The organism is Paenibacillus rhizosphaerae, from assembly GCF_014192015.1.
Taxonomy (GTDB): Bacteria; Bacillota; Bacilli; order Paenibacillales; family Paenibacillaceae; genus Paenibacillus_AQ; species Paenibacillus_AQ rhizosphaerae.
In genome coordinates this window covers 1,438,839-1,496,509 of the sequence record NZ_JACHXJ010000002.1, presented here as the reverse complement: position 1 = coordinate 1,496,509, position 57,671 = coordinate 1,438,839, and the positions used below count along the sequence as shown (strand labels likewise).

General features: G+C 52.7%; 50 protein-coding genes and 1 pseudogene (2 of these 51 cut by a window edge). 8 read left to right on the top strand and 43 right to left on the bottom strand.

Features of this window, described 5'->3' with window-relative positions:
* Nucleotides 1-90 carry the 5' portion of a phytanoyl-CoA dioxygenase family protein gene (locus FHS19_RS15475; RefSeq protein WP_183582655.1) on the bottom strand. The gene continues 747 nt to the left of window position 1, outside the view, so only the first 90 of its 837 coding nucleotides appear in the window; it begins with the start codon at nucleotides 88-90; its stop codon lies beyond the left edge, outside the window.
* A gap of 150 nt (nucleotides 91-240) precedes the next feature.
* On the opposite strand from FHS19_RS15475, the gene FHS19_RS15470 reads away from it, so the two are divergent.
* Nucleotides 241-1,116 (top strand): AraC family transcriptional regulator, encoded by an 876-nt coding sequence (locus FHS19_RS15470; RefSeq protein WP_183582654.1) that lies wholly within the window; start codon nucleotides 241-243, stop codon nucleotides 1,114-1,116.
* 22 nt (nucleotides 1,117-1,138) lie between these two features.
* On the opposite strand, the gene FHS19_RS15465 is transcribed toward FHS19_RS15470, so the two are convergent.
* Nucleotides 1,139-2,203 (bottom strand): Gfo/Idh/MocA family protein, encoded by a 1,065-nt coding sequence (locus tag FHS19_RS15465; protein ID WP_183582653.1) that lies wholly within the window; start codon nucleotides 2,201-2,203, stop codon nucleotides 1,139-1,141.
* A gap of 432 nt (nucleotides 2,204-2,635) precedes the next feature.
* On the opposite strand from FHS19_RS15465, the gene FHS19_RS15460 reads away from it, so the two are divergent.
* Nucleotides 2,636-3,568, top strand: coding sequence for an NHL repeat-containing protein (locus FHS19_RS15460; RefSeq protein WP_183582652.1), 933 nt, complete (start codon nucleotides 2,636-2,638; stop codon nucleotides 3,566-3,568).
* Between the two features lie 151 nt (nucleotides 3,569-3,719).
* Here FHS19_RS15460 and FHS19_RS15455 read toward each other — a convergent pair whose 3' ends face one another.
* From FHS19_RS15455 to FHS19_RS15410, 10 genes are all read right to left on the bottom strand, one after another.
* Nucleotides 3,720-4,193: a hypothetical protein gene (locus tag FHS19_RS15455; protein WP_183582651.1), complete on the bottom strand. Its 474-nt coding sequence runs from the start codon at nucleotides 4,191-4,193 to the stop codon at nucleotides 3,720-3,722.
* Nucleotides 4,177-4,572 carry a hypothetical protein gene (locus FHS19_RS15450; protein ID WP_183582650.1) on the bottom strand — a complete coding sequence of 132 codons (396 nt, stop codon included), beginning with the start codon at nucleotides 4,570-4,572 and terminating at the stop codon, nucleotides 4,177-4,179. Before FHS19_RS15450 ends, FHS19_RS15455 begins: the two co-directional genes overlap by 17 nt.
* A complete protein-coding gene (locus FHS19_RS15445; protein WP_183582649.1) occupies nucleotides 4,566-5,597 on the bottom strand; it encodes an ABC transporter ATP-binding protein in 1,032 nt (343 codons plus the stop codon). The genes FHS19_RS15450 and FHS19_RS15445 overlap by 7 nt, the downstream gene beginning before the upstream one ends.
* Nucleotides 5,594-6,628 carry an ABC transporter ATP-binding protein gene (locus FHS19_RS15440; protein ID WP_183582648.1) on the bottom strand — a complete coding sequence of 345 codons (1,035 nt, stop codon included), beginning with the start codon at nucleotides 6,626-6,628 and terminating at the stop codon, nucleotides 5,594-5,596. Before FHS19_RS15440 ends, FHS19_RS15445 begins: the two co-directional genes overlap by 4 nt.
* A gap of 48 nt (nucleotides 6,629-6,676) precedes the next feature.
* Nucleotides 6,677-7,834, bottom strand: a complete 1,158-nt coding sequence (locus FHS19_RS15435) for an ABC transporter permease (RefSeq protein WP_183582647.1) — start codon at nucleotides 7,832-7,834, stop codon at nucleotides 6,677-6,679.
* Nucleotides 7,831-8,829 (bottom strand): ABC transporter permease, encoded by a 999-nt coding sequence (locus FHS19_RS15430; protein WP_183582646.1) that lies wholly within the window; start codon nucleotides 8,827-8,829, stop codon nucleotides 7,831-7,833. Before FHS19_RS15430 ends, FHS19_RS15435 begins: the two co-directional genes overlap by 4 nt.
* Nucleotides 8,830-8,925: 96 nt before the next feature.
* Nucleotides 8,926-10,887 carry an ABC transporter substrate-binding protein gene (locus FHS19_RS15425; RefSeq protein WP_183582645.1) on the bottom strand — a complete coding sequence of 654 codons (1,962 nt, stop codon included), beginning with the start codon at nucleotides 10,885-10,887 and terminating at the stop codon, nucleotides 8,926-8,928.
* 274 nt (nucleotides 10,888-11,161) lie between these two features.
* Nucleotides 11,162-12,019 carry an AraC family transcriptional regulator gene (locus tag FHS19_RS15420; protein ID WP_183582644.1) on the bottom strand — a complete coding sequence of 286 codons (858 nt, stop codon included), beginning with the start codon at nucleotides 12,017-12,019 and terminating at the stop codon, nucleotides 11,162-11,164.
* Between the two features lie 559 nt (nucleotides 12,020-12,578).
* Nucleotides 12,579-12,863 carry a hypothetical protein gene (locus tag FHS19_RS15415; RefSeq protein ID WP_183582643.1) on the bottom strand — a complete coding sequence of 95 codons (285 nt, stop codon included), beginning with the start codon at nucleotides 12,861-12,863 and terminating at the stop codon, nucleotides 12,579-12,581.
* A 195-nt stretch (nucleotides 12,864-13,058) separates the two neighbouring features.
* Complete coding sequence (locus tag FHS19_RS15410) at nucleotides 13,059-14,090, bottom strand: aldo/keto reductase (RefSeq protein ID WP_183582642.1); 1,032 nt, start codon at nucleotides 14,088-14,090, stop codon at nucleotides 13,059-13,061.
* A 232-nt stretch (nucleotides 14,091-14,322) separates the two neighbouring features.
* Here FHS19_RS15410 and FHS19_RS15405 point away from each other — a divergent pair, with 232 nt between their 5' ends.
* The 4 genes from FHS19_RS15405 to FHS19_RS15390 all read left to right on the top strand — a co-directional run bounded on the left by FHS19_RS15405 (nucleotide 14,323) and on the right by FHS19_RS15390 (nucleotide 17,308).
* The gene (locus FHS19_RS15405; RefSeq protein ID WP_183582641.1) at nucleotides 14,323-15,243 is read left to right on the top strand and encodes an AraC family transcriptional regulator; all 921 of its coding nucleotides are present in this window, start codon (nucleotides 14,323-14,325) and stop codon (nucleotides 15,241-15,243) included.
* 279 nt (nucleotides 15,244-15,522) lie between these two features.
* A complete protein-coding gene (locus tag FHS19_RS15400; protein ID WP_183582640.1) occupies nucleotides 15,523-15,879 on the top strand; it encodes an SDR family NAD(P)-dependent oxidoreductase in 357 nt (118 codons plus the stop codon).
* Nucleotides 15,863-16,753 carry an aldo/keto reductase gene (locus tag FHS19_RS15395; protein ID WP_183582639.1) on the top strand — a complete coding sequence of 297 codons (891 nt, stop codon included), beginning with the start codon at nucleotides 15,863-15,865 and terminating at the stop codon, nucleotides 16,751-16,753. Before FHS19_RS15400 ends, FHS19_RS15395 begins: the two co-directional genes overlap by 17 nt.
* A gap of 453 nt (nucleotides 16,754-17,206) precedes the next feature.
* On the top strand, nucleotides 17,207-17,308 hold the full coding sequence (locus tag FHS19_RS15390; protein WP_376771909.1) for an IS3 family transposase: 102 nt from the start codon (nucleotides 17,207-17,209) through the stop codon (nucleotides 17,306-17,308).
* A 10-nt stretch (nucleotides 17,309-17,318) separates the two neighbouring features.
* On the opposite strand, the gene msrA is transcribed toward FHS19_RS15390, so the two are convergent.
* The 4 genes and pseudogenes from msrA to FHS19_RS15370 all read right to left on the bottom strand — a co-directional run bounded on the left by msrA (nucleotide 17,319) and on the right by FHS19_RS15370 (nucleotide 20,791).
* Entirely contained in the window at nucleotides 17,319-17,846 is a 528-nt protein-coding gene (gene msrA, locus FHS19_RS15385) for a peptide-methionine (S)-S-oxide reductase MsrA (protein ID WP_183582638.1), read from the bottom strand.
* A 1-nt stretch (nucleotide 17,847) separates the two neighbouring features.
* Nucleotides 17,848-18,045 (bottom strand): annotated as a pseudogene (locus FHS19_RS15380) (peptide-methionine (R)-S-oxide reductase); the annotation flags it as partial.
* 529 nt (nucleotides 18,046-18,574) lie between these two features.
* Complete coding sequence (locus FHS19_RS15375) at nucleotides 18,575-19,669, bottom strand: stalk domain-containing protein (RefSeq protein ID WP_183582636.1); 1,095 nt, start codon at nucleotides 19,667-19,669, stop codon at nucleotides 18,575-18,577.
* 579 nt (nucleotides 19,670-20,248) lie between these two features.
* Nucleotides 20,249-20,791, bottom strand: a complete 543-nt coding sequence (locus FHS19_RS15370; protein WP_183582635.1) for a TetR/AcrR family transcriptional regulator — start codon at nucleotides 20,789-20,791, stop codon at nucleotides 20,249-20,251.
* 310 nt (nucleotides 20,792-21,101) lie between these two features.
* Here FHS19_RS15370 and FHS19_RS15365 point away from each other — a divergent pair, with 310 nt between their 5' ends.
* A complete protein-coding gene (locus FHS19_RS15365; RefSeq protein ID WP_204797527.1) occupies nucleotides 21,102-22,028 on the top strand; it encodes an alpha/beta hydrolase in 927 nt (308 codons plus the stop codon).
* A gap of 885 nt (nucleotides 22,029-22,913) precedes the next feature.
* Here the strand turns inward: FHS19_RS15365 and FHS19_RS15360 are convergent.
* The 10 genes from FHS19_RS15360 to FHS19_RS15315 form a co-directional block, all read right to left on the bottom strand.
* Nucleotides 22,914-23,111 (bottom strand): hypothetical protein, encoded by a 198-nt coding sequence (locus FHS19_RS15360; RefSeq protein WP_183582634.1) that lies wholly within the window; start codon nucleotides 23,109-23,111, stop codon nucleotides 22,914-22,916.
* Nucleotides 23,111-24,196, bottom strand: coding sequence for a GerAB/ArcD/ProY family transporter (locus FHS19_RS15355; RefSeq protein ID WP_183582633.1), 1,086 nt, complete (start codon nucleotides 24,194-24,196; stop codon nucleotides 23,111-23,113). Before FHS19_RS15355 ends, FHS19_RS15360 begins: the two co-directional genes overlap by 1 nt.
* A 4-nt stretch (nucleotides 24,197-24,200) precedes the next feature.
* Complete coding sequence (locus tag FHS19_RS15350; RefSeq protein WP_183582632.1) at nucleotides 24,201-25,385, bottom strand: Ger(x)C family spore germination protein; 1,185 nt, start codon at nucleotides 25,383-25,385, stop codon at nucleotides 24,201-24,203.
* A 6-nt stretch (nucleotides 25,386-25,391) separates the two neighbouring features.
* Nucleotides 25,392-26,801 (bottom strand): spore germination protein, encoded by a 1,410-nt coding sequence (locus FHS19_RS15345; protein WP_183582631.1) that lies wholly within the window; start codon nucleotides 26,799-26,801, stop codon nucleotides 25,392-25,394.
* Between the two features lie 403 nt (nucleotides 26,802-27,204).
* Nucleotides 27,205-28,098, bottom strand: a complete 894-nt coding sequence (locus FHS19_RS15340) for a helix-turn-helix transcriptional regulator (RefSeq protein WP_183582630.1) — start codon at nucleotides 28,096-28,098, stop codon at nucleotides 27,205-27,207.
* Nucleotides 28,099-28,263: 165 nt separating this feature from the next.
* Nucleotides 28,264-29,121: an oxidoreductase gene (locus FHS19_RS15335; protein WP_183582629.1), complete on the bottom strand. Its 858-nt coding sequence runs from the start codon at nucleotides 29,119-29,121 to the stop codon at nucleotides 28,264-28,266.
* 396 nt (nucleotides 29,122-29,517) lie between these two features.
* Complete coding sequence (locus FHS19_RS15330) at nucleotides 29,518-31,869, bottom strand: helix-turn-helix domain-containing protein (RefSeq protein WP_183582628.1); 2,352 nt, start codon at nucleotides 31,867-31,869, stop codon at nucleotides 29,518-29,520.
* Nucleotides 31,870-32,046: 177 nt separating this feature from the next.
* A complete protein-coding gene (locus FHS19_RS15325; RefSeq protein ID WP_183582627.1) occupies nucleotides 32,047-33,570 on the bottom strand; it encodes an extracellular solute-binding protein in 1,524 nt (507 codons plus the stop codon).
* Nucleotides 33,571-33,617: 47 nt separating this feature from the next.
* Nucleotides 33,618-34,496, bottom strand: coding sequence for a carbohydrate ABC transporter permease (locus FHS19_RS15320; RefSeq protein ID WP_183582626.1), 879 nt, complete (start codon nucleotides 34,494-34,496; stop codon nucleotides 33,618-33,620).
* Between the two features lie 32 nt (nucleotides 34,497-34,528).
* Nucleotides 34,529-35,494, bottom strand: coding sequence for an ABC transporter permease (locus tag FHS19_RS15315; protein ID WP_183582987.1), 966 nt, complete (start codon nucleotides 35,492-35,494; stop codon nucleotides 34,529-34,531).
* 775 nt (nucleotides 35,495-36,269) lie between these two features.
* Here FHS19_RS15315 and FHS19_RS15310 point away from each other — a divergent pair.
* Nucleotides 36,270-38,177 (top strand): glycoside hydrolase family 44 protein, encoded by a 1,908-nt coding sequence (locus FHS19_RS15310; RefSeq protein ID WP_183582625.1) that lies wholly within the window; start codon nucleotides 36,270-36,272, stop codon nucleotides 38,175-38,177.
* Nucleotides 38,178-38,283: 106 nt separating this feature from the next.
* Here FHS19_RS15310 and FHS19_RS15305 read toward each other — a convergent pair whose 3' ends face one another.
* From FHS19_RS15305 to FHS19_RS15230, 17 genes are all read right to left on the bottom strand, one after another.
* Entirely contained in the window at nucleotides 38,284-38,625 is a 342-nt protein-coding gene (locus FHS19_RS15305; RefSeq protein WP_183582624.1) for a hypothetical protein, read from the bottom strand.
* A gap of 101 nt (nucleotides 38,626-38,726) precedes the next feature.
* Nucleotides 38,727-39,314: a GNAT family N-acetyltransferase gene (locus tag FHS19_RS15300; RefSeq protein WP_183582623.1), complete on the bottom strand. Its 588-nt coding sequence runs from the start codon at nucleotides 39,312-39,314 to the stop codon at nucleotides 38,727-38,729.
* A gap of 193 nt (nucleotides 39,315-39,507) precedes the next feature.
* A complete protein-coding gene (locus FHS19_RS15295) occupies nucleotides 39,508-40,656 on the bottom strand; it encodes a Gfo/Idh/MocA family protein (protein ID WP_183582622.1) in 1,149 nt (382 codons plus the stop codon).
* Between the two features lie 101 nt (nucleotides 40,657-40,757).
* Entirely contained in the window at nucleotides 40,758-40,880 is a 123-nt protein-coding gene (locus tag FHS19_RS35285; protein ID WP_281382516.1) for a hypothetical protein, read from the bottom strand.
* A 164-nt stretch (nucleotides 40,881-41,044) separates the two neighbouring features.
* Nucleotides 41,045-42,733 (bottom strand): response regulator transcription factor, encoded by a 1,689-nt coding sequence (locus FHS19_RS15290; RefSeq protein ID WP_183582621.1) that lies wholly within the window; start codon nucleotides 42,731-42,733, stop codon nucleotides 41,045-41,047.
* 3 nt (nucleotides 42,734-42,736) lie between these two features.
* Complete coding sequence (locus FHS19_RS15285; protein WP_183582620.1) at nucleotides 42,737-44,527, bottom strand: sensor histidine kinase; 1,791 nt, start codon at nucleotides 44,525-44,527, stop codon at nucleotides 42,737-42,739.
* A 64-nt stretch (nucleotides 44,528-44,591) separates the two neighbouring features.
* The gene (locus FHS19_RS15280) at nucleotides 44,592-45,476 is read right to left on the bottom strand and encodes a carbohydrate ABC transporter permease (protein WP_183582619.1); all 885 of its coding nucleotides are present in this window, start codon (nucleotides 45,474-45,476) and stop codon (nucleotides 44,592-44,594) included.
* 12 nt (nucleotides 45,477-45,488) lie between these two features.
* On the bottom strand, nucleotides 45,489-46,382 hold the full coding sequence (locus FHS19_RS15275; protein WP_183582618.1) for an ABC transporter permease: 894 nt from the start codon (nucleotides 46,380-46,382) through the stop codon (nucleotides 45,489-45,491).
* Between the two features lie 84 nt (nucleotides 46,383-46,466).
* On the bottom strand, nucleotides 46,467-48,194 hold the full coding sequence (locus tag FHS19_RS15270; protein ID WP_183582617.1) for an extracellular solute-binding protein: 1,728 nt from the start codon (nucleotides 48,192-48,194) through the stop codon (nucleotides 46,467-46,469).
* 151 nt (nucleotides 48,195-48,345) lie between these two features.
* Complete coding sequence (locus FHS19_RS15265; RefSeq protein WP_183582616.1) at nucleotides 48,346-50,157, bottom strand: glycoside hydrolase family protein; 1,812 nt, start codon at nucleotides 50,155-50,157, stop codon at nucleotides 48,346-48,348.
* A 64-nt stretch (nucleotides 50,158-50,221) separates the two neighbouring features.
* The gene (locus tag FHS19_RS15260; protein WP_183582615.1) at nucleotides 50,222-50,407 is read right to left on the bottom strand and encodes a hypothetical protein; all 186 of its coding nucleotides are present in this window, start codon (nucleotides 50,405-50,407) and stop codon (nucleotides 50,222-50,224) included.
* On the bottom strand, nucleotides 50,404-51,480 hold the full coding sequence (locus tag FHS19_RS15255) for a glycoside hydrolase family 140 protein (protein WP_183582614.1): 1,077 nt from the start codon (nucleotides 51,478-51,480) through the stop codon (nucleotides 50,404-50,406). The genes FHS19_RS15260 and FHS19_RS15255 overlap by 4 nt, the downstream gene beginning before the upstream one ends.
* 131 nt (nucleotides 51,481-51,611) lie before the next feature.
* A complete protein-coding gene (locus FHS19_RS15250) occupies nucleotides 51,612-52,409 on the bottom strand; it encodes a ChbG/HpnK family deacetylase (RefSeq protein ID WP_183582613.1) in 798 nt (265 codons plus the stop codon).
* A gap of 133 nt (nucleotides 52,410-52,542) precedes the next feature.
* The gene (locus tag FHS19_RS15245) at nucleotides 52,543-53,583 is read right to left on the bottom strand and encodes a zinc-binding dehydrogenase (RefSeq protein WP_183582612.1); all 1,041 of its coding nucleotides are present in this window, start codon (nucleotides 53,581-53,583) and stop codon (nucleotides 52,543-52,545) included.
* A 162-nt stretch (nucleotides 53,584-53,745) separates the two neighbouring features.
* Nucleotides 53,746-56,148 carry an alpha-L-rhamnosidase-related protein gene (locus FHS19_RS15240; RefSeq protein WP_183582611.1) on the bottom strand — a complete coding sequence of 801 codons (2,403 nt, stop codon included), beginning with the start codon at nucleotides 56,146-56,148 and terminating at the stop codon, nucleotides 53,746-53,748.
* Nucleotides 56,149-56,186: 38 nt separating this feature from the next.
* On the bottom strand, nucleotides 56,187-57,005 hold the full coding sequence (locus tag FHS19_RS15235; RefSeq protein ID WP_183582610.1) for a sugar phosphate isomerase/epimerase family protein: 819 nt from the start codon (nucleotides 57,003-57,005) through the stop codon (nucleotides 56,187-56,189).
* Nucleotides 57,002-57,671, bottom strand: the 3' portion of a protein-coding gene (locus FHS19_RS15230) for a Gfo/Idh/MocA family protein (RefSeq protein WP_183582609.1). The gene runs 410 nt beyond the window's last position; 670 of the gene's 1,080 nt are visible here — the last part of the coding sequence; its start codon lies beyond the right edge, outside the window; it ends in the stop codon at nucleotides 57,002-57,004. Before FHS19_RS15230 ends, FHS19_RS15235 begins: the two co-directional genes overlap by 4 nt.

The following is a 57,671-nucleotide window of genomic DNA, read 5'->3' as shown; positions in this document are numbered from 1 at the left end:
CAGACGCTCCACTTCCTCGTCGTTTAAGACAATGCCGCCTTTTACAAAACCGTTTTTCTCGAATTCGGCCAACTGGTTTGCATTCAGCATCTTACCTCACGCTCCCTCTCGTTTTATAATAATGGATGTAAACGCTTTTTATAGATGTATAATAAATGGAATGCTCATCATTGTATTTCCCGAAATCCATTATCTTTTTGGGTATTTCCAAGATTCAGCTTCAGATGGAGGAGATTAATCATGTATACCGGGACATTAGACATGATTACACCAACGGTCAATTTTTCTGCCCGGGCAACGGCGGAGGCGGATACGGACTGGGGGTATCGGACGATCCCCGACAATCAGCTTTTCTATGTGGTGTCCGGCTGCGCGGAGCTCGAGATTGGAGGACAAAAAGTAGCCATTCGGCCGGGAGAATGCGTTTGTTACGGCCCGGAATGCCAAACAAAGCTGACGGCCTTTCGAACAACCGACTATTTCAGCGTCCATTTCCATTGGCACCACCCTTCTCCTTTGCCCGTCCATCCCGGACTCCAAATCAAATATGGCGAACCGGGCTCGCTCAGCACCCCGCGTCTGTCCATTTTTCATATACCGTCTTACGGAGAAGTCACGGTTCCTACCCTGTTATCCGTTGCCGGACTTGAACCGATCCTGTCTAAGATGGTTAATGAATACGAGTCCGAGCTCCCGGGATATACGCTGAAACTGCGTTCGCTTATGATGCAGGCGATTGCCCTGATCTGTCGACAACTGCTCGGTAACTACCCCGTACAGGGATCGAGGAACAAGATCGAACACGCCATTCAGGCGATGCAGGATGAGCCCGGCACAAACTGGTCGGTTGCCGCACTTGCTAGCATGTGCGGCTACCATCCGGTCCATTTCTCCAAGCTGTTCAAACATGAAATGGGGGTGACGCCGAAGCATTTTATTATCAGGGAAAGGATCAAACGGGCGAAGCTCGCGCTTCTGCAGGGCGAGAAGCTGGAATGGATCGCAGAAAGACTCGGTTTTAAGAGCCTTCACTATTTCAGTCATCAATTCAAGCAGGAGACGGGACTCACGCCGACGGAATTCCGAATGCACGGCCGGACCGGCGGTGATGGATAGCGCCCTTGTTCCTCCTATCCGTCTATACGTCATCGATTCCCGGATCATCCAGTCTGACACGGCGGCCTTCCTGATTGGAAACATAGCTCGCCAACACCATGCGAAGGGAAGCTCTGCTTTCCTCCGCCGTTGCAATCGGACCGCGTTCGCCCCGCAAAAATTCGGCCAGGGGCTTCGCGAGCCCGCGTATGCGCTGCCCGTGATTGGACGGGCTACCGATCTCGCTGGCCGTCCAGGCACCGGTTTGTGTATCGAACCGTTTCAGCCCCGCCATACCTTCCAGACGCGGAACGTTGCAGCTCGGAACATCCCCGTAATTTTGCACGATCGTGCCTCGTTCGCAGATGATCTCTACCGTATTCTCTGCCGCTGTACAAGTGAAAGAGCAGTTCACTTCGGCGATTGGACCGTTCGGATAACGAAAGATGACGATTCCGTTGTCATTCGGAATCTGCGGATTATAGAGCGACGCGATTTCAGCCGTAACCGTCTCCGGTACCCCAAGCAAAAACTGAAGAAAATCCACCGGATGAGAAGCGTCGTCCGCCCAAATATCCCGATTAAACACCGGGTTTACGTGCCAGGAGTGGGCGAATTCCGCATTCAGTCCCATCGGAAGTCCGTGTCTGCGCCTTACCATAAACACTCTGCCAAGCTCCCCGCTTTCAAGCCATTGCTTCATTTGAAGATTTTGCGGGTCCACCCGCATTTGCCAAGCCATCGTGAACGGTACCGAATGCTTGTGTACGGCTTCTACAATGCGGTTCGCTTCGGACATCGAGAGCGCCATGGGCTTTTGCAGCACGATCGTTTTACCGCAGGCCGCTGCCAGCTCGACCAGTTCGGCATGCATCGACGTTTCCGCGGCGATGACGACCGCCTGAACATCGCTCCGACTCAGCAACTCTTCCGCGCTCGAACAAGAGTCGAGCATAAAAGATTTACTTCCGGCATCCAGCCTTTTGAGATCGTGATCCCACCCGGCCGCCACTTTGATGCCATGAACAGGATTTTTCCATTCTTCGATGTAAGCGTTGACGTGTCCATGCGCAAACCCCAGAACCCCTAAGCCTATCGTCCTATCCATCGTTCTCCTCCATTTTGCACCGATGATCGCGGTGATTGTTAAGACTCTCCAACTTCCATCATAAACAACCTGCAGACCACATTCATGGTCGATCTGGACAACAATAAAAAAAACGACATGTATCTCATAGCGTTCCTGCGAGAATCGTACGTTGGCTGCCACCTGGCGTGCCTGCCCCAACTGAAAGGAATACGTTCCAGCATGCCGCCATGAAACCGCTCCTTCTATCCGCTTCAGAAATGTTAATTCGATCTTCCAGTCTGATTTCGACAGGATTTGCGGAATGGTTGGACTACAATGGATCCGGTTATATAGATTTGAACTAAAGTTTGGCATTAAACTTCCTGTGGTAACGGTCCAATCAGCCTTTATCATTTCATTAGTTCATTCGATATAGCTCAAATTACATCGATCTTGAGGAGGAACAAGCTCATGGCAGAACGTCTACGGATCGGAAACGCCACGCACGCTTATGAAGTGGAGCAAGCATGGGGCAAGCTGCCCGCCGGCATGGAATACGGGTATACACACGGGATATGTGTCGATGCGGAAGATCGGGTGTATATCCATCATACCGGGAAAAAGTCCGTCATTGTGTTTGACCGCGAAAGCCGTTATCTTACGTCCTGGGGAGACGAATTCGAAGGCGGTGCACACGGCTTCTATTTGCACCGCGACCCCAATGGCAAGGAGTATCTCTATTTCGCGGATACGAAGCGCGCCCTGGTCGTAAAGACAACGCTTGACGGCGAAGTGCTTCTGCGGATCGAACCGCCGCACCGTCCGGATCTGTATGATGCGGAGCGGCGCTATGTTCCGACGGACGTCTGCGTCGGACCGAACGGTGATATTTACGTATCCGACGGCTACGGCCAATACTATATCCACCAATACGACGCACAGGGAGCTTACATCCGCAGCTGGGGCGGCCGCGGTTCCCAACCGGGCAAGCTCATCGAGCCGCATGGCATCTCCGTTAACCTGCGCGGAGCCGAGCCCGAATTGTACGTGGCGGACCGCCGGAATCACCGGATTCAAGTGTTCACCTTGGATGGTCGGCATAAACGTTTCGTGGAGCATCATCTGGATTTGCCATGCAGCTTTTATTTCTGGGGCGACGAAGTCTATTTGCCGGACCTCAACAGCCGCGTGACGGTGCTTGATCGCCAGGACCGCCTAATCACCCATCTTGGCGAAGATCAGCAGGCTTATAAACAGCAGGGCTGGCCCAACCTGCCGAAATCGTATTTTCGTCCTGACAAATTCAGCTCGCCGCACGGCGTATGCGTCGATTCGCAGGGCAACGTATACGTGGCGGAGTGGATTTCTGACGGTCGCATTACGAAGCTGGTTCGACAAAAATAGCATAGCTTCGAGCACTATTGGCTGGCATGTAGTTCTCGTTTATGAACGCAGCAGCTGATGGCAAAACGGAAGGTTTGCATCGTTCATGAACTGGCTTCTATGCCGTTGATTGATTCCCGCTGGCGTCAAGGATGATGATGTCATCGTCCGATTACCCTCTTTGGTCACGATTCAATCCGGCAACTCGATGATTTCGTCGGGAGGATAATACATACAGGGTCAGCAGAAATGCCATTGCCCCTTCGAGAGTCATGGCCAACGCGTGGGACTGACCGATGACGCCGAACAACGCCGGAATTCCTCTGCACAGTACCAGCAGCCACAGATGGCATGCCAGCAGCAATGCGGCCGCCGGCAGTACCCGTTTGGCCAGAGCCTGCTTCCTCAAGTAGAACTGGCTGTAAAAGACATAGGCGAGCCAGCCGATCCCCGCCATGAGAAAGGTCATATTGTCTATTCCCTGCCAGGCGTAAGGATCGACCTTGAGGACGGCGAGCATGGTTACGATGAGCGTTCGCAGCTCCATCCAGTTATAAAGGCCTAAAAGTGAGAGGACGGTGGTAAATCCGAAGGAGACCAGCCCGGCTGCAGTCCTCTTCTCCTTCTCTTCATAGAACGGATTCATCCGATGACGCCCTCCACTCCCGGTCTAATCTTTGCAGCGTTCGCAATACATGCTTCCGCACCTCTTCGCTTTCAACAAAGCGGGTACGTCGTACATATTCGCTTAGACGGGAGAGCCGCCGCACATAAGTCCTTCCGGCCTTCCGGCGCACTCGCTCCAGTCGCGCTTCCTTGCCCGTCTCCTTCATCCGGATCAGACGGCGGTCAAATTTATCGGACCACGCAGCCGGTATGGTTCCTGTCGAAGTGATCGCTTCCAGTTCGCGATTCTTGGAGCCGATCATCCGGTCGAGCAGCCACCTGGTGTATGCTATGGAAGCCAGCAGAATGATCCCGAGCGCGATCAGAAACAGCAACAGCTGCAGAGCAATGTTCAACATGAGAGGGATCCCGCCCCCCTCAGCTTCAGCTCTCCGGCGAAATGGCACGCCGCATAATGTCCGTCTCCCACCTGTTTCATCACAGGCGCATCTTTTCTACACACATCCGCAGCATAAGGGCAACGCGGATGAAAGTAGCAGCCAGTAGGCGGATTTGCAGGATTAGCCACGTCCCCGGATAGAATGATCCGGTTGGATTTTCTGCGCGGATCCGGAATCGGCTTCGCGGACAGCAGAGCCTCGGTATACGGATGCTTGGGCGACGCAAACAAATCCTTCGATGAAGCCGTCTCGACCATTTGGCCGACGTACATGACGCCTACGCGATTCGAAATATGCTGAATGACGCCAAGATCATGGGAAATGAATAAATAGCTCAAATCCAACCGTTCCTGCAAATCCTGCAGCAAATTGATGATTTGGGCCTGAACCGAGACGTCCAGCGCGGAAACGGCCTCATCACAGACGATAAACTTGGGCTCCGTGGCCAGTGCCCTGGCGATGCCGATCCGCTGCCGCTGCCCGCCGCTGAAGGCATGCGGGTAACGCTCTAAGTGCCGGCTGTTCAGTCCAACCAGCTCCATCAGCTCCTTGACGCGGTCCTTCAGTTGATCGCCGCTCAGCAGCCCGTGGCACACGAGCGGTTCGGCAATAATGCTCAACACCGTCATGCGCGGATTCAGCGACGAATACGGGTCCTGGAAAATGAGCTGCATATCGCGGCGAATCGCACGCAAATCTTTTGTATCCATCTTCAGGACATCCCGGAGATTTCCTTGCCGGTCACGGAACAGCACCGAACCGGAGGACGGTTCGATTGCCCGTAGTATGCAGCGACCGAGCGTAGTTTTGCCGCAGCCCGATTCGCCCACGAGACCGAATGTTTCTCCGGGACGGATGTGAAACTTCACGTCGTCCACCGCTTTGACGTAACCGATCGTCTTTTGCAGGAAACCTTTCTTGATCGGGAAATACTTTTTGATCGATTGAACGTCCAGAATGCTCTCCTCTTGCACCGCGTTCATACTTTCACCTCCGTTGTGCCCTGTTCCGATTCCACCAGCAGACAGCGTACGAAATGGCCTTTCGCCACTTCGATCAGCGGTATGTCGGCACTATTACAAGCGCCTTCCATCGCATGCTTGCAGCGGGAGTAGAATCCGCAGCCCTTCGGCAAGTTCATCGGGAACGGGACCGTGCCTTCAATTGACTCTAGCCGTTTCATCTCCCGGCCGATCGCAGGAATCGAGTTCAACAGCGCTTGGGTGTATGGATGCTTCGGGCCATGGAACAGCGTATCGACATCTGTATATTCAACGACCTTGCCCAAATACATCACGGCAACATCATCGGACATCTCGGCAATGACGCCTAAGTCGTGCGTGATGAAAATGACGGACGTATCGTTCTTTGCCTTCAAATCGTTAATGAGTTGAAGTACCTGGGCCTGAACCGTGACGTCGAGTGCAGTCGTCGGCTCGTCAGCGATAAGAATCGACGGATTGCAGGACAGCGCCATCGCGATCATCGCCCTTTGCCTCATGCCTCCGGACAGCTGGTGCGGGTATTCATCCATCCGCTGCTCCGGATTGGACATGCCGACCTTCTTCAGAATGTCTACTCCAAGACGGTATGCCTCTTCTTTGTCGTCCGTTGCGTGAAGCAGGATGGCCTCTATAATTTGATTTCCTATCGTGTGAACCGGGGAGAACGCCTTCATCGGCTCCTGAAAAATCATGGCGATTTCTCCACCGCGAATGTCGCGGATTTCCTTGCCGCGCGGATCCAGCTTAATGAGATCAATGCCTTCATCGCCATCCTTCCCTTTGCGGTACAGCTTGATTTCGCCCATCACTTCGCCCGGTTTTGGTACAATACGGAGCAGCGCTTGCGATGTGACGCTCTTGCCGCAGCCGCTTTCTCCGACGATGCCGAGCGTTTTCCCTCGTTTGATCCACAGGTCGATGCCATCCACAGCCTTCAGCACACCCTCATCCAGGTGAAAGTGCACCTTCACATCTTTCATCGCCAATATGATTTCGTCCTCTTCTGACATATTCCCCCTCCTTGCGTTTGGCTGGTTGTGTTGCATGATCTCCTCCAATTACTTATAAGGGTCCGCGGCATCCCGCAGTCCGTCGCCGAGGAAATTGAACATAAGCACCGTTAAAATAATGAAGGCGGTAGGCCAAAGCAGCCACGGATAGTACGCCAGCGTCTCCAGATTCTGCGCGTCCTGAAGCAGCACGCCCCAGCTGACGACCGGCGCCTGCAGACCGACTCCAATGAAGCTGAGCGCGGTCTCTCCAAGAATCGTGCCCGGTATGGACAGCGTGACGTTGACTATAATATAGCTGGCAAACGAAGGCAGCAGGTGCTTGCGGATAATGCGGAAGCCGCTGGCGCCCGCCAAACGTGCCGCCATCGTGAAATCCTCCTCGCGCAGCGTCAGGATTTTACCGCGGACAACACGGGCGAGGCCGGTCCAGCCGATAATCGAGAAAATGATAATGAGGCCGAAATACGTTTGTTCCGCCGACCAGCCTTTGGGCAAAGCGGCGGTCAGTGCCATCCAGAGCGGGATCGTCGGGATACAGATGAGCAAGTCGATGATCCGCTGGATGATCGTATCCGCGACCCCGCCCAAATAACCGGATATGCCGCCGAGCACCAAACCCAGGACGAGCGTCAGCACAATGCCCACAAGTCCGAACGAGAGCGAGATGCGTCCCCCGTATATAATCCGTGAGAACAAATCGTGCCCCAGCTTATCCGTGCCCATCAAAATAAGCGGATCCTTCGGATTTTTCAGGCCGAACAAATGCACGTTCATCGGAATGAGACCCCACATCTTGTACGACTCTCCCTTAACGAAGAATTGAATCTCATACTTCTTCTCCGGGTCGGGGGCGAATGTCCGGCGAAACGTCTTCTCATCGACCTTCGCCGACATCCCGTAAACGAAGGGACGGAACTGGAAGCCGGTTTGCGGGTCGATGAAATGAATTTTTTGCGGCGGCGAATTTTTATACTCCGTAAACCGCGCTTCCGGCAAATTGGGACTGAGAAATTCGCAGAAGGCAGCGACAATATAAAAGAACAGTAGAATGATCGCCGATGCCAGCGCTACCTTGTGCTTTTTGAATTTCCACCACATCAGACGCCATTGCGAGGCAACCTCATAACTATTATCCTGGCTCTTTCTGAGCCGGTTTGGTTTTCCCCCGCGGAGCGCATTCGAGATCGTAGTGATGAGACTCATTCGGTGGCACCCCCGAAGCGTATTCTCGGATCGACCCAGGCAAGCAAAATGTCCGAAAGCAGCGTGCCAAGGACCGTCAGGACGCTAAGAATGAGCAGGAAGCTGCCGCACAAGTACATATCCTGGAACATCAGCGCTTTCAGCAGCATCGGTCCGGTCGTTTGCAAATTAAGGACGATCGCCACGATGGCTTCACCGGAAATGAGCGCCGGCAGCGTCCATCCAATCGTACTGATGAGCGGATTGATCGCCATCCGGACCGGATATTTGAAGAGCAGCCTGTTCTCCGCAACCCCTTTGGCTCGGGCGGTAATGACGTACTGCTTCGACAGCTCGTCAAGCAGCATACCGCGAGTCACTCGGATCAGGGAAGCGGTGCCGGACATACCGATGACGATGACAGGCAGGATGATCCGGGGCAGCATGTTCATCACTTTCGCCATGCTCCACGGCGCATCGACGAATTCGGGCGAAAAAAGACCCGTTATCGCGACACCCGTCTGAGCGAATATGAAGTAAATGAGAACGAGTGCGATCAGGAAACCCGGCATCGCAAGTCCGATAAATCCGATAAAGGTAAAGACATAGTCCATAATGGAATATTGGTGAGTCGCCGAATAAATGCCGATCGGAATCGCGACCGCCCAAACGAAAATAAGCGATATGAGGGAAATGATAAGCGTCAGCGACAGACGCGGTCCGATTACGTCGGCAACCGGCTGGTTGTATTGGAACGAACGGCCGAAATCGCCGTGGATAATAATGTTCTTGATCCAGATGAAGTATTGCATGTACATGGATTTATCCAGGCCATACTGCATTTGCAGGCTAGCGATCGTACTTTCCGATACGGCGGTGCCCGAGTTTTTCAGCTGCGCAATATACTGGGATAGGAAGTCGCCCGGCGGAAGTTGAATAATAACGAACACGATGATGCTGATGGCGAACAATAGCGGGATCAATTGCAGGACGCGATAAGAAATATAATTCAGCATGCGATTTCCCCCTTTCAAAGGTTATTGATAATAGGGAACGAACCCGGGAGCCCCGGACCGATGGCAATTAGGGCTCCTTGGCTCGCGCGGTCGGTCTTATTGACCAAAGAAGAATTGCTCGCCGCTGAAGTTCACCGCAATCGCGAAAGCGGCGTCGTCAGGTATATTATGGAGCTTGGCATTGACAATGAGCGGTTGCTTCACTTCGGATATCGGAATCAAATAATAGACGTTATCCTTCAATTCCTGTTTAACCTTCTCGATCAGCTTCTTAGCTTCTTCTGGCTTCTCCGCAGCCGCTTGATCGATCAGATCGTATAGCTTCTTGACGTTTTCGGGCGGCTCCTTGCCTTTCTTCCCACCGGAGTTTTTCCAGTCGTTCCAGGCAGGAGCCCAAAGGCCGAGTCCCCAGTCGCCCATGTACCAGAGCGGTGTATGCGTCCACATCATCGAGGCTTGCAGCTGGTTGTCGGTATTCTTTGTATCCCAGAGCTTTTGGTCGATCGTCTTCATTGTGACGTCGAGGCCGAGCTGCTTCCACATTTCAACGATTAGCTGGGTGAGCGGCACAATATCCGGCGCTTGGGCGCCTACCTCAAACGGAATGGTGAACACCTTGCCGTCCGGGCCGAGACGTTTGCCGTCAGAGTCTTTTTTCATGCCCATGTCGTCCAGAAGCTGGTTAGCCTGCTCCAGATCGAAAGTTGCATCCTCGATATTACCTGGCTTCGCGAAGTCGTAATAGAGGGTGCTGATGATCTCCTCACGATTCAGCGCAAGACTTAACGCTTTGCGGAAGCGAACGTCTTGAACGACCTTCTGCCAGTTTGAGTTATCGTAGGTCATGTTGAGGAAAACGTCTGTTGGCGTAACGTGCATGTTAGCGAGATTCGCCTTGAAGCCGCTCTTTTCGTTTTCTTTGTACAACGGCATTTTGATAAGTGCAGCCGACTCGCGGGAGAAGTCGACCTCGCCGGCGATCGTCTTGAGTCCGACCATCTCAATGTCCTGTACGAGCGTGCTTGTGATTGTATCAATGTAAGGAAGCTGGTTCCCCGCTGGATCCACCTTGAAGTAATAAGGATTGCGCTCATACGTCGTCGTTGTTTGCGTATGCTTCGTCTGAATCCACGGATAGAGCACCGGGAAGCCGATCGCTTTCTTTTGGGTCAGCTCCGTGTTTGTAATATCCTTGTCGTTAAACAGGTTCGCCCATTCCCCCTTCTGGAAGCCGGCTTCCTTGATCAGCGGCCCCAGCTTCTCCATCGGCGTATATTTCTTATGGAACTGCTTCAGATAGTGTGCGGGCTTGATGAGTTCGGGGTACCCGCGCCAGCCTTGAATGGCGAACCGGATTAGAATACCGCCGTACGGGCGGTCGAAAGAAAGTTTAAACGTATAATCGTCGACTACCTCCAGCTTCATCGGAGATCCGTCCGCGACACCTCCGCTCCGTAACCAAACCGGGAAGATCGGGGTGATTTCCGGGTTGTTCAGGACATCCTCCACCGTGAACCGTACGTCCTCGGTCGTCACCGGCTTGCCATCCGACCATTTCATCCCTTTGCGCATCGTGAAGGTAAACGTCTTCTGATCATCGCTGACCTTATAATCCTTCAAGACATTGCCGGTGATCTCGTCGCCAAGAATGCCCGGAGTGTTCAGCAGCGGCTCGTTATTCATCACAAATACGTCCGCGTCCCAATCCACTACCGATGTAACCGTTCTCAAATTTCCGCCATATGAACCGATCTCATATTTCATTTGGTCCGCCGGTATTTCGTTCGTGATCTTGTAATCGGTCGGCAGGCGGTCTTTTACTGCAGCGAGCCCTTTGCCTTGGAAAAACGGTGACTCCTTCAGGTCTGTAATTTGCGCCGGGGCAGCCGCTTCTTGCCCCCCGCCTCCGGCAGGGTTCGTTTCTTGCTTGGGCGAGTCTTGCTTTTGCTCCATTTGCGTCGATGCGGTCGTGGCGCTGTCCTGACAGCCTGCGAGCACGAGTACGGCCGTAAGAGCGGAAACCAAGAGCACGGGAATCAGCCTTCTCCTTGACTGCATTTGCAACCCTCCGATTCGTAACGTCTTTTTAAATTTGGACACATCCTCATTTTTATTATCCACATCAACAAAAAGCACTACGAGACCTCCATGTTATCGAAATCGCCTACTATCCTCTAGGAACCGACAAAATGATCACATAAAGCGAAAGCACGCTTACCGTCTCTACATCATAAGGAAATAAGCCGCACAAATAAAAAAAAGTCCCGCAAAGGGACGACTGAAATTCTCGTTACATCGACAAGATATAAGCCGATTCAACTTTATGGTGACATTATCTCATTCTTCTCAGCTGCTGCGGCGTCATGCCAAACGACTGCTTGAACAAACGGAAAAACTGCGTTTTGTCAGCGTACCCAACGCTGCGGCTTATTGACTCAATCGAATCCTCCGTCTCGAGCACCTTGCGCTTTGCTTCCCGCATCCTGATTTGCTGAACGTATTCCGTGAATGTAAAGCCGAAGCAATCTTTGAATGCCTTGCTTATATAATAGGGTGAATAGTAGCTCTGCTTGGCCAAATCTTGAAGGGTTATACGACCTGCATAATGTTCTTCAATATAAGTTAGCAACGGGGGCAGCATGTCATATATACCTCGAAGCTCAGAGGATTGACTCTGCTTCTGCATCGTACGGAAAATCATGCAGAGCGCAAGGGTTGCATAGCCTCGCAGCATCGCCCGGTAACCGCTCTTCTTGGCGTTATATTCCTCATTCATCGTTTGAAGAAGCTCTTCAAGCTCAAGCATCGCTCGGCCGCGGAATCTGACCTGCGGTATGGGCTTCTGCAGGTCGCGAAACTCTTGAAACAGCTGAAGCGAAAAGAAATTTTTCGCCGCCCCCTTAATGGACGACTGATCGGTCAAGAAGTCCGGCTCAAACAAAATGTTCGTGTATTCCATGCTGGAGTTCACATCGAAACGGTGGCTCTCGCCGACGTGCAAGAACAATACATCCCCTCGCTGTACCTCGAACAATTCCCCATTCACATACTGGCAACCCGCCCCCGACCAAATATAAACCAATTCGATGAAGGTATGGGTATGTTCAGGTTCGCTTCTGTAATTGGTTATTTTGAAGATGGCAATTTTCTCATCCGGTGCTATCCAGTCCGCGGAAGTGTATACCTTCATTGGAATCACTACTCCATGACTTAATGGTCACTGTGATGGAGACCCGTATTTTCAGTCTTATAACAACAATACTACAGAAACCGCTTACAAGGGAGATGAAATAAGAACTAAATTCGTTAACGGCATCGAGGCTTGTCTGTATAAACCCATAGAACAGGTCCCACGCACATGCCGAAAATCAGCATGATAAATGTTCATACTCTTCTGGATCTTGCGCTGGACCATGTCGGCCACGTCGACCAGGCTCAGGATCGCGAGCGCATAATCGCGAAACTGGGCTCCTTTTCCGTCAATCGGACCCCTTGGGCATGTCTATGGAATAGCCTTCCACGATGAAGCCAGGATCGCCGTGATCAAGCTTCGTGAGATCACCTACCATTATCCCGCGGTATGCGTGACTCAAACCTGTTGTTTTTTACTGTAAGTACGACGCGGCTTTTAAGCGTGTATTTCTAATAATAGACGTTGCGAACCTCACGCTGCTTACTTATATCACTTTGATCACTTAGAAAAACAAATCAGCGTTACCAGTCATAACTGGTAAACGCTGATTTGTTTTTCATTCCCGGTTGATCTTGCGAGTGTTCAAGCGTATTTCAAAGCTAGCGGAACGACTCCCGCCTTTCCCCCTATCCACTACATAAATATCGATTTCGTTATTACCATGCAAAATGATTATTAACTCTTTACTCACCGGTTGATCGGCAACAATGATCTCTTCTATGCCATTCCGAATCCTTTCGGGGTGGCTTATAATCTTTCCGGTATAAGAATCCAGTGACGTTTCAAGAAACGTATTCATGCCTAGTTCGAAGTTTAAATGATCTTCCTGATTCAAACTCATGGAGATTCCACCTTAAATCCGATCTCAAAGATGGCGACAACCGCACCGGGATATCATCGGCTTCACCGACCCTATCTAACGCGATATTCAAGGGACAAACTCCCCCACCTGTTGATTATCTCATACAGATCTCCCACCAAAATCCGTCGTGATCGCTCCATGGGTATCGAAGGCTAGTTCTGAGGCTATATTTTGTCAAAAAAGCGGCTCCAGGCGATCTTTTTTCTGATAGTCAACCATCCAACCGGGATATTCAGAAGGCAGTGTACTCACTTCGTCAAGTAGGCGAATTTCGTCATCGGTCAGTTCTAAATTTGCAGCTTCCAGATTTTCTTCCAACTGTTCCAATCGTTTCGCTCCAACAAGAACGGAGGTTACAAAGGGTCTTGTCATCAACCAAGCAAGCGCTACACTTGCTATACTTGTTCCATGTGCTTCAGCGATCGGTTTTATCTTGTCAATGATATTCCAAGCCCGCTCTTTATCTACAATCGGGAAGTCAACTTCAGAGCGGCGCGAATCCTCTGCCTTTTGATTGTGTCGATCATAACGCCCTGACAGCAGACCGCCAGCAAGCGGACCCCATACCAGAAGCCCCATCTTCTTCGCCTCCATCAAAGGCGCAAGCTCTCGCTCAACATCGCGGCCGGCTAGGGAATAATATCCCTGAACCGTTTCAAAGCGAGCCAGATTCTTGCGTTCCGAAATACCAAGAGCATCAGCAATTTTCCAAGCATGCCAGTTCGATACTCCAATATACCGCACCTTACCCTGTGTTACCAGATCATTTAAAGCACCTAAAGTTTCTTCTACAGGTGTCAAGAAATCATCAGCATGAATCTGATACAAATCGATATAATCCGTCTTCAATCTCTTTAAACTTGCTTCCACTGCATTCATAATATGTCCTCTTGAAGCACCGACATCGTTACGCCCCATACCAGTTCGTCCGGCTGCTTTACTAGCAATTACAACATCCTCCCGTGCAATACCAAGATTTCGGAAGGATTGTCCAAGAATAATTTCACTTTCACCTCCTGCATAAATATCAGCTGTATCAAAGAAATTAATTCCGGCATCGACACTCTTTTTTATCATCTTGTCTGCTTCTTCCTGCCCAACGGAACCGAGAATTTTATGGCTATCCTTTCCACTCGTAAACGTCATTGTGCCTAACGCAAGTTGTGAAACTAAAAGTCCTGTATTTCCAAGCTGCTTATATCTCATTGTTGTATATCCTCCTTAATATAGGGCATTTTAAAGCATGACAATCATACTCGCTTCGCTACCAGCATGTATCTGTCTGCTACATCCGTTATTATGTGCCTGTTTATTTTTTTTAGATAGTTCAATCGTATTGAATGTCTGCCTAATCATCCAAATGGAGTTGTTTTCTTATGTACGACGTGGTCTAATGCATGTTAAGACAACCTTTTGTTATTAAGAGGGGATTAATACCATGGACAACCATCATCCGGAAAATGTTCAGGAGGTCCTGAACCGCTTATTAAACTTAATCTTAGAATTACCTTTACGTGCAAACCGGTTTCAGACAGAAATTCCCTTCCTTCAAATCTTGACCGAAAAAAGTCCTACGGTTGCATCAAAAGGTCCATTAAAACCGTCTCTCTGCATTATTGTACAAGGGAAAACACACATGCAGATTGGAGAAGATATTATTGAATACAAGCCAGGGAATTTTCTTGCAACAAGTGTAATCATGCCGGTTACAGGTCAGGTGGTAGAAGCTTCAGCTGTTGCTCCATATATGGCAGTTCGGATTGAATTGCCACCTGGAGAAGTCGCCGCTGTCGCAACTGAAGCCGACCTAAAGCTCAAACCAAAATCTGAACCGCATCAAGGCATCTTTGTTGGCAAAACAACACTTGAGGTATTGGAAGGTTTCGAAAAATTGCTTAAACTTTTACAAAACCCCAAAGCCGCAAAGTACCTCGCACCATTAGTAAAAAGAGAAATTATCTACTGGCTGCTAACCGGAGAAGAGGGAGCCGCTTTCTACTTCAGCATGTTATGGCATCAGGAAGCTTCCCAGATCAGCAAGGTGGTCGACTGGGTTACCCATAACTTTAATAGTAGCATTAACATTAAAGAATTGGCAAAACTTGGGAACATGAGCGTTTCAAGTCTTCATTACAAATTTAAAGAAGCGACCGGCAAAACACCTTTACAATTTCAAAAACAACTTCGTCTTCAAGAGGCCCGAAGGCTGCTACTTGACGGCGCAAATGTAACGGAAACGGCACTGCAAATGGGCTACCAAAGTTCGACCCAATTTAGCCGTGAGTATAAGAGGTTGTTTGGACTCTCGCCTGTGCAATATCTCCGATCCCGTAATGATGCCCATCCAAACCAGAAATAATGTAGAGCCGTCCGTTATTGCTTTATATTCGGGCGAGTGTAGCGAATCATCGAAATTACGGATCGCCCATACCTCAAGGGCATATAAAATTTTGTCTTCCGTTGAAGTAGGGGACAGCAGCCCTTTCTTCCTCTAACGATGTCTCAACAATACCCAGTTTCTTTTTATTGTCCTTGTCCCCATTTTAAACTCTTTACAATCTTTGTGTATTTGCATATTATATACAAATATACAATTATGGTTTTTTGTCTAATCAAACTTTCAAAGGAGCATACACATATGATGTCTGAACAAAAACCGGTACAGTCGGTATTCGGACCCGAAATTACCACTCAAGAGGTGCTGGCTGGACAAGGCCTTAGTGGAAAGGTAATCACAGGTGGACATGTAGGCATCGGGCTGGACACAACGCGGGCGCTTGTCGGAGCTGGCGTTAACGTCATTGGCGGCTCCCGTGATTTCAATAAAGCGCAAGAAGTGCTCGCTCCGCTGAAAAATGTTGAGTTGGTCCGGCTCGATCTTACGGATCCTTCCTCGATCGATGAGTTCACCGCCGTCTTCCGGAGTTCCAATCGTGCGCTCGACCTTTTAATTGGTAACGAAGGAGTAAAAACGAACTATGAAACCAGCATCTAATGAGATTCCGCTTACGGTAGCAATTGGTGGTGAGCTGACTGTAAACCGGATCGGGTACGGCGCTATGCAGTTGACCGGACCGAAGGTTTGGGGCGAATATCCTGACCACAATAAAGGGATCGAGTTGCTGCGCGAGGTGATCGATCAGGGCGTAAACTTCATTGATACCGCCGACGTATACGGTCCACACTCTAACGAGGAACTCATTCGCGAGGCACTCCACCCTTATCCTAAGAATTTGGTGATCGCTACAAAGGGCGGTTTCGTTCGGGGCGGTCCTGAGTACACCGACTTGAACGCTGTGGGTAATCGGTATTACTTACGCCAGTGTGCGTACATGAGCATGCGGCGTCTGGGTGTCGATCACATCGATCTCTACTATTTGCACACGCCGACGATGACCGACGTGCCTTTCGAGGAGATCATTGAATCACTTGCAGGAATGCGAAAGGATGGTTTAATCCGGTATATTGGCCTGTCCAACATCAGTGCAGATCAGCTACGGATTGCAATGAACATCACCGAGATCGCCGCTGTCACGGCTCATTACAACATCGGGACCCGGCTTGGCGCAGCGTTGCTCAAGGTGGCAGATGATGCGGGTATCGTCTTCTCGCCGTGGCACCCGGCTGCCGTGCCGTCGGGCGAGGAAGGCAAAAGGTTCCGCGACGTTCTGGACCCCATCGCGGAGAAACATCGCGTCACAATCCAGCAACTCGCCCTAGCTTGGCAGTTGCATCGTTCTCCGCGGATGCTGCCAATCCCCGGGACAACCAGCATTGATCACCTTAAGGAGAATCTCGCCGCAGCTAGCATTCGTTTGGCGCCGGAGGAAGTAGACACCATTACCCAACTTATTCCTGATGAGGATTGAAGCTAAAGATCCACGAGATAGACCGTCCCCTGGATTAAGGACCGATTGCACAGCGACGTTGTCCTCATCGTGCGGATGCGGCGCGTAACTTTGACGCGGTTATTACCGCCGCGCGAACCGCATTCACCGAGCAGGGGGCCAAAATAGCGTTGGAAAAGGTTGCGAAACGGGCGAGCGTCAAGAGTCGGACCTTGCTAAATAAACTCTTGAAATTTCGTATCGCAAATTCTATGACTAGGTATTTTCTAGGGTTTGCTTCCCCCCTCTCTCTATGCCGATTCAGTACCGTATCGTCATTCCCGATTTTGTCAAGAACTTGATGTCATTCCCGACGGAGCAGCTCCAAGCAGACTTTTTAAGTTCCCTCGAAATGATTCCGTTTCCTCACTCAGACTCATGAATTCGCAGGATTTCACCCTGTAGTCAGAATGAAGAAAGGGACAGAAGCAGCTCATCGATGAGGTCCACCGGTACATTCACTTTTACAACCACAAGCGGTTTCAGAAGAAATTAAACAGCCTTAGTCCGGTGGAGTACCGAACTAAGGCTGCTTAGTGCTCTTATTTCATTGTTGTCTACTTGACGGGGCGCCAACATCCTCCCGCCTGGGTAGGACCCAGTTCGGGCGCGGGAAGTGGCAGGTGTAGCCGCTCGGATAGCGCTCCAGATAGTCCTGGTGCTCCGGCTCTGCTTCCCAGAAGTCGCCGACCGGCGCCACTTCGGTGACGACCTTGCCGGGCCATAGATCCGACGCGTTCACGTCGGCGATCGTCTCCTCCGCCACCTTTCTCTGCTCTTCGCTCGTATAGTAGATCGCCGAACGGTAGCTTGTGCCGATATCGTTGCCCTGACGGTTCCGCGTCGTAGGATCGTGGATTTGAAAAAAATACTCCAGGATGCGCCGGTAGCTCGTCTCCGCTGTATCGAAGACGATTTCGATCGCCTCCGCATGAGTGCCATGGTTGCGGTAGGTCGCGTTCGGAGTGTCACCGCCAGTATAGCCGACGCGAGTCGAGACGACGCCGGGAAGCTTGCGGATCAAGTCCTGCATTCCCCAGAAGCATCCCCCAGCGAGTACTGCGCGTTGATGCATGTTAAACCTCCTCAACCTGATTGAGATATTTGCCGTAGCCCTTGCTCTCCATGTCGTCGTGAAGGATGAATCGGAGCGACGCGGAATTGATGCAGTATAGGCCACAGTGATTAGCCGGGCCATCCGGGAAGACGTGACCGAGATGGCTGTCGCCGTGAGTGGATCTAACCTCGGTCCTTATCATCCCATGGGAGGTGTTCTGCAACAGGATGTCCCATATCCGCATTGGAAAGGCAATGTTTTCTCCAACTAACTTCGAGCTTCGTGAGATCATCAACCATTATACCCGCGGTATGCGTGACTCAAACCTGTTATTTTTTTACTGTAAGTACGGGTTCAGTTACCGTATCCCGCTCACTCCTTGCGTCCGGTTACAGTCGCCCGCCAGAGCTTAACAACCTCATCGAAAAACAGCAGTCCATTTTAGAACTGCTGTTTTTGATAGATCATTTTCAAAGCTTCTCCTTGTTAATTTGCGCGGGGTCTGCTTTTTGGGGACTGCTACCTACTGCAGCTTTTTTTGAGAGGCGCGCCCTCTTTGCCTCCATTGATCGGCGTAAGGGTAGGATCACGTTCTTTTCGTAATCAAAATAGCCATTATCAAAGGATTGCTGAATATCCCAGCGGAAATAAAGGAGTCCTGCTTTGCCCTTCGAACCTGTTCCTTGGTCTTCCTAGACCGGATCGGATGAACTCTAACCACTAGGTTCGGATTGTGCGGACGAGGCTTACCTTTTCACCTCGATTTCCGCCCGTTCTATGCCTGCAACGAACGAGCTGAACGTAAATACGGTTGATTCCTTGTATTCCTTCGTATAACGAACACGAACGAGTGCCGGCTGCGGCGTTTCGCCCTCAGGCGCGTACTGAGCCGTTATCTTGTAGGTTCCGCCCGCAGGAAGCTCCTGCAATCCGAAGCCTCCCGGGAAGTTATAGCCGCGCGTGGTGATCGGCTTTCCCTCCTTACCCGCCACGATCGGGGTGACGGTCAGGATTATATCCGATTCGCTGAAGTAATCGCTGATGTCCGAGTAGATATACAGCTCGCCGATGCTCGTCTCCGGCCTCATGATAAAGTTCCGGATGGCGCCGGTGTTTCCTGCAAATGGCTTATCCGTCACGGATTCCAATTCAATCTGCAGCTCTTTGTCTCCGGAGCTCAAGTTATAATACCCACCCATGTTCCATGTTGTAGCCAGCGGCGGCAGTTCAATGCTGTAATAGCCGTTGCCATCCGTAACCGCCGTCAAGTTGCTGTTATAGAGCAGTTGGTTATCCGCAAACACTTCAGCTCCTGCAACCGGCTTCCCACTCGAATCGACGACCTGACCGCTTACGACATAAGGAGTGGCTTTCTCCGCAGGTCCGGGGCCGCCGGAGCCTGCGCCGACAGAGCTTGAGCCGATTGTGATGGTCGATACCGACCCTTTTGTTGAGAAACTAACCGAATTGCCGCTGTTCTCCGAAACGAAGCGGAGCGGCACCATCGTGCTGTTTTGGTTCATCTGCGGAGGGACATCCAACGAAACGCTTTTCCCGTTGACTGTTGCCTTACTGCTGTTCATCGTTAATTCAATTTCCAGCCCTGCTTTTGTTCCGGTTACTTGTTGGAGGGAGCTGTTCCACTTCACCTGGAAGCCAAGGGCTTCGAAAATTTTGCGGAATGGAACCAATACACGCCCGTCTTGGATGACAGGTTCAGCCTGTTCGAACTGAAGCTGCTTGCCGTTCAATACAACCCGCACCTCTGCGGCCGCTGCATGTGTGGTTTGCTGTGCGAATGTCATGAATGTAAAAAAGCCTGCAACAACTGCCATAAACATGGAAAGCCTCTTATTTGCCAACCCCATCTCTCCTCATTTCATCTGAAAATGTGCCCCCCTAATTATATTGAGTGTAACATTAAAACATACTTTATTTCCCTTCCCCCTGCTGATCTCATTTACTTCTCCACGACAAAGGGAGTGATGGAACATCACTTCGCTGCGTAACATACCCCAGCCCGTAAGCTTCCCCACGATAAATGCCTTTCGTTTAGTCTTTACAGCTGCTGCCCCCGGATGAACGTAAACAAAAGCTTGAATTTGTTTCTTTTCTTCAGAATGTTCAGGTACATTCAGATTGCCAAGGCCATTTGGGGTCATTAATTTTCTAAATACAGGACTGCTTTTCCACTATACTTCCGTCCATTCATTAGTCCGCTACCCTTTTGATATCGGTCCGACAGAACATAAATCGTTAAAACAAAAAAGCCGCAGCTACGCGGCTTTTCAACGTGTATGTTCTTATCGTCGTACAGAAGATCAAACTAATCCACCATGAACATGCGTTTTGTTCATATGCCGGATTTGGTATTCAATCAATTTAACACGCGCTATAGCCACCTGATGTTTTATGATCCCTTACATATTCCTCTCAAACAATAACTCCAGTTGTTCAGCCAAGACATGATGCGGGATCGGTTTGTCATTCATAAACCACCATTCCACTACCCCGACGAATGCGGACGCTACAAACCTCACGATTACCTCGTCTTTTAATCCCTGGTTTTTCCCCTTGGTAACGTCCACCTCTTGCATAAATTCCTCGATAAGATAGTTAAGGAACCGGGTGCGGAAATATGGAGCTCCTTTACTGGCCAGCATCAAAGAAAAGAAAGAATAATTTCGTTCGAAATATTCGGTCCACAGCGATGCGCCGCTAAAATAGTCCAGATCTGCTCCCCTGCAAATCTCCCGGAGCTCATTGATATGCGATTCGACAAGCTTATCGAGTAAATCAAATTTGTCTGTGTAATGAAGGTAAATGGTCCCCCGACTCACATTGGCCCTGTCGGATATGTCTTGAATCGTAATATCGTCGAAATTCTTTATAGACATCAAGTCAATAATCGCATTCTTAATTGCTTCTTGCGTTTTACCTATTCTTCGATCCACTTTAGACATCAAAGTCACCAGACTTTCAAGAAATAATAAACAATGTTCTAATCTTTGTTCACTAATTAACAAATTGCGCTGATCTAACAATTGCAGGTTTTCAGTACCCAAATATAATTATAGACATGTTCAAAAATATATCAATATTCATTAATGTACAATTGTTAATTTACGAGGAGGTTGACGAGAAAATAAGAAGACTTGCCATCGAGTAAACATCACTACGGAGATTACGCTGAAGAATAATGCGCTGTTTCTGCCTATATGCAAGAATCGTGTTGAAAAAATCAATCAAAATAAAAGTATGGAGGAATTATACATGCAAAATTACATGAAAATGGACGTAACATTCGAGAGTGCGGGAGTGAAGATCGCCGGCCATCTATACACCCCAAAAGGAGAGGTTGGCGGTCTGCGACCTGCGATCGTCGTCGGCCATCCCGGCACTGCCGTAAAGGAACAGAGCGCTGGACTCTACGCGAAACGCCTTGCTGAACAAGGCCTCATCACCCTTACCTTTGATGCGGCTTATCAGGGAGAAAGCGGAGGTGAGCCAAGGGGGATGGAGGACCCCGCCCATCGAGTGGAGGACTTCAAAGCCGCCGTCTCGTTCCTTTGCACACGCAGCGAAGTCGACCCGGAGCGTATCGGCGCACTTGGCATCTGCGCCTCTGGCGGTTACGTTATTCCGGCCACGGTTACCGACCTCCGCATTAAGGCCGTTGCCACTGTTAGCGCGGCCGACATCCATCTTCAATTCCGTAAAGGAAGTGACGGCAAGCAGGACCCTGCCGTTTTCAGGGGCATGCTCGATGCAGCGGCGAAGGCTCGCACTTCGGAAGCCCGCGGAGAAGGAATCGGCGTGTTTCCGATCTTTCCTGAGACCGAAGACCAAGCTCGCGCAATGGGTGATCTGCACGCCTTCGAGGGATGGGAATACTATTGCACCGATCGCGCGCAGCACCCACGCTCGGCTAAGTTCTTTACCTGGAACAGTATAGACCGAATCGCCTATTTTGAAGCGTTCCGGTTCATTGACCAGATCTCTCCTCGTCCGCTCCTCATGATTGCCGGAAATCAAGCGGTCACGTCGTGGATGACGACCGAAGCCATTGCGAACGCAAAAGAGCCAAAGGAACTGTTCTGGATAGATGGCGCCACCCATGTTGATACTTACGACAAAGACGAGTATGTAACGACTGCAGTTTCGAAGCTCGCGGAGTTTTTCTGCACAAATCTGTCCTAATCCTGCTTGGTGTAAGACAAGATTTCGTTATCTCAGAACGGTGTCTTTGGTTGCAGGCACGAGCAGGATACCGGGCGTGACGACCGGGGGGCTGCTTCTTAGCCCAGCGGGTTGAACGATCCGAAGGTTTTTAATGCAGAAGGCGTACTGATCATGAGGTTGGGCATGGATTGAACAGGAGTATCATGCCGCTAACGTGCCATACCGGAACGCGTGTCCTTCCCTCTATCGTGGCCCGTGAGTGCGAGAGGCTCCCCGGCAGCGACAGACCGAGTAATCCAATCGGTCCATCACTGAAGGAGAGCCTCTCGTTCGTTGTCGGCAACGCGGAACTTTTACTTCGCTTTAACACTGCTTGATAGCGCTGTCTGCCGAAAGCTCGGCATGGGCCTGTTTAAATATGGAGTGATATATATGTAAATATGGTGGAGTAAGCGCCAATATACAACAGGGTAACCAAAACTGCTAGGGAGATCTTTCGATTCTTCAGGCACTCCCAGAACCAGGGAACCGCTCAATCCCATTAATATGTTCCCGATCGCTCTACCGCCGAGCATGATAAGCAATACGCTTTTACGGTCTGCATTGCCTGAAGTTGTCGTGGAGTTTTCACAAGAACATATATCTTTAAAGCAAAAAAAGCCGCTGTCACACAGCTATTAAGCATCTATCCTCCATTATCTTCACGAAATAACCCATTGCCTTATATTTCCGGTAACCGAACAATGTTTCATTATCCAGGCAAGCACATCTGTGGTAGATAATCGCGTGTGTGTTCTTGTCGTCTTACATATGATGTTCATTGTGGAATGGGGGTAGTGCATCTGAGCAAGGGCTGGTTATTACTCTGCGACAGAGGGGCTTTTAGCGCCTCTGACTGCAGAGCTACATAAGTCGATCAATTAATTCTGCCATGATGGCGGGCAACTGAATCGGTTTGTCAATAATAAGCAAAAGAAATTGCACGATCCCTAGCAGCGACATCACCGAATAAAGAATCAATTCCTTTTTTGGTCTTTGCTTGTTAACAAAGTAGACAAAAAGAACAATCGTGATGAACAGGCTGAGGACAAATGGCAACATTATGTTCTTCTCCTCCTGCTTATAAAATGAACAACAATAAGCAGGGCCGGGATGACCACACTAACAAGCGATTCTTGCTGTAGGATATACTTTTTCATCCACTCGATATTCTCAATGATGTTCTGATGCATGCTCTGAGAGAAACCTAATATCACGATTGCGAGCGGGACCGATATCAAACCTCGATGTTGGATGTTGAATGTCTGAGCAATACCTGTTACCGCGCAATAGAAAGTAAACATAAGTTTGATAAACACAAAGATAAGCCAGAAAATCGAGATCCCCCCTTCGATGTGTTCCAGGAATGGACTGAGCTCCAATTCCTGGGATAACGTATATAATGGATAGGCAATATGCGAAGCGCGTGATACCCCAAGTGTTCCAATGATAAGAAATGTGACCGCCGATAAAAACAGAGCGCCGATCAGCGATCCTTTCAGGTAAACAAGACCGGGTTTTTCCTTTACATAAGGAAAGATCATAATGAAAGTAAATGCATCCATAAATGGAAATGCAATCATAAAGCTTGATTTAGGAAATACTCCTTCCCAGTCTATCTCCGAAACGGGCGTGAAGTGTGACCAGTCCCACACGTTGACAGCGATTGAAAAGAACAGGAAAATCATTAGGATAAGAAGTGGAACAAAAAACTCTGTTGTGCGGGCAAGCGCCTCGATTCCTTTTATTGTGCTGTATACCGCAATCATCAAAAAGCAAGCACCGAATACCCAATCGGTCGTATGCGTTAACAAAGTTATGGTCATAAAATCGTTTAAATTGTTAATCACCCATGAGCAAATCAGGATCATTTGGTAAATAAGGAATATACTCACAATCTTCCCGGCGACTCGCCCTAATACTTGATGGCTTATTTGAAACAAGTCCACTTTGGGATATTGGCTGGCCAAATAAAGCCAGAGCAATGAAATGCCAACACCCGCGAACCCTGTCCATATGGGAACAAGCCATGCATATTGTTTGGCATCGGCGATAAGAACACCGGGGAGTAAATAAAAAGCAGTGCTGATTGTTGTAAAGATAACGATCGAAAGGAACTGCCTCTGGGATAATGTTGCATTTTCCATTCCACTATCCTCCTTCATAGGTGGTTACTAATACTCCTGTTTTGACGATTGATGATTTAATGTCAAGAGTAACCTTCGTCCTCATCCAACTGTCGGGATTTTTTTTCAATTCGGTCCACCCTCTCCCGGTTGTATGTGAGATCCGTTCCTCAATTCCTAATAAATCCCATTTTTCCTTTTTGGCAAGGTTCAGTACCTCCGTAACTTGATCCGTCATTTCTTCGTCAAACATCTTTTCCAATCGACGCAACGTTTGGGAGTCCAAACGCTTATTCTGATGAATGTTCAGCAGTTTTATCTTGGGTTTGATGGTAAGCTGAAGTGTCGGCTCTCCGTCTATAAGGATGAACCGTCTTTTCATCTTTGGTTTGCTCAACATTTGCAGATCGGCAAATTCATCACTGCTTAGCTGGATATGTTGGTACAAAGTTTTGCTTTTACCCAGCATGAAATAAAGCGGAGCTACTTGTTTGGCCTTCAGTTCACCCAGGAACTGACCTTTCTTGATGATGGAAACGCCTGTATAAGTGAAGTTTCCTCGATTCCCGTCAATGGATTCATAACGTTTCGTAGTGGTGATCGGTTTTTCACTGGATAACATAATATTGGAAACGAAAGTGAGCCTGGAGCTTTCGAAGTTTTCGAGTAATGTATTAATCTTTGATTCACCAACTTCTTTTCCTGTAAAATCAACTTGCAGCTGCTGAATATTTCGGAGGTTTTTCCCTATATTGGTTTCGAGCGGAACATAGGTATTCATAATATCCCGCACAGAATCTTTGGTGATAAAAACAGCTGTCGCCATGCGACGACTTGGATCGCTCTCCAAAAAATTCAATAGATCACCCAATCCTTTTGCAGCTAGACGTTTCGACACAATATAGGCTTGAAAGTGACTTAAAAATAGTTCCCTTGGTACGGTTTGAGTGGCTTTGCTCGTAAATTCAGCCCAGGACTTTCCCTTAAATTCATAGGTAAAAATCGGTGAACGGCTTCCCCCGCCTTTGGTACTGGCAATACCGTTTGGATTGGCGACTTGGAAGTAGGCCAAATAGTTTCCGTCCGCGTCCATATCGACGCCGACCATATCAACGATGGCCAGATCACTAATTTCACGATAGTCACCGCATCCTTGTAACATTAGGCTAAGGAACAAGATTGGAAGTGCTGTTCGTAAAAATGGGGTCATAACCTCTTACCTTCCTGACTTTTTCATTTTGTACCAAGGTACACGGACAAGCGTATCTCGAAATCGCCCTGTCTGGAGTGGTGCAACCGGAGAAAGGTATGGTTCCCCCGTGGTTTTGAGTGATGACAAGTGCACGACCAACAGGAGCGTACCGCATAATATACCAAAAAGCGCCAAGCTGATGGCCAATATCATAAAAACAAACTGGAGAATCCTTTGCGCCATGCCAAAGCTAAACGAGGGACTGATGAAATTGGTAATCGCTGTGACTCCGACAATAATGACCATTGATGCTGAAACCAGCCCCGCTTCGACGGCTGCTTGGCCAAGTACGACGGCTCCGACAATGGAAATGGCCTGACCGATTGCGGTTGGCATGCGAATCCCTGCTTCACGTAGTATTTCAAACATAATGAGCATCATGAACGCTTCAACAAACGCAGGAAATGGAACACCTTCCCTTTGTGCTGCCAAACTGAACAGCAATGTGGTTGGAATCAGCTCCTGTCTGTAGTTAATCAGGGCAATATATATACAGGGAGTGTAAATCGACAGTAAGAAGGCTAAAAAGCGCAGCCATCTTAAAAATGTAGAATAAATCGCCCGTTGATAATAATCCTCCGCGCTTATGAAAAATTGAAAAAACGTAACCGGAACGATTAGACCATGCGGAGTGCCGTCGGTTAGAATTACAATTCTCCCTTCCGTCAAGTGAGAACTAACCACGTCAGGGCGCTCCGAATTGAGCACTCTGGGAAAAGGAGTGATTTCCTTATGCTCAATCCACTCTTCAATGTTCGCACTTTCGAATATGGCGTCGGTGTGAATGTTGTTCAATCGATCCCTATACGCTTGGATTCGCTCCTCGGATGCCTTCCCTTTTATATAGGCCATCAATACCTTTGTTCTCGTCGTTTGTCCAATATCATAGGACTCGAACACAAGCTGTGGTGATTTGATCCGGCTGCGTATGAGTGCCACATTGGTCATGACATCCTCCGTAAAGGCTTCTGCCGGGCCGCGGACCGTCTTCTCGGACTTCGGCTCTGTGATACTTCGATGTTGAAACTTGGAGACATCAAACGCATATCCTTGATTGTCGTTTTGAATGAGGAGGACGCACTTGCCTTCCGTAATTAAAGACGCCCATTTTTCGGGATTCAATTCTACGGAGTAAGATACTCCTGAAAGCCTATCGCGTATCCATGACAGCCTTTTTTCCTCTGTTTCTCCTCCTTCATGGATGCGAATTTCCAAAAGGGGAATGAGAATAAACTGCTGAATCTGTTCTTTATCGACGAGCGTGTCCAGATAAGAGCAAGTAACCTGTATGTCGGAGTCGACGTGGAAACGGTGGATTTTGAAATCTGGCTGTTGTTGTAATGGTTTCAGGATGTACCGATCAACTAAATCCATAAGCTCCACCCTCCGGTTTGTTTCCTAAATTGATGCCTCTGCTTCTTTTATACTGCCCAATTTTTGTTAAGCAATACGGATTGGTGGAGCTTTGCCCGCCCGGTCTAAGATGGACGAATATGCGAGAAACGCAGCGCGGAGGTATCATGGATCGGCTACATTCAAGCCGATAAACTACGCTCTGGCAATGAGACACTGGCTGATATCGATGAGGTCAATCCCCCCATTAAAAGGAAACTTCTTGGCGCTGTCACTTATGAAACGGCTCAGTAACTGAACTGATTAGCCATTCAGTACAACAAAAACAGCAGCCAATTACTTACTGGCTGCCGTTGTATTGTTTGAACAATTGTTCCCCAATAGTTAAGTGTTTCTGGATGAGAAAGGCATTTACGCTTGGTAATCAACTTCTAATAAACCGATACGCGGAAGGAGTCACTCCAAACCGTTCCTTGAACACTTTGGAGAAATGGGCCACGTTTTCAAACCCGGTCGAGAAACAAATATCCGTAACCGAAATAGGGGTTTGCTGCAGCAGTTCCTTCGCCTTATCGAGCCTTCGGTTTCGAATCCAACGCAGCGGCGAGGTATTATAAATGGCTTGAAAATCACGCTTGAAGGATGAAACGCTTCGGCCCGAAAGATAAGCCAGGTCGTTTAAAGACACCGGATGATACAGATTTTGCTCTATGACTTCTGTCAAATTTTTCCTCTCATTCCGTTTAAGCTGTAAAAATTGATAAATGAACTGCTCATCGGCATCTGCAACATCAAACAATAATTCAAATAATTTTAATCTTATCAACTCATCCCTTATGCGTTCGGTTTCCTTGAAATAAGGCTTAAGGGAATCAATAAAATTCTTCAAACGCTCATTTACTGGATTAACCGAAACGGGAACGACTTCAGAAGGATCGTTTTTTTCAAGCTTCGCCATTTGAATAAATTCAGTAAGCAGCTCTTCTTTGAGAAAAAACATTATATACTCCATAACGCCCCCGGAGTCTGCCGCTCCGGTCTTCTCATATTGAATCATAATGGATTTTTGCAGCAGCACCATTTCATTTTTGCTTACCTCTACTTCCCTGTCACCGAATTTGATCCTGTAGATTCCTTCAAGAACGAACAACAGCAGATGGTCCTCCAAAAACATGGAGCCTTTAATACTGTTTATAAAGGTGCATGATTCAACGACCGTTAAACCTTTCAAGGTCAAGACCCCCTGACCCTCCGGCTTTTTCACGAATGAATCAGGAGCCCTGAAAACTTTTTCCTTTCGAAACTTCATGTCTTGCATATCCTGGTCCCTCCCGACCTTTTACACGATTTATTTATATATAAGTATACATCTAAGAACCTTCGACTTCTTCCCGAACACATTTTTAGGATAGCCCATAAATAAAGGGAGTTGAAAAACCGGAGAGCATGCTCTCCGGTTCATGTCTGCTTTTCGATTTATTTTTCATTCTTTAAACGAGACATCGTCATGATCCGTGCCCGTAATCACTTCATACCATGCTTCGATGTCTTTTTCGAAGTTGGACGTTTTCTCCCGGTACCTTTGCAGGGAATCATTGCCGAGCGGCAGGTGAACCGGCGGATTTTCTGAGTTCGCGAGCTGAATGAAAGCCTTTGCCAGCTTCACAGGGTCTCCCGGCTGCCTCTTGTTGACCTGAGTCGCAAACTTCCTCATTTTACCGACGGTTTCCTCGTAATCTGGAATGATGTTGTCTGACCGCGTCAATGAAGAGGCATCCAGAAACTCCGTCCGGAAAAACCCAGGAGCCACTACTGTTACATGGATACCGAGAGGCGCCAGTTCCATAGCAAGAGACTCGGTCAACCCCTCGATTGCAAATTTGGTTGAACCATAAACACCCCAACCCATATAGCCGCTTAATCCGCCGACGGAAGAGATATTAATAATATGGCCGGAACGTCGTCCCCGCATATAAGGAAGAATCGCTCGTGTTACATTTAACGTTCCAAATACGTTGGTCTCAAAATTTCTCCGAACTTCTTCTGCGGTAGCTTCTTCAACCGCGCTTAAAAGGCCGTACCCAGCATTATTTACTAGGACATCGATCTTACCGAATTTCTTCTCTGCCTGCTTGGCGGCCAGAACTGCCTGCTGATCATCGGTCACATCAAGAACTACGACTTCGAGCTGCTCCGGATTGCCCAGTTTATCCGCCAAGGCCTGTGCGTGGCTTCTTACGGTAGCTACGACTTTGTCTCCTGTTTCCAACACGGCCTTCAGAATTTCAAACCCCACGCCTCTGCCTGCTCCGGTAATAAACCAAACTTTAGGTTGACTCATATTTAAATTCCATCTCCTTTTACTTTTTGGGTATTTGGATACCATCCAGCCAAACTGCTTCCGGCCGATGACTTAACTTTAACGTGTTTACACAGTTTCTGCTTTTCCGTGGAGCCCAAAACATTATTCAATAAAGCTCAAACATCCTCCAGCATATTTGTTCGCGAGAAACGGACTGAGCGAAGCTATTGATTTTGACAAGAACATATATTGTTAAAACAAAAAATGCCGCTGTTATGGGGCTGTTAAGCATTCATGTTCTCGTCTTACAATATGTTTTGGCGGCAAATATGCATTTAATAAAGAAATCTCCCATTTCACAAGCATCAATTATACTGCCCGTTTGCGGAATAAGGGACTGCCACTGGACAGCCCCTTTGGTATTGATCTATCGTTTCACTCGGGGTTCACCTTCCGCTCGCGATATTGCCCCGGCGTAACGCCCACCAGCTTCTTGAACAGCCGGTTCAAATAAGAGGGTTGATAGCCGATCTGCAAGGCGATCTCACCGACCTTCATGTCGGTGTCGTCCAGCAGTTCCTTCGCCTTCTCGATCCGCAGCTGGATCAAGTAATCGATGAAATTGACGTCGGCGATATGTTTGAACGCCTTACTCAGCGTGAACGGGCTTGTCCCCAAATACTCGGCGCAACTCTCAAGCGAGACGTCAGAGTCGTATTTCCCTTTGACGTACTCCATCGCCCGCTCGACGAGCCGGCGCTGATGCAAAGCCTTGTCGCAGGCCAACGCTTTCCCGTATGGTTCGATTACGCGGACACGAAACCATTCGGTCATCCTCTCGGGATCCCGCATTCCGCGAAGCTCGGCGTACAGATCAACATCCCCGTAGAGCCCGCGCGGCTGGTAGCCGGCTTCCAGAATCGCATGCTGGATGCTGCCGAGCAGCTGGAGCGCGCCGTCCTGGACGAACATTTCCTTGCCTCCCTCCTTCACGAGAATTTCCACGAAAGACTGTATGGCGGCCGCCGCCTCCTCCGGGAGCCCCATCCGGATCGCCTGCTTCACCTCCTTCTCAGAGCCAAACGGATACGGCACCGCTTCCCTTCCCATGCCGGGAAGAAGGTCCTCCAGGGAAAGAATCTGCGTTACCTCCTGAACATCGCGGTAGCGGGCGGCTTGCCGAAGGTGCCGCAGCGATTCCGGCAAATCCGCTATTCGCGGCAGAGGCCGCCCTATCAGGATTGTGCTTTGCACCTTCAGCACGGCGCAGATCGTCTCCGCGAGCGAAGCCGCCAGCTGGAAGGCGCCGCCGCGTGCCGCTTCCTCCGACTCCTCCCGCCCGTAAGACAACAGGATGCCCACGGATAGATCCTGGAAATTGATGATATCCGCCTGTTCGCCGCGGACGGCGGTCAATTCCTGCGCGATATTCGCTGCCGCGAAGGAGACGAGCTGGGCATCGCCGTCCGCGAAGCGCCCCTGCGGACGGCTGAGCCCAGTAACCTGGACGAGCACGAGCAGAAATCGCTTGCCGTCCATGCTCCAGCCGTAGGCGTTCATCCTCTCGCGCAGCTCCTCTTCCGTGAAGGAATAATAATGTCCCTGAATGAGATGAAGCAAAAAGCTCGACCGCATCCAGGGCTGTGCCTGCTCCAGCTTCTCCCGCAGCTCGCAGCTTTCCCGGTTCAGGTGGCGCCACTGCTTCTCGAGAAAGCCGATCTCGTCGCTGGGCGGATCGGGTGCGCGCCTCTCGTCATGGAACAAGCCGACGAGCCGGTGGATTGGATGATAGATCCGCTTGGAGGCAAGCCAGGACAGAAGAAGCGCGACGGCAAAACCGAACAGACTAACGCCGACAATCATCCTCGACATCATTTTGACCGGAGCCGTCATCGAGGAAAGCGAAGCGGCGGTGACGTAGGTCCAGTGCAGACCCAGCCGGGTGAAATCGCCGAACGTGACGGTATATGTTTTGCCCTGAAAGTTGTACAGGAACGTGCCGGAGCCCGTGTCGCGCCGCTTGATCTCGGCGGCCAACGCAGTCTCGAACGGCGTTCCTTCGGGGAGACCCGCCCCTTTCTCAGTCACGACGAAGCGGCCCTTCTCGTCGATAATGAACGAGCTGCCGGCCTTTCCGAGCGACAGCTCATGTACCAGGCTTACGAGCTTATCCCGGTCCAGATAGAAAATCAGGGTACCGTAAGGTTGGCCGATGCCCGGAACTTTATGTACGAGCGCCACCGTATGATCGTCCGACCGGTTGACCCGTGGGAAGCCGTTTAGCCAGAACGCGCCTTGCTTGCTGGACATGACCGTCCGGTAGCCTGCGAGATCGCCTGGGCTGGAGACGGCTTCGATCCCGTCGAAGTCGGAAACAACGACGGGCGACTTGCCGTCGACGAACAGATGCACCTGATCGACCAGCGGATAGAAGCCCTTCATAACCGTCAAGGTGCGGTACAGGTTTTGAGTAACGGTATATTGGTCCTTCAGATCGACGTTCCGGAGACTTCCGTCGAACCGCGGGTCGAACGCCCACTGCGTCGCCGTCAGTTCGAGCTGATTCAAATCGCCGTTAATGCGGTTCACCGCGTTCAGGAGTAGTGCCTCATTCGAGCTCGTCACCTCCTTGCCGATATGAGAGCTGCCGAGTAAATAGAGCGTTATTCCGATAATTGCCGTCGGTAGGCATGTGATGCTCAGCACGATCAACAGGCTTTTTCGGTAGAAACGGCCTTTGATCGCCGGCGGCCGATCCCGCCAGTCCCTTTGCGCGAAATGGTTCATGACGCTCCCTGCCTTTCTTTTTTTTCAATACCTGCCCGGACCGTGGTCCGATAACCTTCCCTTGCCGACCGAAACGGCTTTGCCGGCCTACTCCCGGGAGGAACCGTCTATCGCGATGAACGGGAAATACCCTCTTTTTCCCAATTGGAAAAAAGAGGGTATTGGCTATCCTAACCTTTACTTGGAGCCGGATATCCGCTGCTGATAGGACGCATTCATTTCCTCGGTAATTTTAAGCAAGTCGGGATCGTTCTTAAGCTCGCCGACGAATCTGTCCCACTCTTCGATCGGCGCTTTCCCCAGGATGACCTTCGTCTTCATGTCCTGAATTTTCTTGCCCAGCTCGGTGCCGACCTTCGTATTCGTATCGGAATTGAGCCCAACCGCAACCTCCGGCACGCTCACTTTGGCCCGCTCGTCGATAATTTTCTTGTTCCGCTCCAGTATGTCGCTTGGCATGCCCGAACGGTAGGCGCGCAAATACTTGTCGTATTTGATAAAAATTTGGCCGAGCGCCTGCTGCGCGACGATATCGGTCTTAGCCTGTTCGGTCGGCACCTTCACACCGTTTTCTTCCTTGTAATGCACGTCCTTGATGCCGAAGCTTGCCAAATCACTGCCTTCGTCAGAAGCGCCGTAGTCCATCAGCTCGAGCAGCTTCTTCATCTTCGCTTCGGGCACAGTCTTCGGAATCGCGTACATTCCGAAGAAGCCGGAATCGCGGTTGACGTAGCCGTTCAGAGAGACAAGCGGAAGGAAGTCCGCCTTCGGTTCGGTCTTCCGCAGCTCCTCCGTCGGTTCCCAGGCGGCTTCGACCGTATCCTGGAAGCCTCCCGCCCGGCCCGCCTTGAGCAAATCCTTCGCCTGCGAGTTTTTTAGCGTCGCGAGATCTTCGGGAAGGAGCTTCTCCCGGTACGCCTTGTTCATCCAGACGAGAGCGTCCCGGACACCCGGCAGCAGATTGACGTTCACAAGCTTACCGTCTACCAGAGACCAATCGCCGTTCGTCTTCGTGAAGACGTTCTGAAGTTGGCCAAGGGTGGCCATGCCGGACTGGTCGACGAAGCTGGCGTACCCGATCGTGTCGTCCTTGCCGTTGCCGTCCGGATCTTTTTCAACGAAAGCTTTAAGGACGTCGTAAAATTCGTCGACCGTCTGCGGAACCTCGAGATTCAGCTTGTCCATCCAGTCCTTGCGAAGGTAAACAAAGCCGCCGCCTTCGACCGGACGCACCCGGGGAATTCCGTAGTTTTTGCCGTCGGCCTGCTTCGTGTTGGTCCAGGTTTCCTCCGGAAATTTCATCAAATTCGGGTAGTCCTTGATATATGGGGTGAGGTCCCACAACGCCCCTTGCGCTACCATCGTCCGAACCTGGGCGGTGAAGGCGTTATCCAGCAGCATCAGGTCGGGAATGTCTCCCGAAGCGAGCGTAACGTTCACCTTGTCGGCATAGTTGTTCGGCGAGACCCATGTAATGTTCAGTTTGGTGTTGGTCCGCTTCTCGATTTCTTTGACGACAACGTTATCCTCGCCCGGCGGCTCCGGCGTGTAATACATCGTCATGATGCTGACATTCAGCGGACCGTCGCCGGTAGCTCCTCCCCCGCCTCCTCCACCGCTGCAGCCGACCAGCAGGGCGGCGATGAGCAGCACCGAAACGGCGATCTTCGTTTTGTCAAGCCTGAACCTTCTTTTTCGCATACACGAACCTCCCCTTTCTATTTTTCTTCTAGTAGTCTGGTCTTCGTCTATTCCTTGACGGAACCGACCAAAGCTCCTTTCGCGAAATGCTTCTGCAAGAAAGGATAGACGAGCAGGATAGGTACCGTGGCGATGACGACGGCGGCCATCTTGAGCGTCTCTGGCGGAATGCGCTGCTCCGACATCATCTCAGCCGCGGCCGAGCCTCCCGCCGCGGTGGACGCGTCGATCAGCATGTTCTGCAGCAGCACCTGCAGCGGATGCTTCGCGAAATCGTTAATATACAGTAGCGCCGTGAAGAAAGTGTTCCAGTACGCGACGGCGTAAAACAGGCCGAATGCCGCCATGGAGGGAAGCGACAGCGGTAGGATGACCCGGTACCAGACGCTGAGATCATTGCAGCCGTCGATCCGCGCCGCTTCCTCCAGGCTGGACGGGATACTGTCGAAGAAGCCCTTCATCAGCAGCACGTACCAGCCGCTTGTCAGCACCGGTAAGATCAGCGACCATATGCTGTTGATCAGATGCAGGTCCCGCACAAGCAGATACGGTGGAATGATGCCTGGATTGAATAGCGTTGTCAGCAGGATGGCCAGCATAATGAACCGCCTTCCCTGCAGCCTTCTGCGGGATATCGCATAGGATAGTCCTGAAGTCACGATGAGGCTCAGCGCGGTCCCGACGACTGCCAGGAACGCGCTGTTCCCGATAGCTCTCATGAATGCGTCGGTAGAGAGCAAATATTTGTAGGATACGAGGCTCCAATGCTGCGGGAACAGCACCAGCCCTCTCCGGATATATTCCGACGGGTCGGTGAACGACACGACGAATACATAATAGAACGGGAAGAAAGTGATCAGGCTGATCAAGCCGAGCGCGATGACGTTGATAACGCCGAACACGCGGTCTCCCAAGCTTTCTCTCATTGAAACGTTCGCCTCCAGCGGGTGAAATTGGGTTAGTAGACGCCTTCCTCGCCGAATTTCTTGGCCAATCGGTTGGCGCCGATGACGAGGAGCAGGCCGACGACGGACTTGAACAAGCCGACGGCGGTGCTGAAGCTGAACTGTCCCTGCCGGACGCCTAGACGATATACGTAGGTATCAAAGACGTCCGCGACATCGGAGACGGCGCCGTTCATCATCAGAAACACCTGCTCGAAGCCGACGTCCATCATATGGCCGATCCGCAGAATGAGCAGAATAACGATGACGGGACGGATAGCCGGCAGCGTCACGTGCCAGATTTGCCTAAGTCGGCTCGCTCCGTCCATTTTGGCTGCTTCGTACAGCTGCGGATCGGCTCCCGCGATGGCGGCAAGAAAAATGATCGTGCCCCATCCTGCGTCCTTCCAGACGGACTGGAGCGTCAACAGTCCCCAGAAATAGTTCTTGTTCGTCAGAAAATCGACCTTCTCAAAGCCGAAGGCGACGAGCAGCTTGTTGACGACGCCGTCACCGGTGGACAGAAGCAGGAACGTGATGCCGACGATGATGACCCAGGACAAGAAATGAGGCAAATAAATGATCGATTGCACGATTTTTTTGTAAGACGAAACGCGAATTTCGTTTAGTAGCACGGCGAGCAGAATCGGCAGCGGGAAGAAAAAGATCAGGCTTAGCAGATTGATCGCCATCGTATTGCGGAACAGCAAAAGGAAATCCGGATTCGAGAAAAACCGCGCGAAATGATCGAATCCGACCCACGGACTGTCCAGGACGCCTTGATAGGGCGAATACTCCTGGAATGAAATGACCACCCCCCACATCGGCACGTACCGGAAAACGATGAAATAAATCAATCCCGGCAGCGCCAGCAAATACAAATACTTGTCTCTCTTCAGGCCCGCCCAGACGAGGCCGGGCGGGGAGCCGACGGCTTTGCCGTCGGCGGCCGCAGTAACCTTATCCGCAGGCATGTCCATCATGGATTCCTCCTTCGAATCGGTCTATGTGATTGTCAACGCTTTCACGCGTCTTAAGGCAAGGGTACATGCCCCGCCCGTTTCTGGCAAATGCCCATTCTTGTACGCCCGTTTCCAGGCGTTGACCTTTCTTGCTCGGGGCCCGAAAAAGCCTTCCGCGGCGGACTTTTCGGTAAAAAAGCAGCCTGCGCGCCGCAGGCTGCTTGCCTTCCGCGGAAAGGAAGCGGCGACTCGGCTGCGCCACCCTGTCGGGCACTTGGCTTTTTAGCCAATTTAAGATCGATCTAAGTGACATCTAGAACACAGCATTGCCAGACGCTCGCAGTCTAGGGTTGTTTGTGTTATTTGTTCAGCAAAAAGCCACTTCTCATCTAAAGTGAGAGTGGCTTTAGTTATGGTTCATTGGATTTGTGTTGATCATCTTCCCATTTGTCATATGGACTTACGGCATGTATAAGGTTTCAGCGTTCCACAGCCATCCTTTTTTCATGATGCCCATTCCTTAACGGATCCATATTAAATAGTTTCGAACTATATTTCACTTGGATCTGACCCATATTCATGTATCTTGAAGCACTGATTGAAAGAAACTCTACGGTCCGAAAATTGAATTTTATGTTCATTAATCCGCCATTACTCCTAAAAGTGAATATAAGACAAGCCAGGTAAATATCCGCTTATAGACGACTGGAAAAACAAGGGATTATACTCGATGTGAGTTCCACCGCCCAAATCTAATCAGGGCGTAAGTTCAACTGGAGAAAGGGGAAATGAGATGAAGTACAAACGGTTCAAGGCGCTTGTCGCCGCAATCGCGATTGGAGTAGGCGTCGTTTCGAGCGCGACGGGAGGGAGCGCCGCCGCCGCGGAGCCGTCAGCGGCCGGACCCGAACTGACCGTCAATGCGCTACAAGGCCGGCATGCAATCAGTCCCGATATCTACGGCGCGAATATTGTCAACTGGGATCAGGAACTTACGAACAGCCTTTACCAGCTCGGCTCAGAGACGAAAATGCCTGTCTTCCGTTGGGGAGGAAACAACACGAGTCTTTACAATTGGCTGGAGGACTCCTCGAATTCGGGGTACGATTACTTTTATATGGGTGGCAGTGGCAACCCGGATCCGGTCCCGAGTGGAAGCGTCGATGCGATGGTGGACGCTTCTCACGGACATGGCGGCAAAGGTCTCGTAACCGTCCCGATTACCGGGTATGTCAACAAAACGAGCGAAATGAACTGTTCCTATCCGGAATCGCTATATCCTGAGCAAGGCCTTCTGTGGGGGCAATACGAGTTCAACCCTTATCAGACGGAAGCGAACGGAGACCGTTGCGGAAGTGGTCTGGATCCCGATTACAGTCCATCCGATTGGCCGCTTCATCAGTTAACCAATACGACGTTGGATCACAACTACATCCGGGTAACGCCGGAATGGATGGAGGAATGGATCGGCCACTTGACTGAGAAATACGGCCCGACCTCGCAAAGCGGCATGATCTACCAAATGGACAACGAACCGGAAAGCTGGGAATTCATTCATCATGACATTCATCCCGATAAAACCGGATTCGACGAGCTGTTGGGCCAGACGATCGACTACGCTTCGATGATCAAAAGAAAAGATCCGTCCGCCCAAGTGCTCGGACCGTCGAACTGGGGGCTCCCCGCCTATTACGATATGGAAAAGGATGGCGACAACTGGGCGAGTCACGGCATGCCTTGGTCGCAGTATTATCTGACGAATTTGAAGGCCTATGAAGAAGCGAACGGCGTCCGGCTGCTCGATTATTTCGACCAGCACTTCTATCCCTCTGTTGACGGCGTGAATCTCGCGAACACAACGGCAGGTGACGAGCAGACGAAGAAGGCAAGGCTTCGTTCCACGCGCGCCCTGTGGGATCCCACGTACAAACAGGAAAACTGGATGGGCCAATTTTTCGAGCCCGCCAAGGAGTCGATGATCATTCCGCGCATGAAATCGTGGGTCGATCAGTATTATCCCGGCACGAAGACGGCGATCACCGAGTATAACTGGGGAGGTCTGGAAGATATCAACGGCGCGCTTGCGCAAGCGGACGTCCTCGGCATTTTCGGACGTGAAGGGCTGGACCTCGCCACGCTATGGGGGCCGCCCAAGATGACCGATCCCGGCGCCTATGCGTTCCGGATGTATCTGAACTATGACGGAAAGGGAAGCAAATACGGTGATACCTGGGTCGAATCGTCGAGTGGGGACCAAGACAAGCTGGCCGTTTACGGCGCTCAGCGCTCCACGGACGATGCCGTCACGCTCATGGTGATCAACAAAACGGACAGCGACTTGACGAGCTCTCTGACTTTGAAGGGATACATGCCAAGCAAGCAAACCGCACAGGTTTATTCATACAGCTCGGCCGATCTGAACGCCATCGTAAATGTGCCTGGCGGGGCCGCCATTGGCAAAATCGAAGGAAGAGGGGTTCCGGAGCACGAAATCGTGTATACGTATCCGGCCAACTCCATTACACTGCTTGTGGTGCCAGGCCACGACATCCCGGGAGCGGCCCATGAGTCCGCATCCGGCGAGCCTGGAACGGGAATCCAGCAAGGGACCGTGCCGCCCGCCGACAACGGACGCGTATTCTCTCCCGAGTTCGGGACGCCCGCTTTCCCTGGCAGAGTATCGAAAGCAGCACGACCTTAAGAGGCTCCTGCAAAACGATGACGGCATCCTTAACGGACGAGCCCCGTACCTCACGGTACGGGGTTCGTCGCATGTGGCGGCTGCCGCCAAATGGGTCCTTCTCCTATCATTCCGACAAATACGACTGCTCGCTTGGCGCCCAGACGATCGACCGTACCGAGAACCGCAGAATCTGAATGAAGCTGGCGTACGCTTCGAATCCGACTCGCGCATGCGTTCTCGAGTCGATCGGATCGGCATCTGTTAATTCAAACAAAAGATGGCCGTCGACCGTCACGAAGCAGTACCGTTTGATGCTTTCCGCCTGTTCGCGATACACGCGCCCCGGTTCGAATGGAAACTGCGGCGTCGCGGCGTTCAGCGTATATTCGGGCGAACGTTCGATTCCCACCTTGCCTTCCCAGCTCGCGTTCCACATCATGTCGATGTCGTGGCTGCCCGGCGGCACCGTGCGGCCCCCGAATTCGAGGAGCACATGCCCGGAAAAGTCGTCGTCGAAACGGATCGGTAGTGGTCGGCGGCGGACATCTCGGCAAACGCGGGCAAGTTCTAGGCCCGGTCCGATCCTGATCCCGCATCAAGATTCAAATCCGTCCTAGCTACCCGGCTCCGGTACCCTTCGCCCAGCTGTGCGGCGATCGCCCGCCAGCGCGCCAGCTGATTCTCATGCACAAGGCGGGGGATATATCCCAGGTTCAGATACGTCTTGATCGCCGGAATCCGGAAATCGTCCGTATCCAGCACCGCCCTTCGCCTGCCTTCCTGCACCATGCCATGCATAGCTGCCAGTGACGCCTTTGCGCCGAGCGCCCTTCCGGCGTACCGGTGCAGCAGGCCGACCATATGTAGATAGCCGGTCTCCTTGCCGAGCCCGCTCTTATGCCAAGCCGCCGCGGTCGCGACCGGCGCATCGCCGTCGCAGATGAACCAGACCCGCTCGGGCCTATATTCGGGATCGCGGGTCATATGTCCGTAGCCGATTTCTTCGTTCGCGAACGATTCGCGGATGATTGCCTCCCAGGCAATCTCGTCGCCTTTGCGGAACGTCCGGGCGGTGAAGCCCCCGGGCAGCTCCAGCGCCGGGAGAGCGGTCAAATCGTCATATAGCATTGATAATTGCGGTTGAAGTGACTCCATACAGGCGTACCCCTTTTCCAGTGTGGAATAAGTGCTTTGAAGAAGATATCTCAATATTCTGAATATATGTTCGACATACAAAGCGAGATTGCTGAATTCATTTACTATGCGAAACCGGAATAGTAAGCTGCTTTGTAGAAGCATTCATGACGAAGAGGAATTCACTTTCTTTGAATGAATACCCGCACCGGCGCTAAAACCTCATGATCTGCTCCGCATACGATTTGGCGTTGCGGAAGTCGGGCATCTCTAGTGTCCGCCCGCCGTTCATGACGGACAGCTCCGAGAGCAGGGCCACCGCCGTCCACTCGCATGCGTCATAGACGTCGATCGCCGGCATGCGCTCGCCCTTGATCGCGGCGACGAAGTCTTCGACGATGAAATAATCACCGCCCCAGTGTCCGGCCGATTTCATCTCGTCCGTCGCATTTCTGTACCGGTCGGGCATATACTCGGCATAGTCGCTCAGCGGGCGCCACTTCTCCGCGCCATGCGCGTCGTCCCCGGTCTCCAACGAGATCTTGTGCGTGTCGCCCATTCCGCGCGGAGCCTCGTAGCACCCCTTCGTCCCCTGCAGCGTGTAGTAAGCCATATTGTGCGGCCGCTTCGATATGCAGTCGACGCGGATCTTGATCAGCTTCCCGCTCTCCAACTGGCAGATCGTAATGCTTGTGTCTTCCTGCCGGAACCGGGGATCAGTATGCCAGCCCGTGCCGAAAGAGGATACCGACCGAATGCGGTCGCCCTGAAACCACTGCATGACCGGGCCGAGGCTGTGCGTCGGATAAAATGCGCCCCGCTTACCCAGTTGCCAGTAATTCCGCCACGTCGGATGTGAATTCCCGGACCCGCCCGCACGGTTGAAGCGGAACGCAAGCTCCCGGATATCGTGCAGGTACTCGCCTTCCCCGAAGTAGACCTCACCGAATAACCCCTGTTTCACCATATTTAGAATCAGCTGGTTCTCGGGTATATAGCAGTAATTCTCCGCCATCATGTACACGCGGCCGGTCGTCTCCACCGTCTCCTTCAGCCACCACAGTTCGTCCATCGTGACGCCGGCCGTCACCTCGCTCATGACATGCTTGCCCGCCTGCATCGCTTGGATCGACTGCGGGACATGCAGTTGCATCGGCGTCGACACGACGACCGCATCGATGTCGCTGTCCAGCATATCCTCGAAAATACGGTACGTATTCGGAATGTCGTGCTTCGCGGCTGCCTCCTGCACATAGTCGCCATCCAGATCGCACAGTGCCACAACTTCTGTGTCCGGGATCATTTTGAACCCTTGGAGCGTACTGAGCCCCCTTGCTCCCACGATCCCCACCTTAATTGTCATGTTTTAACCTCCACAAAGGCCAGTATAATAAGGACGTTTAATATCTTGAATATCTTGATTGTATCGACTGTACTTCCGTCCCTTCAAGAGCTTTGCCGATTTTACTCTTTGACGGAACCGACGAGGAAATCCGCACCCGTCCGATCCGCCCCTTCGTGCGGCCATTCGCTCAGCACGGCGAATCCCTGGCACGACCGGAAAATGGCTCGCCCCTCGCCATCCATCGTTGTTCCACCTCGTCCACTTACGCAAATTATAGGCGCCACCCATTCCCGGCGTCTACGCTCTATTCTTTACCTGCATGACTTTTATTGACATCCACTTCGCGGAACGCAAAAAAGCGACCGTACCCGATAGTCGCATCGGTCGATCGCCTCCCTGTTCGCTGTTATTGAGAAGATTCGCGACTCGGCTCCGCGACTCTCATACCCCCAACCTTCTCGCGGTATTCCTGCGGGGTGAGGCTGGTCTCCTTCTTAAAGTAGCGCGAGAAATAGCCTGATTCGAAGCCAATTCGCGTGGCGATCTCGCTGATTTTCATCCTCGTGTCCGATAGCATCCGCTTGGCGGCGTTCAGCTTTAGCTCCGAAATATAGTCGGACAGTCCGATTCCCGTCTGCTGTTTATAAAACCGGCACAGATAGCTGGCGTTCAGCTCGACGACGTCGGCCAGCCGCACGAGGGACAGGTCGCCGTCGATATGGCCTGCGATATATTCGTGTAGTCGCCGGATCACCTCGTTGCTCCGGTCGGTGTTCTCCTGCCGCAGCCGTTCGAAAAGGCCCGCCGAAATTCCGCGTACAAATCTGCAAGCATCGGGCCAGGAACCGTGGCTCTCCATTACCAGAAGCCGGCTTACGGGATAAGCCTTGTCGATCTCGGCGTATACCGACCAGCGGTTGATTTGCGACAGAAGCATGACGGCGATCGAATAATAAATCTCCTGGAGGTCGGAGAACGTGTCTCCGCTTCCCTGCTGCAGCACGTCGTCGAGCAGCTCGAAGTAAGCTTCCTGCTGGCCGCTCTCGATCAGCGTCTTCAGCTGGTTGAGACGGAACTGGCGAAGATGTGTCATCTTCTCACGCCGCAGGCTCGCCGTCTCCGGGGCGTCGTTCTCGTACGCGTCTCCCCTTTCCACGAGCAGCATCTCCTCGCTGTCACCGAGACCCCGGATCAAAAGCCGGTTCAGCGCCTCGTACTTCTGGGGGAGATTCTCCCAGCGGAACGGCTGCGCTGTGAAGCTAAGGGAAATTGTGAGCTTGAGCAATTTCCTGCTCATCGCCTGCACGTAATCAAGCAGCTCGTGTATGACCCGGGTGGACACATCGGCACCTATCGGCACTGCCGTATCGGCCCGTTTCGGTTGGACGAGCCAGAAGAAGCGGGCTCGTCCGCTGACGACGGTAACCATGTCGGCCGTGTGAGCGAGTACCTCCGCAGCGATATTTTGAACGGCGAAGAGCATCAGTTCCTTATCCGTTAGCGTAAAATCATCCGGCCATCGGTCGACCCGGCCGATCACGAGCATCACTGGCAGCGCGGCGTCAAGCCCGATCGAAAGCTCTTCGAACCTCCGCCTGCAGGCACCTTCGTCGACCGGCGATTCCGTGACGATGCTAGTCAGAAAATCCTTTTGTAGCATCGGGAGCGCCTTTTTAATCTGAACGTGCGCGCTTTCGATCAAATTCTGTATCGCCTGCTCGCTGCCGAGCTCGTCGACCGCCTTGCGCACGGCCTCCACGATTTCCTCCTCGTCATCTGTCTTCAGCAGATATCCCGCGATGCCGTGTCGCATGGCGGCCTGCACATAGGTGAATTCGTTATGGCCGGACAGGAAAATCACCTTGCATGCCGGCCACTTCCCTTTGACCCGTTCCAACAGTTCCAGCCCCGACATTCCGGGCATGCGGATATCACTGAGCACGATATCGACGCGGGTTTTCTCCATCACGTCCAGCGCCTCCGAGGCCGAGCCGGCGCAATAAATATCCAGCTCCATCCGGTCCGAATCCTCGAACATATCCTTGAGACTGCTTACGATATACGGCTCATCGTCTACGATTAGCAATCGATACATCGATCATTCCTCCTTGAGCGGGATGGCCAGCTGGACACGCAATCCGCCAAGTGAAGGGCTCCGGTCGACCCGGACTCCGCTCTCGGCGCCATATTTGAGCCACAGCCGCTTATGCACATTGACGAGTCCGGTCGTTTCCAGCTGCGTCGAGGAACTCGAAAGCTTAGACTCGAGCGCCATGAGCTGCTCGGGCGTCATGCCGGCCCCGTTATCATCAATCACGATCGTCAGCTTGTTAGGCGTCAGATCGAACGACACGCAAAGAACACCGCCGCTATCGATAACCTCCAGGCCGTATTTATACGAATTCTCAATGATCGGCTGCAGGGTCAACCGTGGCACCGGAATGGCTTCCGCGGCTTTAGGCAGCTCCTCGAATGAGACCCGGATGCGGTCTTCAAAACGGATTTTCTGTATTTCCAGGTAGGCTCGAGCGAATTCCACTTCCTCTTTCAGTTCCACCTCGTCCATCGCATTTCGTGTAATAAATTTAAAGTAGTTGCCCAGATGCGTGGTGAATGGCCGAAGCTTCGGGTAATCCTCCGTACGGACCATACGCTTCAGTATGAAGAACGTATTATACAAAAAATGAGGATTGATTTGGGCCTGCAGCTGGCGCAGCTCGGCCCGCTGCGAGCGGATCTTCTCTTCATACACCTCTCCGATCAGCTGCTGTAGCTTGCTCAGCATGGAATTGAATTGTGCATACAGGTATTCGAATTCGTCGTGGCTCCGGTGCGACAGCTGGAGGTCCATCTTCCCCTTCTCCACGAGGCGGAACGAACGGACCAGCTTTCTCAGGGGACGGTGGATGAGCCGATAAATCCAATAGGAGAAGAGGAGCACGATCAGTACCGACGAAGCGGAAAGCATCCAGAACCAGACATTATAGCGCTTCAGCTGCCCGAGAGCGCTTTCTTCAGGCATGTACATGACAAGCGAGATGTCGAAGTCCCGCGAATGCTCCATTGTCAGCATGTAGTCATCGTTCCGGTAACGAAACATATCCATCATGCTGACTTTCTCGCCTTCATTGCCGGCTTGCTTGCGGACGATTCCCTGCAACGTGTCCATAAGTTCCCGGTTCGTATCGTTTGTGATCGACCAGTCGTAATGGTTGCTGAACAGGATGGCCTGCTCGTCCTTTGAATTGATGAACGACGCGAGATCCCTCTGGATCGCTTGTTTGTTCAATTCCGTCACGAGGAAGAACGTCAGCGCGTCGGGATAACCGATTACGGGATAACGCTGGCAAATATAAAGGCGCCCGTTCCATGTCACGATCGCCGGATGAGTCTCGGCTGTCTTGGAGATCAGCGCTTTGAGTTCCTCTTCCGGAATGGCGTCATACTTGCTCTGTGAGTTGATCACCTTTCCCAGACTAGAGATAAAGGCATCGACGGACAGAATATAGTTGCTCGAATTTTTGAACAATCGTAACCGCTTCTGAAGACGAATAATCGCCTGTGTACGTTCGAGATCGGTCATGACCTGGTTCGTCACGGCGAGATTCTGGAGATCGTCATCGTTAAGGAACTCCTGCTGAAGCTTCTGAATGCGGCCGAACTCGACGACGAGCGACTGGATATAGAAATGCACGCGGGCCATCATCGAGCTGTTGATCTCGGCCCGAACATTGTCCGCGCCAGACTGGATGAGAAACAAGCCCAGCGTGTACAGCGGAGTAATAACGATGAGGAACGTTAGCACAAGTTTGGTGAAGATCGAAATTCGCGGTTTGGCGAAACGAAGCAGCGGCAAGCCCATCCTTCCCCCTTCCTCTTCGATGTCCATCCAATTATATCATCAATATACGTGTTTAACGGGAAAAGACACCCGAGGGGTGTCGGACATGCAATTATTCTTTGACGCTTCCAAGCACGATTCCCTTGACGAAATACCGCTGAAGGAATGGATAAATGACGAGTATCGGCAGCGCGCCCATAAAGATCTGTGCCGCTTTTGAGGTCCGTTCCGAGATTTTCGCCAGCGAGTTGATGTCCTTGGCCGATTGCATCACGAGATCGGTCTTGATGATAACGGTCTGCAGGTAGCTCTGCAGCGGGTAATGACTCGGATTGTTCATGTAGATCAAACCGTCGAACCAGGAGTTCCAGTGCCCGACGATGGTGAAGAGGCCGATGGTTGCCAGCGCCGGGGTCGACAGCGGCACGAACAGCCGCCACAGCACAGTCCACGGACGCGCCCCGTCGACGAATGCCGCTTCTTCCAACTCCTTCGGCAGGCCCCGGAAGAAATTAAGGAGCAGGATCACGTTGAAAACGGGAACAGCTCCGGGAACGATGAGAGCCCAGATCGTATCCATCAAGTGCGTCTCGTTGACAACCATGTAGGTCGGAATCAGGCCGCCGCTGAATAGAATCGTTAGCACGAGGAACCAGGCATAGGCGGTCCGCCAGCGGAACTGGGAAACTTCCTTCGACAACGGATACGCCATGACGATCGTGAGCAGCATGTTCACGACCGTGCCAAGCGCGACTCGCTCGACGGAGATCCAGAACGAAGTCATGAATTCAGGTTTACTGAGTACATAAGTGTAAGACTGCCAGGTGAAATTGACCGGCAGGAAGGTGACGTTGCCGCTTGCCGCCGCCGTCTTGTCGCTGAGCGAGATGGCCAGCACGTGGATCAGCGGCAGGATGCACATCACCGACAATCCGATCAGAAACGCATAGTTGAGCACATTGAATACTTTGCGGCCAAGCGTCAATTGATGGACCATGAGTGCACCTCCTTAGAAAATCCGATAATTGGCCAATCGGTACGCCAGCAGGTAGGATACGGAAATGAAGACGAACGAGACAACCGATTTGAACAGCCCCACCGCGGTTGCGGGGCCGAATTGCGCATCGACGAGACCCAGCCGGTATACCAGCGTATCGATGATGTCTCCCGATTCGTAGACCTGCGGTGAGTATAAATTGAAAATCTGATCGAAGCCAGCATTCAGCACGTTACCGAGACTCAGCGTAGTGAGCAGCACGATAATCGGAATCATTCCGGGCAGTGTCACGTGCCACGTCTGCCGCCACCGGTTGGCGCCGTCGACGATCGCCGCTTCGTAAAGGACCGGATTGATGGACGTTAAAGCCGCCAGGTAGACGATCGTGGAGAAGCCGAATTCTTTCCACAGATCGGTGATAACTACCGTATACGGGAACCAGTCGTTGTTTCCGAGGAAAAAAATCGGCTGGATGCCCAATAGCTGAAGCCCTTTGTTAACAATTCCTTCAGACGGCGACAGGATATCGATCAGAATGCCCCCCAGAATGATCCACGACAAGAAATGCGGCAGATAGATCAGCGTTTGAACGGATCGCTTCACCAAGCTCTTATTCACTTCGTTCAACAGGAGCGAAATGAGAATTGGGAAGATGAGTCCGGCCACGATTTTCATCAGTGAGATGTAAATCGTGTTCCACAGCACGTTCATCGTATCGGGCAGCGACCAGATGTAAGTGAAGTTATCGAAGCCGATCCAGTCCGATTTGAATCCGTTCGCCGGAATGAAATCCTGAAACGCGATGACCAGCCCGAACATGGGGCCATAGCTATAGATGAGCACTAGGATGACACCGGGCAGAAGCATGAGATGGTACGGCATCTCGCTGAAGCTTTTGCGTTTCATAGGGGTACTCTCCTTTCGGTGCGATGAAGTGAAAGAAGAAGAACAATGGGAACGAATCCATCGCCCTTCTTCCCGTTTCGTGGATTACTTCTTCTGTTCAGCGTACCAATCGTTCACTTCTTTGGTCATTTGGTCGCCGCCAAGCTTCTTCCAGTTATCGACGAACTTGTCGAATTCGTCGATCGACGATCCGAGAATGATCTTTGTAAACGTCTCAAGCTGCATCTTATCAAGTGTCGCGCGCTTCTGCGCCATCGTCTTCGTTGGCGCGCCATAGAACTTGGTTAACTTTACATTCTCGTCCTTATTCTGGTAGATGTCTTCGATAACCTTGTAGGAGCTCTCGTGGCCGAACACGCGCATCGTGCCCCACGTCGTCCGGTCTCCGCCTTCGTATCCCAGAATCTTGTCGTAGTAGCCCTTCTGCTCCTGGTTCAAGCCGGACGGATCCTTCGCATCCAATGCAGCGGTCACCTTCTTGTAGTGGCCGAAGTTGCCGCCGATCGGGTTCGAACCGGCACCTTGGATTACGGCTTCCTTAAAGTGTCCGTATTCCTTGCCGTCGACAATCTCCGTGTGGAAGACTTTCGGATCGGCTTTGCCGCTATACATCTTCTCATTACCTAGATTGAACAGCTTGATCAGCGCCTCAGGGTGCTCGGCCTTCTTGTTGACAACCCAGAAGCTGTTGAAATCGAGATTGGCCGTGTACTGCACTGGCTTCCCGGTCGCCGAAACAAGCGGCGTCACGATCCAGTCCGCGTCCGGGTTCTTGCTGACGCTGTCCTGAAGCGGCCACAGCGAATCCCACAGCGCGCCGACTTCGACGCCGACCTTGTTGTTCGCAAAGTCCTCGCCCACTTTGCCGGTGTCCTTGACGCCGAATTCAGGATCGATGTAACCCTTCTTGTACAGCTCCTGGAGCTTGGCCAGCGCCGTCTTCACTTCAGGCTGGATGGAGCCGTAGACGATCGAGCCGTCCGCGTCTTCGATCCAGATGTTCGGGAACGCGCCGAACGCATTGAAGACACCTGTCGTTTCCGCCACGCCGTTGCCATACAGGTCTTTCGTCAGTGCGAGACCAAACGTATCCTTCTTGCCGTTGCCGTCGGGGTCCTGGTTGACGAAAGCGTCCATGACTTTCTCCAGATCGTCCCACGTCTTCGGCGCTTCCAGTTTCAACTTTGTCAGCCAGTCGGAGCGCAGCCACAGCAGCGGAAGGCTGCCCTCGTAACCGCCTTCATCCGGTGGCAGCGCCATCAGCTTGCCGTCGAATGTAGCCGCCGCTTTCGCCAGCGGACCGAGTTCGATCGATTGACGGGTCAGCTCCGTCGCATAGTTCTCGTAAACCTCGGAAAGGTCGGCGATTTTTCCGGCCTGCACGAGCTGTTTCAGCTGCGAGGCGCTGACGCGGAAGATGTCAGGCAGCTGATTGGATGAGATCGCTATGTTCATCTTCGCGTCATACTGGTCGGACGGAACGACCCAGTCGTACTTAACGTTAATTCCCAATTCATCCTGATAGGCCTTGATCCAGGCATTGTTCGAAATGTCCTCGCCGGGCTTGAAACTCATCGACGGATCCTGGTCGCGGACCGTCGATACCGTGATCGGCGGATCGTATTTATCGCCTTCCGCTGTTTTGGGCGATGCATTGTTGGTCGTGCCGGCCGTATTCGATCCGTCGTTCGTCGTCGCGGCGGTATCTTTGCCGCCTGCTGCCTCGTCCGAACCGCCGGACTTCGAGCATGCTGCCGTTAATACAAGGACCAAGATGATCAGTAGAATACCCGTCTTCTTGAGATTCGCCATGCTGGGTGTACCTCCCTTATATGGTCGTTTTGTAAAACTACCTTCATGATAAAGAAGCCGCCGTACGCGCAAAAGCTGAAACTTTTGACATGGCTTGCACTTTGTTTACTTTGTAAATGATAGCCCATGCATGTCAATAAAATCCCACTTTCTATTCGGCTTGTTCCCCTCCTCCGATGAACAGGACCCGCTTGCGCATCAGTTTTAGTGCCTTGGTTGCCGCCGAAAAAGGGACATAAACTGGCCGTAGCAGCCCTTCGCTCCGGTCCAATCCGGCCGCTGCTCCGGAGACTGGCACGTACACGCCGAGCCCCTGGTGGACGAGGGAGCCGTCCGCGTACGCGCACAGGAGGGATTGCGCCGCTTGCGGGTCTATCTCTCCGGCGTGAAGAAGCAGAGGGCCGTAATGGAAGGACGAAGCACCTTGAAGACCATGAAGATTTACGGGCTCCACCATGCGCAAGCCGCCCATGCCGAAGTTGAACGTGATTACAGTGCCGCTCCCGAGGACGGCATCGAAAGTGATGAGGCCGTTTTCAACGCCTTTCGCCTCGATTGGAGTGCCATTGACTTTAAGAGCGGCCGAGCCCGGAACCGCCCAAGAGGGCAGGAAGAACCGGAGCGTGCGGACGCGTGCCGGTACTGCGTCTGCATCTGTCGTGATCACTTCGAGTACGACCTGTCCCTCAAACGGATACCGCGTCGTCAGCTTGACCGTTATATTGCCGTCCGGAAAAGGCAGCCGGACTACGCCGTCGTTATAGAAGGGTACCGCTATTGTATCGCCGTCCGTACAGAACCCGAATTGCAGAGCACGGGCCAGGCCTTCGCCGCCGCGCATCGTGCAGCACCAGGTGGCTTCGTAGATACCTTCCAACGCGTACAGTTCCGGCTCGGACGCACCGGCGCAATTATCGCAGCCGAAGCCGCCGTTATGGCGCTGACCGTGGCTTAGCGCATTGTAATAGATCCGGTGCGCGGTTTCCAGGTAATCGGAACGCTTCGTATGCCGCCACAGCTCGACCGCCACGATGAATGAATCGACGACCGCACACGGCTCGGTCCACCAAGGGCGATTAAACCAGTTGTAGTTAGCCTGATTGTCGGTCATGCCCTCCGTCTCATATAGCCGGTATACCGCCTCCGCTCCCGCCAGCAACGCGCTGTCGCCCGTCAGGGTGTACAGTCGGAGGATGCCACGAAGCGCCGACAGCGTCGCATGCGTTTGTGCGCTGATACCGCGCAGGTCGAGCTTGATAAAAGCGGCGGCCATTTCCTCCGCCAGCTCGCGAAGCTCCGGCCAATGCAGCCGTTCGTACGCATGCGTCGCCCCGTCAAGCATGATGAATGCGCATCCGATATCAGTGGACAAGTACCAGCCCCGCACAGGCTCCTCCACAAGCCGGCCGGCCGCCTCGCCGCCGAGACTCGCCCGGTCCGTGGGATCGGCGGGATACCCGGCAAAGGAGCCCCGCGCCGGCAGCAGCAGCTCCCGTGCGACCCGCTCGGCGACGGCAAGCGCGCCCGCGTCTCCGGTCCATGCTTCGTACTCCAGCATCCCGCGCAGAAACCAGCTGTTGCCCGCAAGCTGCTGCTCGTCGAGCTGCCCTTCCGGCAGCAAACGTCCAAAATAGCCGCGCTCGTTCAATGCGTCCGGCAAACGCTTTAAAATCGCTTCCAGGTGCCTCGGCCGGATGCCGGCGGCGCGGCCGGTAAGTGTCTGGGCAAGAATGGTACGGCCTTCGTTGTCTCCGGGCCAGTCGTAGGAGGCCGGTTTGTACGCCTGCTCAGGTCCGTAATCGTCATCGGCCAGACGACTGGCGCTGGCCAGCAGACGGTCGGCTAAGTCGCCGCCCGCCCGCACCCGTTCGAATGGAATAGGCTGCATCGTCATCAGAAAATCCGCCTTTCTTGCCAAAGTAATGGAACGAGAGCGGCCAGGCCGCTCTCGCTTCTTCTTCATTTATTCGGGAAATGCCCCTCTCGGCAAAAATCCGCGGTCCTGCATGTGGGGACTGCGGCGCCTTTCACTTGCGTATGCCAATCCACAGCGAATCCGACTGAAACGGATGGCGTTTCAGCGTCGATATCCCGTTTTCCACACGGACGTCCGGTTTCAGAATCCGTTTCCCTTCCAGCTCGATTACATCCCAATCATAAGCCCCGGCGTCGAGCACCAGCCGCAGGTGTACGTTATCCGGCTGGTAGATCACGAGCTTACCGGCATCCGCTGAAGCTGCCGCACGAATGTGGGGTGACGCATTTTGAACGAGTGATAATGCCGGTTCAAGATCGTAAAAGTGATAACGCTCGAACAGCCATTTGGCGAAACCGCCTCCCATGCCCCTTCGAATCGCATAGCCGTTTCCCAACCCGGCAGGCTCTCGCCGTTTAGGAAACGTTCATCCTCCCGGTGCCAGCTCCACATGCCGTGCGCGCCGTAGGTAAATCCGGCTTTTGCGCCGGCAAGCAGGCTGCTCCACATCGCCCGCCGTACATGAGGCGCCGCATAGTGACCGCCCCGCTCGTCGTCGAAATGCATGCCCTCGTAACAGGGCTCGCCGTTAATAATCGGACGCTCTCCGAGAAAGCCCAGCGCATAGGTGTACGCGTGCTGCTGATTATCCCTGTCATGACCGGATTGGTATAGAACGAAATCGAGTAGCTCCGATTTCATGAATACCTCCGGAAGCATCGGCACGTTGCCGGCGATATGCATCGTTGTGACAGCATTCGTAACCCGGCCTTTAACGGTCTTAAAAGCCTTCATATAATACCGGATCGTATCCTCCGAACCGAAGTTCGTGTCACCGCTGATGCAATAGATCGGATCGAACCTTCCGAAGCGGTCGATAAGCAGATGGGTTAACGGCTCAATCCGCTCGAAAGGAATGACCCAGTCGGGATCGGGAGGCCATGACTGCGTGTCCTTGACGTAACAAAGCCAAAACAGCGTGAGATCGAGGATGAAACCGTGATGGACCGCCGCTTCGGCCATTTCCGCCGCCCTGTCGAAATAAGCTTCGTTCACTTTAGCAAAATCGTATTTGCCCTTTGTCGTAAATTCGAATGGATGCAAATCGTCCTCGCCGATGCTGCGGTCGTTATAAATACCGAATGCACTGATGCGGACTACGTTGTAACCTTGGCTCCGTCGGTAGGTGAGGTAAGTCTCCCACTCCTTTGGAGTAGCCCTGACGAAGGCGTTCCATACCGTATCGGCAAGATAGAAGAAAGGCTGGCGGTCCTTCAGCAATAGATGTCTCTCCATATCGATTGTAATCATTGACAACAGTCACTCCTTCCTAGGGCCCATTACGTAAGTTCAGTAATTATACCGCTTTCCTTTTCGCAAAAAAGGAGAGAGATTCGGCGTTCGCCGAATGCTATCTCCTCTTTGACCAGCAGCGCGGCCCTTCATGTAATTGGCTCCGCCTCGTCATAGCGTATGGGCCGGACGCCGAGCCGCACACAGCTTTGAAGTACCTCCGGGTGAGTGAACATGAGGCGCTCGCCGATCCGGTCCGCGACAACCTTCCCTGAAGGATAGTCAGGCGCGCCGAACCGTCTCATATCCTCTTCGTCAAAACCCGGATGCCCAACGAGCAGATATTGCCCCGGAGGAGCAGACCTGAGACCATCGACCAGCTCTTCGACACGACCCTCTCCGGCAGTTGACGCCGAGACAGGCGGTAGGGGAAGCCTCCGACTGAACCGCCTATAATTGCGGATGCCTTCCCGACTGCACCAATAGTCGAATATTTCATTAAAACTCGGCAGCGCCCATTCAAACACCATATGCGTGTCCGCGTAGCCGATTCGGAAGCCAAGCCCCCGGAGTCGTTCCAGCTGAACGCGGAGCTCGGACAAAATTTCCTCCATCACCGGCGGCCGATCGAGAAAGGAATGGGGCGACGGTGTAAACATCCCACTATCCGCCTCGACAAGAGAAGGTACGCAGGAAATCGGACTAAGCGGCCCCCAGCGGACGTCAGTCCATTCTGCATTCAGCGTGGCATGCAAGCCAAAACAAACATCCCTATGACTGGCAAGCAGCCTCGCCGCATGCTCGATACTCGGACCGACGGCCATCAACGACACGTTGCGGACGATACCGCGCTCGATTGTTTCAAGAATGGCGCGGTCTGCGGACTCGGCGCTGCCAGCATCGTCGGCCCGCGTAATAAGGCGAATGCAGGTGGTATTCTGGTTCATGTATGTACCCTCCCTGAACGGAACGTCATGACCATCCCGCAGCTTTGATCACTACCAAATTAACGCGTGACGAATCCACGTCGCCACCGCACAGCCACTTTTGCCTCCCGTACCTTTCCGCTTCTATTCATCGTCATTCAAAGGAAAGGACGACCTGCAGATGAGGCTCCGTTTTCCGGTCGATCATCTCGTAAGCGGCCGCAGCTTCCTTGAAGGGAACCACGTGCGTGATCAAGCCTTTCAGGTTGAGAAGGCCGCTGGCTGCAAGACGAAAGACGGTGCGTTCCAGCCGCAGCCGGTTCCAACGGTTTTGTAGCTCGACCGATACATTTCCGATCTGCGAGGATATGACCTGTATCCTCCGGTGATGGAACTCTTCTCCGAGAAACAACCCTCCGGCGTCTCCCTGATAGAAGCCCGCCGCTACAACACGTCCGTTATATACAACCGAGCGGATAGCCTGATGAAGGCCAGCCGTAAAACCAGACAGCTCGATAGCCACGTCCGCTCCCGTTCCCGTAGCGGCCATGATGACCTTGCCGGCATCTTCTTTAATGCTGTTGATGGTCTGGGCCGCACCAAACGTTCTTGATAGATCCAGCCGCCAGTCGTCAAGATCCACGGTAATAACGCGGGCGCCGTTCAATCGGGCCAGCTGTGCGGCAATTTGCCCCGGCACGCCTTGTCCAAAGACGACCGCCGTTTCGCCAATGTGAATATGTGCGTCCAACACCGCATTTAGGGCAATCGCTCCCATTTGCGCATAAATACCTGTGATCGGATCGATGGATTCCTGGAGCTTATGGTCGCGAGCGTACGTTTCCGTCACAATATGCGTGCTTCTGTGTCCCCATGCGCCGTAGATCAGTTCTCCAAGCTTCACCGCATCCACTCCGGGTCCAATCTCTTCGACGCGTCCGATCTCCTCGTACGCCCACCCGCCGATTACCGGATACATGGACGTATCGGCCGACCTCTCCATGAACAGGCCCGTATGCGAATCCGGAACCTTGGACACCATCGGATTGGTCCCCCGATATGCTGTGAGCTGCGTTCCCGCGCTGATGCCCGAATACAGGGTACGCAGCCTGATTTGGCCCTGCTCGAGGCGCTGCTCCTCAACCTGATGGAATGCAATCGAACGCGGCCTTTCGAACACGAGTACCTCTCCCATAACACCCTCCCGATTATCTTGACTTCATCTTTGGATTTCGCCAACCTTGTGCTGCAATAACGCGGAAGGGATCATGGCCTCCGAACGAAGTGCCGGATCCCGCAAAGGCCAGCAAACGAAAGGCCCTCTCCCCCGCTCTTCTAATCGTCAAGCCCCCTCCAATTACAGGCTGCATGCGGCGCGAATTGTTTCTCCCCCCGTCGCTTCCCATCGGGTGCCATCCGGTAGGACGATGTCCACAGGTATGCCCGTCGGTGCATCTACCCTCAAGGTGAAGGCGTCGCCGTCAAACTGCCAATCGGTTTTTACGGGCCCGTGTGGTGTCGGCGTCGTTCCGCTCGCCCACGAAAGGCCCTCTGGGCGCGGTGCGATGCAGATGCGTGCATAGCCGGGTGCTGCTGGACGCACGCCGAGTATCGTAGCGGAAAACTCGTAAAGCGGCAATGCACTCCACGCGTGACAGTCGCTGCGCGGCGTTCCGTGCGCTATTTCCGGTGTCGTCGTCAATTCGAGGCCGAGGAACAGCCGCCACCGGTCCCATTCCTTGAATGCTAGCTCGTGCAAGCCGCAAGCTTCCAGCGCACGCATGGACGCAAACGTTTGCGGCAACGACGCCACCGGCAGCGTTTCATCGGCAAACGCACGACGAAGAAGTTCTGCCGCGTCGTCACCTGTAACGGCTCCAGAGAGCACGGCCCATATTTGCGGGTGTACGCTGAAGTCATCCGTTCCCGGGCTGTTCGCGTAGAGTCGCCGTTCGGTTGACCAGCAGTGCCGGTTGATCGCCTCGACAACCGACTCGGCCCGCGCCCGCAGCTCGCCGGCCGCATCTCGCCAGCCGCCGGCGTCCAGCAGGCCAGACGCCTTGTTCAACCCCACGGCATACATGAGGCTATGCAGCGTCATCGGCCCTTCGTCCTGCGTCGGCGGCGCGCCAAACGGCCAACTTTCGACCCAGTCGAAATGTGTCCACAGCTCATAAGGCAGCATGCCGACAATGCCCTCCGGCGTCCGGTAGCGCTCAAACCAGTCTAACAGCTTCAGCATCGCAGGACGGTACCGGTTTACAAGATCGATGTCCCCGAAGTACCGGTAATGTTCCACCAGCATGTCGATCCAGTAGAAGGAAAAGCCGGGTATGACTTGCGGCAGCATGGACGGGAACCGGCATTGCAGCATTCCCGAAGGCAGCTGAGAGCTGTGGAAATCGTCGATCGCCTTGCGGGCCAGCCGGTCGTCGGTGGTCAAATGGAACGTGTACAGCATCTGCAGCCGCGTATCCATAGTATATTGCAGCTGCTCATAATAGGGGCAGTCCTCGTAGGTTTCGTGCATGCAGCGGCGCAGTGTATTGAGCGACATGCGCCAGATCTGGTTCAACTCGTCGTCCGAGCAGTCGAATGTTCCCGCAGGCTCTAGCGGATAGCCCGTCTCCCGGTAGCCGATGCTGTGCAGGGCGATCGGTTCATTCCCGCCCGTGATTTCTACGCGGACATACCGGAACGTCCGGAACCAGAATGGCTCATACACTTCGGGGCTCTCCGGCGTTCCAGCGCCTGAGGCGAGGTATACGTCGGGATCGCCGACCAGTTTACCGCCTTTGGACATTGTCCGAACGCCCTTCATCCGGCCTTTGCTGGCATTGGACGCCTCCGGCTCGTAACATTCCGCGCAAACGATTCGGAATTCGGTGCCCTTGCCACCGCTGAAGGCAAGATGCAGATAACCAGTCGTAAGAAGGCCGGCGTCCAGCTCGAACCAGAGCTTCGAGCCAGCGGGAACGATTACGGATGCCGATTCCAAACCGCGCAGCGTATCGAGCTCATTGGCCTCGCAGCCCTGAGCACGGACAAGGCTTGCAAAAGTTGTCTCCCGCTCGTAAAGCGGCGGAATCGACCGCGGTTGAAGCGCCCAGCCCACGCGTTCCCCGAAGGGATTGCGCAATGGTGCAAATGAAACCGCAAGCGGCCACCCGGAATCGTCGAACTCCGGGTGCGTCCAGCCGTGCGGGAGCTTTGATCCGTCGACGCGCTCCAGCCCGCCCAACCATTGAATAAGCCCGCTCGGCTCGATGGCGTAGCCCTCGGCAGTCACGCACCGCCAGCTAGCACCCGTATGCAGTTCCTCCTGCTTGCGGCCCTCGGCGTCAGTCAGCGCACCGTCCAACAGGAAGCCGCCATTCCGTTCGCTCCAGATCGAGATCGGCCCGGAAATGCCGCCCATCGTCCAAGGCTCTGTCCCGACATAATGTACGACCTGGGCGGCCAGCACGTTCTTGCCGGCTTGTAGCAGTCCGCTGACATCCACAGTCTCGTAAAAATGCCTGTTGGCGTCCCCCTTGCAGGGACCGATCGACACCGACTCGCCATTGACGAACAGCCGGTACCGGCTGTTCGCACTAATTCGGACGGTCAGCCGCTCACCGCCGGCTGCCTGGAACGTTCGGCGAAACAATGCCATCGTGTGGCCGCCCGGCCGTATATCCCGAACCGAGCCTTCCGTCCAGATCCATTGTCCTCGCCAATTGCGGGTGTCATGGTTTAGCAACGCTTCACTTTGCAGCATGATGGTCTCCTTTCGATTCGACGGAAACGGCAAAGCGTTTACCCCTGCGGAAAATCCGCTTCGATTCGACGGTACAACTTCGCTGTATCCTCCAGCACCTCAAATTCGTCTGTTTGTAAGTATTCGATTGAAAAATCGCCCTTGTAGCTGCGAGCCTTGAGCTCACCGAGTAGCCGGCCGAAATCTACTATACCCTCGCCGAACCGGGTCTGCATCCGTCTCGCCGCGGCATCCCGCACATGCACGTGCACCGCCCGGTCGAGGAAACGGAACGTTTCTTCAAGTGGGATGCCCTGCATGACCAAATGCGTAGGATCGTACACTAGCGGCATTTCAGGAAGGAGCTCCATGATCCGCGCACATTGCTCGAACGTCTCGAACGGGCTGTTCACGTGGAATTCGAGCGCTAAAGTCACGCCAGCCGGCGCTGCCAGCTCCAGCTGATCACGGAGCGAAGCTGCACAGTCCGCCAGCGCGTCCTCCCACGGACGGTCCGGGTCGGGTTGTCTCGGCTGGATGGCCGCAAATGAAATGCCGAGCGCCTTCATCCAGTTAAGAAGGCCTTCCGTCTCCGCTTTTCTTCGTACGACCGCTTCCGGTGAACGGTCGTAAAGCTGCGGGCCGACGCCGCTATTCACCGCAATTGGCGTCAGGCTGTACCGCTTCATCAGTGTTTCTGTGCGGCGTACCGCCTCACCGAGACCCTCCGGCGTCACCAGCTCGCGTGTATGGACATGCGCCCAGCCATCGATCGCGAGAATGTCGATACGGGAAAAACCCGCAGCCGAAATGGCCGAGAGTCCTTCATCAAGCGGCGAATTGCAGCGGGTGGATGTGGAGCATGCGATCCGGTTCACAGATTCCCCTCCTCCAACATGATGTCGAGCGGAAATCGCTCCTGATCGAGCGGCAGTTCAATCCGTCGGCCGAGCCGCGCTGACTCGTACGCCGCCATGACGATCTCGTGCGTACGGATCGCAATGCCGGCATCAAGCGGATGCGTTGCTCCGGTTCGCACAGTCTGAGCAAACGCATGGAATACTGCCTGGATGTCGCGGTCCGAGGCGTCCGGCACATTCTCCGCCGGCCGGTACCCGCCGGCCGCTTCGTCCTGAACCAAGACGGGCGGCTGGGCTCCGTCGCCTGCCCGCCAGAGCCGGCCCTTGCTGCCAAAAATCTCGATGTCCTGATAGCCGCGGCCCGGGAGCCGGGCGTCTCCGACGAAAAATTCCGCACGCGCGCCACCCTCGAACTCAAGCGTGACCAGCATGCCGCTCTCCACGAGATGACCGTACCGCCTGCCGGTGAAGATGGAATAATCCCACTGATCGGGCAGACCCGGCTCAACCTCCTGGCGGAACATTGCAGCCAGCACCCACTTCACCGGCGCGTCGCTCATTAAATAGAGCAGCGAATCTACGCTGTGCGTGCCATCGCTCAGAAAATCGCCGGCGCATGAGGCGCGGAGCAAGTAGACGCTGCCGATCGCGCCGTCCTCGATATGCTTGCGCATCGTCCTGTAC

Excerpts from the sequence above, each read along its gene's own strand:
- FHS19_RS15470 (WP_183582654.1), top strand. The coding sequence starts at position 241 with ATGTATACCGGGACATTAGACATGATTACACCAACGGTCAATTTTTCT.
- FHS19_RS15465 (WP_183582653.1), bottom strand. The coding sequence starts at position 2,203 with ATGGATAGGACGATAGGCTTAGGGGTTCTGGGGTTTGCGCATGGACAC.
- FHS19_RS15460 (WP_183582652.1), top strand. The coding sequence starts at position 2,636 with ATGGCAGAACGTCTACGGATCGGAAACGCCACGCACGCTTATGAAGTG.
- FHS19_RS15455 (WP_183582651.1), bottom strand. The coding sequence starts at position 4,193 with ATGAATCCGTTCTATGAAGAGAAGGAGAAGAGGACTGCAGCCGGGCTG.
- FHS19_RS15450 (WP_183582650.1), bottom strand. The coding sequence starts at position 4,572 with ATGTTGAACATTGCTCTGCAGCTGTTGCTGTTTCTGATCGCGCTCGGG.
- FHS19_RS15445 (WP_183582649.1), bottom strand. The coding sequence starts at position 5,597 with ATGAACGCGGTGCAAGAGGAGAGCATTCTGGACGTTCAATCGATCAAA.
- FHS19_RS15440 (WP_183582648.1), bottom strand. The coding sequence starts at position 6,628 with ATGTCAGAAGAGGACGAAATCATATTGGCGATGAAAGATGTGAAGGTG.
- FHS19_RS15435 (WP_183582647.1), bottom strand. The coding sequence starts at position 7,834 with ATGAGTCTCATCACTACGATCTCGAATGCGCTCCGCGGGGGAAAACCA.
- FHS19_RS15430 (WP_183582646.1), bottom strand. The coding sequence starts at position 8,829 with ATGCTGAATTATATTTCTTATCGCGTCCTGCAATTGATCCCGCTATTG.
- FHS19_RS15425 (WP_183582645.1), bottom strand. The coding sequence starts at position 10,887 with ATGCAGTCAAGGAGAAGGCTGATTCCCGTGCTCTTGGTTTCCGCTCTT.
- FHS19_RS15420 (WP_183582644.1), bottom strand. The coding sequence starts at position 12,019 with ATGAAGGTATACACTTCCGCGGACTGGATAGCACCGGATGAGAAAATT.
- FHS19_RS15415 (WP_183582643.1), bottom strand. The coding sequence starts at position 12,863 with ATGAGTTTGAATCAGGAAGATCATTTAAACTTCGAACTAGGCATGAAT.
- FHS19_RS15410 (WP_183582642.1), bottom strand. The coding sequence starts at position 14,090 with ATGAGATATAAGCAGCTTGGAAATACAGGACTTTTAGTTTCACAACTT.
- FHS19_RS15405 (WP_183582641.1), top strand. The coding sequence starts at position 14,323 with ATGGACAACCATCATCCGGAAAATGTTCAGGAGGTCCTGAACCGCTTA.
- FHS19_RS15400 (WP_183582640.1), top strand. The coding sequence starts at position 15,523 with ATGATGTCTGAACAAAAACCGGTACAGTCGGTATTCGGACCCGAAATT.
- FHS19_RS15395 (WP_183582639.1), top strand. The coding sequence starts at position 15,863 with ATGAAACCAGCATCTAATGAGATTCCGCTTACGGTAGCAATTGGTGGT.
- msrA (WP_183582638.1), bottom strand. The coding sequence starts at position 17,846 with ATGCATCAACGCGCAGTACTCGCTGGGGGATGCTTCTGGGGAATGCAG.
- FHS19_RS15375 (WP_183582636.1), bottom strand. The coding sequence starts at position 19,669 with ATGTTTATGGCAGTTGTTGCAGGCTTTTTTACATTCATGACATTCGCA.
- FHS19_RS15370 (WP_183582635.1), bottom strand. The coding sequence starts at position 20,791 with ATGTCTAAAGTGGATCGAAGAATAGGTAAAACGCAAGAAGCAATTAAG.
- FHS19_RS15365 (WP_204797527.1), top strand. The coding sequence starts at position 21,102 with ATGCAAAATTACATGAAAATGGACGTAACATTCGAGAGTGCGGGAGTG.
- FHS19_RS15360 (WP_183582634.1), bottom strand. The coding sequence starts at position 23,111 with ATGTTGCCATTTGTCCTCAGCCTGTTCATCACGATTGTTCTTTTTGTC.
- FHS19_RS15355 (WP_183582633.1), bottom strand. The coding sequence starts at position 24,196 with ATGGAAAATGCAACATTATCCCAGAGGCAGTTCCTTTCGATCGTTATC.
- FHS19_RS15350 (WP_183582632.1), bottom strand. The coding sequence starts at position 25,385 with ATGACCCCATTTTTACGAACAGCACTTCCAATCTTGTTCCTTAGCCTA.
- FHS19_RS15345 (WP_183582631.1), bottom strand. The coding sequence starts at position 26,801 with ATGGATTTAGTTGATCGGTACATCCTGAAACCATTACAACAACAGCCA.
- FHS19_RS15340 (WP_183582630.1), bottom strand. The coding sequence starts at position 28,098 with ATGCAAGACATGAAGTTTCGAAAGGAAAAAGTTTTCAGGGCTCCTGAT.
- FHS19_RS15335 (WP_183582629.1), bottom strand. The coding sequence starts at position 29,121 with ATGAGTCAACCTAAAGTTTGGTTTATTACCGGAGCAGGCAGAGGCGTG.
- FHS19_RS15330 (WP_183582628.1), bottom strand. The coding sequence starts at position 31,869 with ATGAACCATTTCGCGCAAAGGGACTGGCGGGATCGGCCGCCGGCGATC.
- FHS19_RS15325 (WP_183582627.1), bottom strand. The coding sequence starts at position 33,570 with ATGCGAAAAAGAAGGTTCAGGCTTGACAAAACGAAGATCGCCGTTTCG.
- FHS19_RS15320 (WP_183582626.1), bottom strand. The coding sequence starts at position 34,496 with ATGAGAGAAAGCTTGGGAGACCGCGTGTTCGGCGTTATCAACGTCATC.
- FHS19_RS15315 (WP_183582987.1), bottom strand. The coding sequence starts at position 35,494 with ATGGACATGCCTGCGGATAAGGTTACTGCGGCCGCCGACGGCAAAGCC.
- FHS19_RS15310 (WP_183582625.1), top strand. The coding sequence starts at position 36,270 with ATGAAGTACAAACGGTTCAAGGCGCTTGTCGCCGCAATCGCGATTGGA.
- FHS19_RS15300 (WP_183582623.1), bottom strand. The coding sequence starts at position 39,314 with ATGGAGTCACTTCAACCGCAATTATCAATGCTATATGACGATTTGACC.
- FHS19_RS15295 (WP_183582622.1), bottom strand. The coding sequence starts at position 40,656 with ATGACAATTAAGGTGGGGATCGTGGGAGCAAGGGGGCTCAGTACGCTC.
- FHS19_RS35285 (WP_281382516.1), bottom strand. The coding sequence starts at position 40,880 with ATGGATGGCGAGGGGCGAGCCATTTTCCGGTCGTGCCAGGGATTCGCC.
- FHS19_RS15290 (WP_183582621.1), bottom strand. The coding sequence starts at position 42,733 with ATGTATCGATTGCTAATCGTAGACGATGAGCCGTATATCGTAAGCAGT.
- FHS19_RS15285 (WP_183582620.1), bottom strand. The coding sequence starts at position 44,527 with ATGGACATCGAAGAGGAAGGGGGAAGGATGGGCTTGCCGCTGCTTCGT.
- FHS19_RS15280 (WP_183582619.1), bottom strand. The coding sequence starts at position 45,476 with ATGGTCCATCAATTGACGCTTGGCCGCAAAGTATTCAATGTGCTCAAC.
- FHS19_RS15275 (WP_183582618.1), bottom strand. The coding sequence starts at position 46,382 with ATGAAACGCAAAAGCTTCAGCGAGATGCCGTACCATCTCATGCTTCTG.
- FHS19_RS15270 (WP_183582617.1), bottom strand. The coding sequence starts at position 48,194 with ATGGCGAATCTCAAGAAGACGGGTATTCTACTGATCATCTTGGTCCTT.
- FHS19_RS15265 (WP_183582616.1), bottom strand. The coding sequence starts at position 50,157 with ATGAAGAAGAAGCGAGAGCGGCCTGGCCGCTCTCGTTCCATTACTTTG.
- FHS19_RS15255 (WP_183582614.1), bottom strand. The coding sequence starts at position 51,480 with ATGATTACAATCGATATGGAGAGACATCTATTGCTGAAGGACCGCCAG.
- FHS19_RS15250 (WP_183582613.1), bottom strand. The coding sequence starts at position 52,409 with ATGAACCAGAATACCACCTGCATTCGCCTTATTACGCGGGCCGACGAT.
- FHS19_RS15245 (WP_183582612.1), bottom strand. The coding sequence starts at position 53,583 with ATGGGAGAGGTACTCGTGTTCGAAAGGCCGCGTTCGATTGCATTCCAT.
- FHS19_RS15240 (WP_183582611.1), bottom strand. The coding sequence starts at position 56,148 with ATGCTGCAAAGTGAAGCGTTGCTAAACCATGACACCCGCAATTGGCGA.